Source organism: Actinoplanes sp. NPDC023936 (assembly GCF_040639325.1).
GTDB lineage: Bacteria > Actinomycetota > Actinomycetes > Mycobacteriales > Micromonosporaceae > Actinoplanes.
Genome location: NZ_JBEZZR010000021.1, coordinates 1 through 55,638, shown reverse-complemented (window position 1 = coordinate 55,638; position 55,638 = coordinate 1). Strand labels below are relative to the sequence as shown.

General features: G+C 71.1%; 57 protein-coding genes (1 of these 57 only partly in view). 18 read left to right on the top strand and 39 right to left on the bottom strand.

Features of this window, described 5'->3' with window-relative positions; translation table 11 throughout:
- On the bottom strand, positions 1-1,184 hold the 5' portion of the coding sequence (locus tag AB0F72_RS25235) for a YhgE/Pip domain-containing protein (protein WP_360435699.1). It extends 949 nt beyond the left edge of the window; only the first 1,184 of its 2,133 coding nucleotides appear in the window; the start codon lies at positions 1,182-1,184; its stop codon lies off the left edge, out of view.
- A complete protein-coding gene (locus AB0F72_RS25230; RefSeq protein WP_360435697.1) occupies positions 1,181-1,819 on the bottom strand; it encodes an ABC transporter ATP-binding protein in 639 nt (212 codons plus the stop codon). Before AB0F72_RS25230 ends, AB0F72_RS25235 begins: the two co-directional genes overlap by 4 nt.
- A gap of 111 nt (positions 1,820-1,930) precedes the next feature.
- Here AB0F72_RS25230 and AB0F72_RS25225 point away from each other — a divergent pair, with 111 nt between their 5' ends.
- Positions 1,931-2,917, top strand: a complete 987-nt coding sequence (locus AB0F72_RS25225; protein ID WP_360435695.1) for an LLM class F420-dependent oxidoreductase — start codon at positions 1,931-1,933, stop codon at positions 2,915-2,917.
- Between the two features lie 23 nt (positions 2,918-2,940).
- Here the strand turns inward: AB0F72_RS25225 and AB0F72_RS25220 are convergent, their stop codons facing one another.
- Both AB0F72_RS25220 and AB0F72_RS25215 read right to left on the bottom strand, forming a co-directional pair.
- Entirely contained in the window at positions 2,941-3,699 is a 759-nt protein-coding gene (locus AB0F72_RS25220; protein ID WP_360435693.1) for an ATP-binding protein, read from the bottom strand.
- A gap of 327 nt (positions 3,700-4,026) precedes the next feature.
- Positions 4,027-4,761, bottom strand: coding sequence for a GAF and ANTAR domain-containing protein (locus AB0F72_RS25215; RefSeq protein ID WP_360435691.1), 735 nt, complete (start codon positions 4,759-4,761; stop codon positions 4,027-4,029).
- Positions 4,762-5,064: 303 nt separating this feature from the next.
- Here AB0F72_RS25215 and AB0F72_RS25210 point away from each other — a divergent pair, with 303 nt between their 5' ends.
- Together AB0F72_RS25210 and AB0F72_RS25205 are read left to right on the top strand one after the other, a co-directional pair.
- Entirely contained in the window at positions 5,065-5,793 is a 729-nt protein-coding gene (locus AB0F72_RS25210; RefSeq protein ID WP_360435689.1) for a GAF and ANTAR domain-containing protein, read from the top strand.
- 33 nt (positions 5,794-5,826) lie between these two features.
- Positions 5,827-6,942, top strand: coding sequence for a GAF domain-containing protein (locus AB0F72_RS25205; protein ID WP_360435687.1), 1,116 nt, complete (start codon positions 5,827-5,829; stop codon positions 6,940-6,942).
- Here the strand turns inward: AB0F72_RS25205 and AB0F72_RS25200 are convergent.
- The 3 genes from AB0F72_RS25200 to AB0F72_RS25190 all read right to left on the bottom strand — a co-directional run bounded on the left by AB0F72_RS25200 (position 6,900) and on the right by AB0F72_RS25190 (position 10,900).
- Entirely contained in the window at positions 6,900-7,988 is a 1,089-nt protein-coding gene (locus AB0F72_RS25200; protein ID WP_360435685.1) for a GAF domain-containing protein, read from the bottom strand. The two genes, AB0F72_RS25205 and AB0F72_RS25200, sit on opposite strands and share 43 nt — an antisense overlap.
- Before the next feature lie 87 nt (positions 7,989-8,075).
- Positions 8,076-10,058 (bottom strand): PAS domain S-box protein, encoded by a 1,983-nt coding sequence (locus AB0F72_RS25195; RefSeq protein WP_360435683.1) that lies wholly within the window; start codon positions 10,056-10,058, stop codon positions 8,076-8,078.
- Between the two features lie 197 nt (positions 10,059-10,255).
- On the bottom strand, positions 10,256-10,900 hold the full coding sequence (locus tag AB0F72_RS25190; RefSeq protein WP_360435681.1) for a PadR family transcriptional regulator: 645 nt from the start codon (positions 10,898-10,900) through the stop codon (positions 10,256-10,258).
- A gap of 144 nt (positions 10,901-11,044) precedes the next feature.
- Between AB0F72_RS25190 and AB0F72_RS25185 the strand changes: the two genes are divergently transcribed.
- Positions 11,045-11,884 carry a GNAT family N-acetyltransferase gene (locus tag AB0F72_RS25185; RefSeq protein WP_360435679.1) on the top strand — a complete coding sequence of 280 codons (840 nt, stop codon included), beginning with the start codon at positions 11,045-11,047 and terminating at the stop codon, positions 11,882-11,884.
- Positions 11,885-11,941: 57 nt separating this feature from the next.
- Here the strand turns inward: AB0F72_RS25185 and AB0F72_RS25180 are convergent, their stop codons facing one another.
- The 4 genes from AB0F72_RS25180 to dxr all read right to left on the bottom strand — a co-directional run bounded on the left by AB0F72_RS25180 (position 11,942) and on the right by dxr (position 17,270).
- Complete coding sequence (locus AB0F72_RS25180; protein WP_360435677.1) at positions 11,942-13,522, bottom strand: LPXTG cell wall anchor domain-containing protein; 1,581 nt, start codon at positions 13,520-13,522, stop codon at positions 11,942-11,944.
- Positions 13,523-13,622: 100 nt separating this feature from the next.
- Entirely contained in the window at positions 13,623-14,795 is a 1,173-nt protein-coding gene (gene ispG / locus AB0F72_RS25175; protein ID WP_014447100.1) for a flavodoxin-dependent (E)-4-hydroxy-3-methylbut-2-enyl-diphosphate synthase, read from the bottom strand.
- A 7-nt stretch (positions 14,796-14,802) separates the two neighbouring features.
- Positions 14,803-16,062, bottom strand: coding sequence for a site-2 protease family protein (locus AB0F72_RS25170; protein ID WP_360435675.1), 1,260 nt, complete (start codon positions 16,060-16,062; stop codon positions 14,803-14,805).
- Positions 16,062-17,270 carry a 1-deoxy-D-xylulose-5-phosphate reductoisomerase gene (dxr, locus tag AB0F72_RS25165; RefSeq protein ID WP_360435673.1) on the bottom strand — a complete coding sequence of 403 codons (1,209 nt, stop codon included), beginning with the start codon at positions 17,268-17,270 and terminating at the stop codon, positions 16,062-16,064. The genes AB0F72_RS25170 and dxr overlap by 1 nt, the downstream gene beginning before the upstream one ends.
- 74 nt (positions 17,271-17,344) lie before the next feature.
- Here dxr and AB0F72_RS25160 point away from each other — a divergent pair, with 74 nt between their 5' ends.
- Together AB0F72_RS25160 and AB0F72_RS25155 are read left to right on the top strand one after the other, a co-directional pair.
- Positions 17,345-18,160 carry a YhjD/YihY/BrkB family envelope integrity protein gene (locus tag AB0F72_RS25160; RefSeq protein WP_360435671.1) on the top strand — a complete coding sequence of 272 codons (816 nt, stop codon included), beginning with the start codon at positions 17,345-17,347 and terminating at the stop codon, positions 18,158-18,160.
- An 11-nt stretch (positions 18,161-18,171) separates the two neighbouring features.
- Positions 18,172-19,740, top strand: coding sequence for an NAD(P)/FAD-dependent oxidoreductase (locus AB0F72_RS25155; RefSeq protein ID WP_360435669.1), 1,569 nt, complete (start codon positions 18,172-18,174; stop codon positions 19,738-19,740).
- Here AB0F72_RS25155 and AB0F72_RS25150 read toward each other — a convergent pair.
- The gene (locus AB0F72_RS25150; RefSeq protein WP_360435667.1) at positions 19,737-21,287 is read right to left on the bottom strand and encodes a Rieske 2Fe-2S domain-containing protein; all 1,551 of its coding nucleotides are present in this window, start codon (positions 21,285-21,287) and stop codon (positions 19,737-19,739) included. The genes AB0F72_RS25155 and AB0F72_RS25150 overlap by 4 nt on opposite strands.
- A gap of 131 nt (positions 21,288-21,418) precedes the next feature.
- Between AB0F72_RS25150 and AB0F72_RS25145 the strand changes: the two genes are divergently transcribed.
- Positions 21,419-21,658: a DUF2631 domain-containing protein gene (locus AB0F72_RS25145; protein WP_360435665.1), complete on the top strand. Its 240-nt coding sequence runs from the start codon at positions 21,419-21,421 to the stop codon at positions 21,656-21,658.
- A 53-nt stretch (positions 21,659-21,711) separates the two neighbouring features.
- Here the strand turns inward: AB0F72_RS25145 and AB0F72_RS25140 are convergent, their stop codons facing one another.
- The 8 genes from AB0F72_RS25140 to AB0F72_RS25105 form a co-directional block, all read right to left on the bottom strand.
- A complete protein-coding gene (locus tag AB0F72_RS25140; protein ID WP_360435663.1) occupies positions 21,712-22,956 on the bottom strand; it encodes a DivIVA domain-containing protein in 1,245 nt (414 codons plus the stop codon).
- Between the two features lie 37 nt (positions 22,957-22,993).
- A complete protein-coding gene (rlmN, locus tag AB0F72_RS25135; RefSeq protein ID WP_360435661.1) occupies positions 22,994-24,172 on the bottom strand; it encodes a 23S rRNA (adenine(2503)-C(2))-methyltransferase RlmN in 1,179 nt (392 codons plus the stop codon).
- Positions 24,173-24,235: 63 nt separating this feature from the next.
- A complete protein-coding gene (locus tag AB0F72_RS25130; RefSeq protein WP_360435659.1) occupies positions 24,236-25,348 on the bottom strand; it encodes a phosphatidate cytidylyltransferase in 1,113 nt (370 codons plus the stop codon).
- Between the two features lie 208 nt (positions 25,349-25,556).
- A complete protein-coding gene (frr, locus tag AB0F72_RS25125; RefSeq protein ID WP_360435657.1) occupies positions 25,557-26,114 on the bottom strand; it encodes a ribosome recycling factor in 558 nt (185 codons plus the stop codon).
- Between the two features lie 61 nt (positions 26,115-26,175).
- Entirely contained in the window at positions 26,176-26,928 is a 753-nt protein-coding gene (gene pyrH / locus AB0F72_RS25120; protein ID WP_360435856.1) for a UMP kinase, read from the bottom strand.
- 189 nt (positions 26,929-27,117) lie between these two features.
- Positions 27,118-27,945 (bottom strand): translation elongation factor Ts, encoded by an 828-nt coding sequence (tsf, locus tag AB0F72_RS25115; protein WP_360435655.1) that lies wholly within the window; start codon positions 27,943-27,945, stop codon positions 27,118-27,120.
- An 89-nt stretch (positions 27,946-28,034) separates the two neighbouring features.
- Positions 28,035-28,979 (bottom strand): 30S ribosomal protein S2, encoded by a 945-nt coding sequence (rpsB, locus tag AB0F72_RS25110; protein ID WP_360435653.1) that lies wholly within the window; start codon positions 28,977-28,979, stop codon positions 28,035-28,037.
- Between the two features lie 279 nt (positions 28,980-29,258).
- Positions 29,259-29,936: a hypothetical protein gene (locus tag AB0F72_RS25105; RefSeq protein ID WP_360435651.1), complete on the bottom strand. Its 678-nt coding sequence runs from the start codon at positions 29,934-29,936 to the stop codon at positions 29,259-29,261.
- Positions 29,937-30,080: 144 nt separating this feature from the next.
- Here AB0F72_RS25105 and AB0F72_RS25100 point away from each other — a divergent pair, with 144 nt between their 5' ends.
- From AB0F72_RS25100 to AB0F72_RS25090, 3 genes are read left to right on the top strand one after another with little or no spacing between them, the layout of a single operon-like run.
- On the top strand, positions 30,081-30,440 hold the full coding sequence (locus AB0F72_RS25100; RefSeq protein ID WP_360435649.1) for a YraN family protein: 360 nt from the start codon (positions 30,081-30,083) through the stop codon (positions 30,438-30,440).
- A complete protein-coding gene (locus AB0F72_RS25095) occupies positions 30,440-32,014 on the top strand; it encodes a YifB family Mg chelatase-like AAA ATPase (protein WP_360435647.1) in 1,575 nt (524 codons plus the stop codon). Before AB0F72_RS25100 ends, AB0F72_RS25095 begins: the two co-directional genes overlap by 1 nt.
- The gene (locus tag AB0F72_RS25090) at positions 31,998-33,230 is read left to right on the top strand and encodes a DNA-protecting protein DprA (RefSeq protein WP_360435645.1); all 1,233 of its coding nucleotides are present in this window, start codon (positions 31,998-32,000) and stop codon (positions 33,228-33,230) included. Before AB0F72_RS25095 ends, AB0F72_RS25090 begins: the two co-directional genes overlap by 17 nt.
- A gap of 151 nt (positions 33,231-33,381) precedes the next feature.
- Here AB0F72_RS25090 and AB0F72_RS25085 read toward each other — a convergent pair whose 3' ends face one another.
- A complete protein-coding gene (locus tag AB0F72_RS25085) occupies positions 33,382-33,567 on the bottom strand; it encodes an AlpA family phage regulatory protein (protein WP_051042615.1) in 186 nt (61 codons plus the stop codon).
- Between the two features lie 590 nt (positions 33,568-34,157).
- On the opposite strand from AB0F72_RS25085, the gene AB0F72_RS25080 reads away from it, so the two are divergent.
- Positions 34,158-34,406, top strand: coding sequence for a hypothetical protein (locus AB0F72_RS25080; protein ID WP_360435643.1), 249 nt, complete (start codon positions 34,158-34,160; stop codon positions 34,404-34,406).
- A gap of 15 nt (positions 34,407-34,421) precedes the next feature.
- On the opposite strand, the gene AB0F72_RS25075 is transcribed toward AB0F72_RS25080, so the two are convergent.
- Complete coding sequence (locus AB0F72_RS25075) at positions 34,422-34,883, bottom strand: pyridoxamine 5'-phosphate oxidase family protein (protein ID WP_360435641.1); 462 nt, start codon at positions 34,881-34,883, stop codon at positions 34,422-34,424.
- A gap of 40 nt (positions 34,884-34,923) precedes the next feature.
- On the opposite strand from AB0F72_RS25075, the gene AB0F72_RS25070 reads away from it, so the two are divergent.
- Both AB0F72_RS25070 and AB0F72_RS25065 read left to right on the top strand, forming a co-directional pair.
- Positions 34,924-35,874, top strand: a complete 951-nt coding sequence (locus tag AB0F72_RS25070; protein WP_360435639.1) for a tyrosine recombinase XerC — start codon at positions 34,924-34,926, stop codon at positions 35,872-35,874.
- Positions 35,875-35,891: 17 nt separating this feature from the next.
- Positions 35,892-37,079 (top strand): aminotransferase class V-fold PLP-dependent enzyme, encoded by a 1,188-nt coding sequence (locus tag AB0F72_RS25065; protein WP_360435637.1) that lies wholly within the window; start codon positions 35,892-35,894, stop codon positions 37,077-37,079.
- A gap of 142 nt (positions 37,080-37,221) precedes the next feature.
- Here AB0F72_RS25065 and AB0F72_RS25060 read toward each other — a convergent pair whose 3' ends face one another.
- From AB0F72_RS25060 to proS, 13 genes are all read right to left on the bottom strand, one after another.
- The gene (locus AB0F72_RS25060; RefSeq protein WP_360435636.1) at positions 37,222-37,680 is read right to left on the bottom strand and encodes a M23 family metallopeptidase; all 459 of its coding nucleotides are present in this window, start codon (positions 37,678-37,680) and stop codon (positions 37,222-37,224) included.
- Positions 37,681-37,752: 72 nt separating this feature from the next.
- The gene (locus AB0F72_RS25055) at positions 37,753-38,076 is read right to left on the bottom strand and encodes a DUF2469 domain-containing protein (protein ID WP_360435634.1); all 324 of its coding nucleotides are present in this window, start codon (positions 38,074-38,076) and stop codon (positions 37,753-37,755) included.
- Between the two features lie 22 nt (positions 38,077-38,098).
- Positions 38,099-38,944, bottom strand: coding sequence for a ribonuclease HII (locus AB0F72_RS25050; protein WP_360435632.1), 846 nt, complete (start codon positions 38,942-38,944; stop codon positions 38,099-38,101).
- Positions 38,944-39,405, bottom strand: a complete 462-nt coding sequence (locus tag AB0F72_RS25045; RefSeq protein ID WP_360435630.1) for an NUDIX domain-containing protein — start codon at positions 39,403-39,405, stop codon at positions 38,944-38,946. Before AB0F72_RS25045 ends, AB0F72_RS25050 begins: the two co-directional genes overlap by 1 nt.
- A 42-nt stretch (positions 39,406-39,447) precedes the next feature.
- Entirely contained in the window at positions 39,448-40,110 is a 663-nt protein-coding gene (gene lepB / locus AB0F72_RS25040) for a signal peptidase I (protein WP_360435628.1), read from the bottom strand.
- Entirely contained in the window at positions 40,107-40,982 is an 876-nt protein-coding gene (lepB, locus tag AB0F72_RS25035; protein WP_360435854.1) for a signal peptidase I, read from the bottom strand. Before lepB (AB0F72_RS25035) ends, lepB (AB0F72_RS25040) begins: the two co-directional genes overlap by 4 nt.
- Positions 40,983-41,167: 185 nt before the next feature.
- Positions 41,168-41,524 carry a 50S ribosomal protein L19 gene (gene rplS / locus AB0F72_RS25030; RefSeq protein WP_360435626.1) on the bottom strand — a complete coding sequence of 119 codons (357 nt, stop codon included), beginning with the start codon at positions 41,522-41,524 and terminating at the stop codon, positions 41,168-41,170.
- A 119-nt stretch (positions 41,525-41,643) separates the two neighbouring features.
- Positions 41,644-42,408 carry a tRNA (guanosine(37)-N1)-methyltransferase TrmD gene (gene trmD / locus AB0F72_RS25025; RefSeq protein WP_360435624.1) on the bottom strand — a complete coding sequence of 255 codons (765 nt, stop codon included), beginning with the start codon at positions 42,406-42,408 and terminating at the stop codon, positions 41,644-41,646.
- Positions 42,405-42,965 carry a ribosome maturation factor RimM gene (gene rimM, locus AB0F72_RS25020; RefSeq protein WP_360435852.1) on the bottom strand — a complete coding sequence of 187 codons (561 nt, stop codon included), beginning with the start codon at positions 42,963-42,965 and terminating at the stop codon, positions 42,405-42,407. The genes trmD and rimM overlap by 4 nt, the downstream gene beginning before the upstream one ends.
- 46 nt (positions 42,966-43,011) lie before the next feature.
- Positions 43,012-43,269 (bottom strand): RNA-binding protein, encoded by a 258-nt coding sequence (locus tag AB0F72_RS25015; RefSeq protein ID WP_111651360.1) that lies wholly within the window; start codon positions 43,267-43,269, stop codon positions 43,012-43,014.
- The gene (gene rpsP / locus AB0F72_RS25010; protein WP_014447132.1) at positions 43,247-43,759 is read right to left on the bottom strand and encodes a 30S ribosomal protein S16; all 513 of its coding nucleotides are present in this window, start codon (positions 43,757-43,759) and stop codon (positions 43,247-43,249) included. The genes AB0F72_RS25015 and rpsP overlap by 23 nt, the downstream gene beginning before the upstream one ends.
- A gap of 175 nt (positions 43,760-43,934) precedes the next feature.
- Positions 43,935-44,579 carry a DUF402 domain-containing protein gene (locus tag AB0F72_RS25005; protein WP_360435621.1) on the bottom strand — a complete coding sequence of 215 codons (645 nt, stop codon included), beginning with the start codon at positions 44,577-44,579 and terminating at the stop codon, positions 43,935-43,937.
- Positions 44,580-44,581: 2 nt separating this feature from the next.
- Positions 44,582-45,988 (bottom strand): proline--tRNA ligase, encoded by a 1,407-nt coding sequence (proS, locus tag AB0F72_RS25000; RefSeq protein ID WP_360435619.1) that lies wholly within the window; start codon positions 45,986-45,988, stop codon positions 44,582-44,584.
- 81 nt (positions 45,989-46,069) lie between these two features.
- Here proS and AB0F72_RS24995 point away from each other — a divergent pair, with 81 nt between their 5' ends.
- The 3 genes from AB0F72_RS24995 to AB0F72_RS24985 all read left to right on the top strand — a co-directional run bounded on the left by AB0F72_RS24995 (position 46,070) and on the right by AB0F72_RS24985 (position 48,403).
- Positions 46,070-46,561, top strand: a complete 492-nt coding sequence (locus AB0F72_RS24995; RefSeq protein WP_360435850.1) for a SigE family RNA polymerase sigma factor — start codon at positions 46,070-46,072, stop codon at positions 46,559-46,561.
- Positions 46,551-48,041 (top strand): PQQ-binding-like beta-propeller repeat protein, encoded by a 1,491-nt coding sequence (locus AB0F72_RS24990; RefSeq protein ID WP_360435617.1) that lies wholly within the window; start codon positions 46,551-46,553, stop codon positions 48,039-48,041. Before AB0F72_RS24995 ends, AB0F72_RS24990 begins: the two co-directional genes overlap by 11 nt.
- 101 nt (positions 48,042-48,142) lie before the next feature.
- Complete coding sequence (locus AB0F72_RS24985) at positions 48,143-48,403, top strand: sigma factor-like helix-turn-helix DNA-binding protein (RefSeq protein WP_360435615.1); 261 nt, start codon at positions 48,143-48,145, stop codon at positions 48,401-48,403.
- On the opposite strand, the gene AB0F72_RS24980 is transcribed toward AB0F72_RS24985, so the two are convergent.
- The 4 genes from AB0F72_RS24980 to AB0F72_RS24965 form a co-directional block, all read right to left on the bottom strand.
- The gene (locus AB0F72_RS24980) at positions 48,404-49,480 is read right to left on the bottom strand and encodes an amidohydrolase family protein (RefSeq protein WP_360435613.1); all 1,077 of its coding nucleotides are present in this window, start codon (positions 49,478-49,480) and stop codon (positions 48,404-48,406) included.
- A gap of 25 nt (positions 49,481-49,505) precedes the next feature.
- Complete coding sequence (locus AB0F72_RS24975; RefSeq protein WP_360435611.1) at positions 49,506-50,108, bottom strand: Uma2 family endonuclease; 603 nt, start codon at positions 50,106-50,108, stop codon at positions 49,506-49,508.
- Positions 50,109-50,175: 67 nt separating this feature from the next.
- Positions 50,176-51,720: a signal recognition particle protein gene (gene ffh / locus AB0F72_RS24970; RefSeq protein ID WP_360435609.1), complete on the bottom strand. Its 1,545-nt coding sequence runs from the start codon at positions 51,718-51,720 to the stop codon at positions 50,176-50,178.
- A 62-nt stretch (positions 51,721-51,782) separates the two neighbouring features.
- A complete protein-coding gene (locus tag AB0F72_RS24965) occupies positions 51,783-52,013 on the bottom strand; it encodes a hypothetical protein (RefSeq protein ID WP_360435607.1) in 231 nt (76 codons plus the stop codon).
- A gap of 280 nt (positions 52,014-52,293) precedes the next feature.
- Between AB0F72_RS24965 and AB0F72_RS24960 the strand changes: the two genes are divergently transcribed.
- Both AB0F72_RS24960 and AB0F72_RS24955 read left to right on the top strand, forming a co-directional pair.
- Positions 52,294-54,006, top strand: coding sequence for a stealth family protein (locus AB0F72_RS24960; protein ID WP_360435605.1), 1,713 nt, complete (start codon positions 52,294-52,296; stop codon positions 54,004-54,006).
- Between the two features lie 23 nt (positions 54,007-54,029).
- Complete coding sequence (locus tag AB0F72_RS24955; RefSeq protein ID WP_360435603.1) at positions 54,030-55,292, top strand: nucleotide sugar dehydrogenase; 1,263 nt, start codon at positions 54,030-54,032, stop codon at positions 55,290-55,292.
- The last annotated feature ends 346 nt before the right edge of the window (positions 55,293-55,638 follow it).

The window sequence follows — 55,638 nt, the reverse complement described above, 5'->3', positions numbered from 1 at the left end:
TCGCGGGCGTTCCGCACGTCGTCGGCCAGGTGCGGCGCGGCGTCGGCGACCGCGCGGGCGTCCGCCGCGACGCGGTTGAGGCGGGCGCGCAGCGCGCCGAGGTCGGCCGCGTCGATCCGGGCCTGGATCCGCTCGGCGTCGGTCACGAGCGTGCCGGCGAGGTCCCGCGCGTTGCCGACACCGGGAGTCTCGGCCGGGAGCGAGTCCAGATATCTCCGGAGCTTCCGGGCGTCCGTCACGGCCCGGTCGGCCGCCTCGCCGATCGCGCCGACGTTCCTGGCCAGCGCGGATGCTCCGGCGGAGACCTGTCGCGCCGCCTCCTCGATGGTCCGCGCGTTCTCCCGCAGCACCGGCTCGATCCGGTTCGCCGCGCCGTCCACCACGTCCGCCAGCTGCCGGGTGCCCCGCGCCGCCTCAGCGGTGCCCGACGCGATCCGGCTCGTCCCCGACTCCAGCTCCCGCAGACCGTCCGCGAGCTCGTCCGCCCCGGAACCGGCCCGGTCGATGCCGTTCGCGAGCTTTCCGGTCGCGGCGCCGGCGTCGTCGATGCCGCCGGCCAGCTCGCCGGCACCCTCCTCCAGCTTCCCGGACCCGTCGCGCAGCTTCCCGGCCGCGCCGGCGGCCTTCGACGTCTGGTCCTTCAGGTCGGTGAATCCGATCAGCATCTGGTCGAAGTAGCGCGCCGAGGCGCTCGACGCCGCGGCAGCCCGCACCTCCTCGAAAGCGGTCCGCGCGAAGACGCCGGAGAGGTAGTTCGTGGCGTCGTCGCTCACCGCGCTCAGCCGCGCGGTCCGCGGCGTGCTGTCCGCATCCGGCGCGGTCGCCAGATCCTTCGAGAACCCGGCCGGGATCAGCAGCTCGATCTGGTACTTCCCGTCCCGGAGCCCGCGTTCGGCGGCGGCCGCGTCCACCACGTGCCAGTCGAAGACCTCCCGGTCGATCAGCTCGTCGGCGAGGTCCTGCCCGGCCCGGACGGTCTGCCCGCCGGATGCCTCGGCCGGCGAGTCCTCGACGACGAGCGCCGCCGGAATGTGATCGAGCCGTCCGTAGGGATCCCAGAACGCGTAGAGATACAGCGCGCCGTAGAGCAGCGGGATCACCGCGAGGACCACCACGGCCGCGGCGGTCAGCCGGCTTCGCAGGAACCGCCGCAGCTCGTATCCGGCCAGCCTCAGGGTGTTCATGCCGGAACCTCCGCGTCCACCGGCTCGGCCGTGCGCACCACTGTCGCCCGGCCCGGTTCGCCGGCCTGCGGGTCGTCCAGCACCACCACCTGGTCCACCAGGGCCGGATCGACCTCGCGGGCGGTCACCAGCACCGCGACCCCGCTCGCCGCGATCTCGCCGAGCAGCGCCCAGAGCGCTTCGCGTTCCGCCGCGTCCAGCCCGGCGTCGACCCCGTCCAGCGCGATCACCGACGGCCGGTTCAGGCCCGCCAGAACCAGACCCAGGACCTGCTTCTGGTACGGGGTGAGCTCACGTCCCCGGAGCGTCGGGTCCAAGCCGTGCAGTGGCACGTCGTCAGCGCGCGACCGGCCCAGCAGGGTGAGCCGTTCCACTATGTGCTCCGCCACCGTGAAGACGGGTTCGGGCTCCTCCACGTCGGGCACATGACCCAGCGCCGCCGTACCCACGATCTCGACCGTGCCGGCGGAAAGCCGCAGCCGCCTCGCCAGGGCGAGCAACGCGGAGGTGCGCCCGCTCCCCGGCGGACCGGTGACAGCGACCGTCTCACCTGCCGCGACCCGCAGGTCGAGCCCCTGAACGAGCCAGCGGCGGCGATGCCGCACGCCGGCGCCGGTAGCGGTGAGCACGGTCATGGCGGCTCCCTTTTAAACTGACTGGTCAGTTCAAAAACATACCCACGCCGGTACGCATCGACAGCGCCCGGTGGTGGACATCACGCCACCTCGACCGGCAGGATCATGGGCATGTCGATGCGATGGGGCATGACCGTGCCGTTCGGCGGAGTTCCGCTCGCCGATCACGCTGCCGTTTACCGGGCGCTGGCCGACGCCGGATTCACCGACGTCTGGTCGGCCGAGGTGAACGGCACGGACGCGTTCACACCGCTGGCGCTCGCCGGCGCGTGGGAGCCCCGGCTGCGGCTGGGGACCGCGATCGCCCCGGTCTTCACCCGCGGCCCCGGCCTGCTCGCGATGACCGCCGCCGCGCTCGCCGAGGCCGCGCCCGGCCGCTTCCAGCTCGGCATCGGCGCGTCGTCCCCGGTCGTCGTCGGCGACTGGAACGCTGTGGACTTCACCCAGCCGTTCGCCCGCAGCCGCGACGTGCTCCGCTTCCTGCGGTCCGCGCTGGCCGGCGAGGTCGTCGACGAGCAGTACCCGACGTTCACCGTCCGGCGGTTCCGCCTGGAGCGCCCGCCGGCCACCCCGCCCGCGCTGATGCTGGCCGCGCTGCGCCCGCAGATGCTCCGGCTGGCAGCCGCCGAGGCCGACGGCGTGATCCTGAACTGGCTCGCCGCCACCGACGTGGCCACCGCGCTCGCCGAGACCAAGGAGGCCGGCCCGGGCTTCGACGTCGCCGCCCGGATCTTCGTGATCCCGACCGAGGACGCCGGTTACGCCCGCACGGTCGGCCGCCGCATGATCACCGCGTATCTGACAGTCCCGGCGTACGCGGCGTTCCACCGCTGGCTCGGCCGCTCCGAGATCCTCGCGCCGATGTGGCAGGCGTGGGAGTCCGGCGACCGCAAGGGCGCGCTCGCCGCCATCCCGGACGCGCTCGTCGACGAGCTGATCGTGCACGGTTCACCGCAGGAGTGCCGCAGCCGCGTGGAGGCGTACGCCCGCGCCGGCGTGACCGTCCCGGTGATGGCCCTGATGCCCACTCCCGAGCTGGAACGCGGTGGCGCCGCGGCCCTCGCCGAGCTGATCACCGCTCTGGGCCGCCCGGCCTGACCGGACGGCACGGCCCCGCTCTCCTACGTCTCCCCCGGGCCGGCCGGTGACAGCGTGGCCCAGACGACCTTCCCGCTTCGCGCCGGTAGAACGCCCCAGGCAGCGGCCATGGCATGGACCAGCAGAAGGCCTCGCCCCCGTTCGCCCGGTGCGGCCGCCCGGTCGTCATGAACGGGAAGACGCAGGCGGGGGTATCGGGCGTCGCCGTCCCGGACGGCCAGATGCAGCCATGACCCGCTGTACGACACGGTGACCACCAGGCCGGTGCGGGCATGCTCCACCGCGTTGGCCGTCAGCTCGGAAACGACCAGGCAGGCCTGGTGCCGCAGCGCGGAGAGCTGCCAGCCGCGGCAGGCCCGCACGACGAGGTCCCGGGCGGCCCGCACCGAGACCGGCTCGGGAGCGAGACGGGCCTGCACCCGGTGACCGCGCCACGGCTGTGCGGCCATCGCCCGGCGCGCGTCCGGCACGGTGGCGAACACCTGTGGCCCATCCTCGTCGCCATGCCGCAACCGGTAGTCCAGCATCGTCCGCGCCGGGAGGCACAACACCATGCGGACGGGTTCCGGCCGGAGCCGTGCCGTCCGCACCGCCGCCGCCCAGAAGGACCGGCTGGCCCCATGGAGATCGCCGAGATCGTGGAGATCGACGATGATCGTCGAGGCCGGTCCGGCCAGGCACAGCTGCAGCGTGGCGGTCACCTCGTTGCCGAGGTCGCGCGACCACCGACCGTGCACGGTCACCTCGATCACCGAGGTGCTCGCGTCGGCGACGACGCCCACCGAGAGGGCACGACGGCTGGTTCCGGTGGTGACCAGGTACGGAGGCTGCGCCGGGTGCGCCTGCCGCAGCCGGCCGCCGGCAGTCGTCGCTGCCCCGGCGGAGGGGTCACATCGCGTCTCGGCGGCACGCGGGACAGGGCGATCGCCAGGTTGATGACCGGTACGAGAGCGGGGCTGATCCGAAACGATCACAGCGACTCCAGGGCACCCGGGCGGGATGGCGAGCTGCCGGGGTCTGGAGCAGCGAACGGCGCGGTGTGGCGACACCACGGTGGCTCAACGGTACGCCGAACGGCTCCGGGCCGCCCGGTCTGAGAACCGCCGGCTTCAGGGGCTCGTCAGGCCCGCGAGCCCGGAGCGGCCGGCGACGACGGTCCGGGCGACGTCGGCCAGCCGGAGGTTGCGGGTGCGCGCGTACGTCCGGATAGCGGCGAACGCCTCGTCGACGCTGACGCCGCGGGCCTGGGCGACGACACCCTTGGCCTGCTCGATCACGACCCGGCTCTCCAGGGCGCCCTGCAACTGGCCGGCCAGTTCCTCGCCGCGGCGGATGGCACGCTCCTGGAGCAGCCCGATGGCGGCTACGTCGGCCAGCGCCTGCACGACCGATATGTCCGAGCCGGTGAGGCCGCCCGGGCGAGCGCCGAAGACGTTCAACGCGCCGATGACCTCGTCGCGCAAGCGGAGCGGGAAAGCGTGCACGGAACGGAAACCGGCCGCCGTGGCGCGTGACGCGAACCGCGGCCAGGCCGTCGCCGCGGCGGTCAGGTCGACGCCGGCGACCGGCCGGCCGGTCCGGAACGCCTCCAGGCACGGCCCCTCCTGGTTCCGCACCTGGAAGATCTCCACCAGACGGGCGCTCTCGTCGGAAGCGGCCAGGAGCGTCAATTCACCCCGATGGTCGGCCAGCAACAACCCGGCCGCTGCCGCATCCACGAGAGTGGCGGCCCGGTCGGCCAGCATCGACAGGAATTCCAGCTCGTCGAAACCGGCGACGACCGTGTCGGCGATCTCGACGAAGATCGCCGCGAGGCGTTCCACGGGAACCGATATCACTGTCATGCGCCTCCAGTCTCCCGTCGGCTTCGTCAGCACCCGGGAAGGCGGCCAGTAGGGCGATTGTAGGCCTGCTGCAGGGTGATGTGCCTCACCGGCGCCGTCGCACCCCGCGGCGCGATCCACCGAGCGCCCGGCTCGGCCGCACCCGCGTACGCTGAAAGGTAATCTGCCGTAACCGGCGGGTTGGTCCGATGGGATGCCGATGAAATACGACGCCGGATCCGAATCCGGGCCACCACTCGCGGGGCAGGTCCGGAGGTTTCGTCATGGCGACATCCTGGCGTCTGCGCGTGTCCGGAGCCGGCCGTGATCGATGTGGATGACCCCGGGCACCGGCTGCGAATAGAACAGTTGCTGGTGACGTACCCGGATCTCGACGGCCTGTGTCGCGCGTGCCTGTCAAGCCTTCCCGGCATCGGCGGCGTCGGCGTGACAGTGATGACTCCCCGGACCCAGCAGGTGCGCTATGCCAGTGACGCGGTGAGCGCCCGGGTGGAGCAATTGCAGTTCCTCCTCGGCGAGGGGCCGTGCCGTGACGCGTATGCGACGGCCAGTCCGGTTCTGGCCGGTGACCTGCATGCGTCGACGTGGCACGAGCAGTGGCCGGCGTTCGCGCCCGCGGCCGTATTGGCCGGGGCGCAGGCGGTTTTCGCCCTGCCGCTGCGGGTGGGCCGGACCGGCATGGGCGTCATGGATCTGTACCGCGACACTCCGGGCGACCTGGCCGATCGGACACTGGCTGACGCGCTCGTGCTCGCCGGGGCGGTCGTCGAGCTCATTCTGGTGGAGACAGCGGCGCAGGACGGCAACGAGGACCCGCCGGCCGCCGGCGGGAACGATCATCTGCTGCAGCGGGCGGTCGTGCATCAGGCGACCGGCATGATCAGTGTGCAGGCCGGAGTGCCGGTGGAGGACGCGCTGGCACGATTGCGCGCGCACGCGTTCGCCGCCGGACTCGACCTTGATTCGATTGCCGCCGACGTGGTGGCCCGGCGCCTGAGGTTCGACAACCTGGCCGACGATGAAGACAGGTGACTAGCAGTGAGCCCAGCTCAGGACCCGGCAACCATGGATCTCCTGGTCGAATTGTCCGACATCCTGGTCTCTGATCTTGATGTTGACAAGCTGCTGCAGAAGCTGACGAACCGGTGCATAGATCTGCTCGACGCGCAGGCGGCCGGAGTCATGCTGGCCGGTGACCGGGGCACGTTACGGCTGCTGGCGGCCGCACCCGAGTACACCACGTGGGTCGATCTCTTCGAGGCGCCCGCCTCCCCGATCGGCTGGTGCTTCACCACCGGGCTGGCGGTGGCCGACGCCGATCTGGACATTCCGGATCCGCGGTGGACGGCGTTCGCCCGGCAGGCCCGGGACGGCGGATTCCGGTCGGCGGTCGCCCTGCCGATGCGGGTACGCGGCGAGGTCATCGGGGTGTTCAGCCTGTTCCGGGACCGGCCCGGATGGCTGACCGCCGAGGAGATGCGCCTCGCGCAGGCGCTGGCGAACGTCTCCACCATCGGGCTGCTCATGCAGCACGACCAGGGTTACCGCGCGACGCTGGCGGCTCAGGCACAGCGGGTGCTGAGCGGGCGCGTCGCCGTCGAGCAGGCTCGGGGCATCCTGGCCGAGCTGCTCGGCGTCGATGTCGACACCGCGCTGGAGGAGTTGCGCCGCCACGCGTCCCGGACCGGCCTCGACCTGGGCGCCGCGGCGGACGAGGTGGTCGGCGCCATCCCCCTCACCGCAGAGGTCGGCCCCGGCAAGCCGGTCCTGCTGGCGCATCGCATCACCATGGACACCCTGGCGGCGGTCCGAACACTCGTCCGGCAGCGGATGACGAGCGCCGGCCTGTCCGGCTTCGCCGCCGACACCTTCATGCTCGCCATCCACGAGGCCGCCACGAACGCCGAGGAACACGCCGACGGCGGCCGGCTGTGGCTGTGGCGTCACGACGGAAGCCTGTGGTGCGAGATAAGCGACGACGGTCCCGGGCTGCCCGCCGGCTACCGGGTCCGTACCGACGCTCCGGCCGGCGACTTCCGGCACGCCGGTCTCTGGTTGATTCGCCGGATCTACCCCGACGCCGAGATCACGAGCACGGCACAGGGAACCCGGGTGGTGCTACGCCAGCCGTTACCGGATCACTCCGGCGGGCCGTTCTCCGCCGCCGGGGCCGGCGAGTAACCGAACAGCGACGTCGTGTCGGTGGCCCGCATCAGCAGGCGCACGGCGCTGGAGGCCGCGACGACGCGCACCACACGATCGGCGGCGATGGCTCGTTCCCGCAGATCGAGCAGGCTCCGCAGACCCGCGAGGTCGCAGAAGCGAAGCCCGGTCAGGTCCAGCTTCACCATCCGTGCCGGCCGGTCGAGGACGGCCGTCCACCGCTCGGGCACGTCAGCCTCCAAGGGGGCCGCCAACTCGCCGTCCACGGCGACCAGCACCGTATTGCCGGCGGCGGGACTCGTCGACACCGATATCGTCACGCCGCGACTCGGCGCCACCGCGGCGAGCACCTCCCTCGCGGTCGTGGACAGGGACGCCCCTCGGGCGTCGGCCCGCTCCTTCAGGATGCGACGGGCCTCCGCGGCGTCAATGGCACTGCTTGCCATCAATATCCCGAGCGCCCGCTGAATCGTGACCCTGACCTGCAACGCCAGCCCGAGCCCGAGCAGCAGCTGGCGCGTGCCGGCGTCGGCGCCCGGATCGATCCCGCTCGCCGGCAACTGCTCCGCGGCGAACACCGCACGCACCCCGGTCATCAGATCAGTCAGTGCGAAAGGCTCACGGCCATAGAGATTCAGCACGCCCACCGGGACGCCACCGCCCGCGAACAACGGCACCGACACCGACGCCCGCAGCCCCAGCGCGGTGGCCTGCCGGTAGAAACCCGGCCACGACATCGTCGCGGCGATGTCCGGCACCCCGACCGGCTCGCCCGTGCGCGCGGCCTGCACACACGGCCCCGCCCGGTCGGCGTGCTGCGCGTCGTCGACCGCCCGGACCAGATCGCTGCTGGCCGCCACGGTCGTGTAACCCGAGCCGCGCCACGCCGTGATCGACGCGTACACCACCCCGTCGATCATCTCGACGGCCGACGACGCGATCCCGGCCAGAAGCTCATCGACGGCAGCCTCGTCGTCCGGCGTCTCGGCGAGCGACACCACGGCTTCGGCCAGGGGACGCCACAGGCCGTCGTTCGGCGCGTCTGGTGGCCCAGGGTCCGTCATCGCACCGCCATCCCCACGAAAGTATCTCCCCCACGGTAGCGGCACCCGCGAGACGGCCGCCAAGGCTCCATCGCGCGGCTCGCGCTCTCAGCTGTCGAGAGCTTCGCGGAGGTGCCGCAACAGCTCGGTCTGGGTGAACGGCTTCGTGATCAGGATGGTGCTGGCGTCCAGGGTGCTGCTGCCGGTGATGAACGGCTGCGCGTAACCGGACATGTAGACCACCGGCACGCCGGGCCGCAGCCGGCGGATCCGCTCGGCCAGCTCGTGGCCGTGCAGGAGCGGCATGACCACGTCGGTCAGCAGCAGATCGAACTCGCAGGTCGGATCCTCCGCGATGTGCAGAGCCTCCGGACCACTGCCGGCCGGTAGCACCCGGTACCCGTGCCGGGTCAGGATCCGCACGGTGACCGCACGCAGCGCCGCCTCGTCCTCCACCAGCAGGATCGTCTCCCCGCCGTGCTTGAGCTGCTGCGGCGCCACGGTCGGGGCCGGCGTGGCCGGCTGCTCGTCGGTGACCGGCAGCAGCACGGTGAAGACGGTGCCGGCGCCCATCGTGGACCGCAGGTCCGCCACCCCGCCGGCCTGGGTGACGATGCCGTAGACCGTCGCCAGCCCGAGTCCGGTTCCCTGCCCCGGAGCCTTCGTCGTGTAGAACGGCTCGAACACCCGCTCCAGCACCTCCGGCGGGATCCCGGTGCCGGTGTCACCGACCCGCAGCTCGACATAGCGCCCCGGCGCCACCGCCGGACGCGTGTCCGGCTCGCCGCCCTCCGCGGCCACCTCGACGTTGCCGGTGCGGAGGGTGAGCGTGCCGCCGCCGGGCATCGCATCCCGGGCGTTGACCGCCAGGTTCACCAGCACCTGCTCGATCTGACCGGGATCGGCGAGCACCGGCCACAGCTCCGGCTCGAGCTCGGCGTGCAACCGGATGTGCTCGCCGAGCGTCCGCAGGAGCAACTGCTCGACCTCCCGGATCACCACGTTCAGGTCGAGCACCCGCGGGCGGACGACCTCCCGCCGCCCGAACGCCAGCAGCTGATGCGTCAGCTCGGTGGCCCGCCGGCCGGCCCGGAGCACCTGCTGGAGGTCCCGGCCCGCCTGCGGCCAGGCGCTGCCGGGATCGGCGTCGGCGGCCTCCTGGATCTGCTCGGCCACGAAACCGGTGTAGTTGAGCATGACGGCGAGCAGGTTGTTGAAGTCGTGCGCCACTCCCCCGGCCAGCTGGCCCAGGCTCTCCAGACGCTGCGACTGCTGAAGCTGCGCTTCCAGCCGCTCGCGTTCGGCGGCCGCGACCAGCCGTTCCCGCTCGGCCTCCAGCCGCTGCCGCTCGGCCTGCGCCTCGATCCGCTCGGAGACGTCCCGGATCGCCGCCGAGACGATCACCCCGTCCTCGGTCTCGAACGCGGAGAGGCTGATCTCGGCCGGGAACTCGGAGCCGTCCTTGCGGCACGCCGCGAGCGGGCGTCCCGAGCCCATCGGCCGGGGCCGGGGGTCGGCGAAGTAGCGCCGGCGCACCTCCGGATGCCCGGATCGGGCCGCGGGCGGCACCAGCACCTCGATCGGCTGTCCCAGCAGCTCGCTGCGCGGATAGCCGAAGAGCCGCTCGGCCTGCGCGTTGACCAGGGCGATCCGGCCGTCACCGGCGACGCCGACGATCGCGTCCGGCGCGGCTTCGAGCAAACCCTGGAACTTGGCCTCGCGGCGCACCCGGTCGCTCACGTCCCGGACCGCCGCGACCACCATGTCCTGGGCGGGCAGCGGGGCGAGCGAGATCTCGGCGGGGAACTCGGAGCCGTCCTTGCGCCGGGCGGCGAGCGGCACCCCGGCGCCCATCGGGCGGGGACGCGGATCCCGCAGGTAGTCCCGGCGATGCCCGGGGTGCCGGGGCCAGAACCGCTCCGGGATCAGCAGCTCGATCGGCTGGCCGATCAGCTCCGAGCGGTCGAAGCCGAAGAGGCGGACGGTCTGCGCGTTCACCACGGCGATGCGACCGTCACGATGAACGCCGATGATCGCATCCGGTGCCGCCTCGAGCAGGCTGGTCGCCACGGCATCGGAAGGATCGCTCATCACAGCACCCCATCCCCCAACCCAAGGCCTCTTCCGAGCCTAGGCGGACGCCGGTGCTCCCCGTCCGGGAATCGCGGTTGCCGGAGGCATCGGCCACCGGGCGCCGGGCACCCTGCCGGACCGGACGTGACGCATCACCGCCCGTACCGGAAAGGAAAGCGCGCCCAGAGTCTCTGAGCGCGCTTGCCCGGGGGTTGTCACTCGCTGTCGGCGAGGATCGCGTAAAGCTTGCGCTTGGTCTCGTTGAGCACCTCGAGCGCCTTCTGACGCTGCTCCGGGGTGCCGGAGAAACCGACCTGCTTGAGCGCTCCCATGATGCCGACCGCCGCGTCGCGGAAGTCCTGCACCTGGGACATGGTCTCGGCCCCGAACTGCGACCACGGCGGGTTCTGCGCGGCGGTCTCGGCCTCGGGGCGGCCGTCCGCGGTGAGCTGGTAGCTCTTGCGGCCGCCGTCCGCGGTGGCCTCGATCAGGCCCTCGTCCTCCAGGAGCTGGAGGGTCGGGTAGACCGAGCCGGGGCTGGGACGCCAGATGCCGTTGGTGCGGGCGTCGAGTTCCTGGATCATCTCGTAGCCGTGCATCGGCCGCTCCAGCAGGAGCGCCAGGATCGCGGGCCGCACGTTCTGCCGGCTTCCGCGTCCGCCCCGGCGCGGCCGGGGACCACCTCCGAAGTCCGGCGGCGGGAAACCGGGACCGCCCGGGCCGCCACCGCCGAAGGGGAAGCCGGACGGGAAGCCGAAGCCGCGCCTGCGGCCCTCGAACGCCCAGCCACCACGTCCGTGACCGTGACCGCGTCCGAATCCCGGACCGTGACCCCGTTCGCCCTCGTTCATGTACCTCATGACCTTCTCCGTTCGATCGTGGAACTTTCTCGATACTGTCTCGATAGTTAGACGATATATCGCCGAACAGTCGGCCGCAAGGCTTTCCGGGATCGCGGGGTTGCGATAGGTGTCGAGCACCCGGCATCTGGCAATCTGGTACCTGTGTTGACGGTGCCCATTCGGCAGCTCGGTGAGCCCGAGCGCGCGGCGATCCAGCGGATCCTGGACGCCGACCCTTACGCGGGCGCCCAGATCGCCGAGCGCGTGGCCTCGCACGGGCTCAACTGGTGGCGTTCCGACGGGCGCATCTACGGGTACGAGCCCGCCCGCCGCATCGAGTCCCTGATCTGGTCCGGCGCGCACCTGGTGCCGGTCGGCGCCACACCGCCGGCGGTCGCCGCGTTCGCCGATCTGCTCGGCGCCGAGACGCGGATCTGCTCGTCGATCATCGGTCGCTCGGAGGCCGTGCTGGACCTCTGGGACCGGCTCAGCGGCCACTGGGGACCGGCTCGTGACGTGCGGCCCAACCAGCCGCTGCTGGTCACCGCCCGGGATCCCGAGGTGCTTCCCGACCCGGCGGTGCGCCTGGTCCGGCCGAACGAGGTGGACCAGCTCTTCCCCGCCGCCGTCGCGATGTACACCGAGGAGGTCGGCGTCTCGCCGCTGCAGGACGACGGCGGGCGCGGGTACCGGCGGCGGATCGCCGAGCTGGTGAAGGGCAAGCGGGCGTACGCGCGGTTCGACGGCGATCAAGTGATCTTCAAGGCCGAACTGGCGATCATCACCCGGCGGACCACGCAGGTACAGGGCGTCTGGGTGCACCCGGACCACCGGGGGCGCGGGCTCGCCACCGCCGCGATGGCCGCCGTGGTGTCGGACTCGCTGCGGCGGGTCGCGCCGACCGTCAGCCTGTACGTCAACGACTACAACATGGCGGCGCGGCAGGTCTATGCGCGCTGCGGGTTCGTCTCGGCGGGATCGTTCGCGACAGTCCTGTTCTGATCGGATGCTGTCCTGATCGGGCGGGCAGGGTCGCCCGCCCGCCCGATCAGTGCTGCGTCAGGCCTCGAAGCGGGTGCGCCGCTTGCGGGCCACCACGAAGCCGGCCACGCCGGCCGCCAGCAGCAGCGCGCCGGTCACGGCGATCGCGGTGCCCTGCGGACCGGTGATCGGCAGGCCCGGCTCGCCGCCGCCCTCGCCATCGCCGGTGCCGGTGCCGGTGCCGTCGCCGTCGCCGTCGCCGTCGCCGTCGCCGTCGCCGTCGCCGTCGGAATTCTCGGCCGCGGACGGGTTCACGACCAGCTTCGCCTTGTCGTTGGAGCGGTTCAGATCCTCGCTGAACCGGGAGCACTGGCAGGCCGGGTTCGACTCGACGGCGCCCGTCGCGTCCGCGCGGACCTTGTCGATGCGCAGCCCGAACGTCCACTTCACGGTCTCACCGGCGCGGAACAGGTAGCCGGCCTCGCAGTAGTACTGCACGGCGTCCGGGTCGGTCTTGTCGTACTCGGCGACGTAGCAGGACTTCGGGACCTCGGCGGCCGTGGTGCCCACCGGGATCGTGACGAGCGCGACACTGGCGGCCTCGCCGGAGCGGCTGCTGTCGATCGTGGCTGGGCCGTCGTTGCGGAGGCCGACCGTCGCCTTGACCACGTCGCCGGCCGCACCGGACACCTTCGTGCCGACCGCCGCGATGTCGCTGCCCTGCTTGCCCGTCGCGTTCACGGTGACCGTCTGCCAGTTGTCCTCCGGGTCGCCGTCGGTCTGCGGCGCGCGCTTGGCGGTGGCCACCGGCTCGAGCCGCAGCGCCGGGCCGTCGGACCTGTCCTTCATGGCAGTTCGGTCGGTGTAGTCGTCAGCGGTCAGCCACTCGAACTCGCCGCCGTTTCCGCTCGGCGCCGCGGTGTCCGCACGCAGCCGGAACGGCAGGACCACCCGGTACGTGGTGCCCGGCTCCAGGTCTTCCGCGAAGAGGCAGCCGGCGAGCCGGTCGTCCTCCCGGTAGACGCAGTTGGAGAACCGCTCGGTGACCTCGTACGCGTAATCGGCGTGCGCCCGCAGGCCCGCGCCGTGCGCGACCTCGCCGGAGGTGTTGGTGATCTCGAGAGGAACCTCGAACGCGGCGCCCGGCTTGACGCCGAGCTCGTAGGACTCACCGGCCGCCAGGTCCACGTCGTCGGCGACCTTCACGTCGGCGGTGGCGTCGACCGGCGCCACGCCGTCGGCGGAGAACGTGGCCTTGAGTGTGCCGGTGGCGCCGGCCACGGCACTGCCGGAGGCCTTCAGCGAGGCGTCGAAGACACCGGCGTGACCGCCCGGGTCGATGTCGAGCTCGTACGGTCGCTCACAGACCAGCTGGGCCGGGGAGAAACTGCTGCAGCGGCCATCCTCCGAGACCAGGCTGACGCCGGTGAGGTCGCCGGAGAGCTCAAAGGTCACGGACGCGCTGGTGAGCGTGACGGCCTTGTCGGACCTGAGCACCGTGTCGATCGGGGCCTGGGCGCCCACTCCGACAGTGGTCCCGGACATTTCGAAGCTGATCTTCGAGTCAGCGGCGGCGTGTGCCGGGGCGGCGAGTGTCAGGGCCGCGGCGATGGCTGCGGCTGGACCGGCGATCAGGCGCCGGGCCGTTCGGTGCTGCATCGAGGGTTCCTCCCGGGAAAGACAAGGAGCCGCATCGTAAGGACTCCTTGTCTTTCCCGGACACCCGCTCATGGATGATCACTGATTTCGTGATCGATTCTTAATGCACCGTCACCGTGGGGCCGGGAAGCAGGTCGCGCAGCTCGTCGGGGAGCTCGGCGCCCATCTCGTCGGCGAGCCGCAGCGCCTCCTCGACCAGCGTCTCCACGATGATCGACTCGGGCACGGTCTTGATGACCTTGCCCTTCACGAAGATCTGGCCCTTGCCGTTGCCGGAGGCCACACCCAGGTCGGCCTCGCGCGCCTCGCCCGGACCGTTCACCACGCAGCCCATCACGGCGACGCGCAGCGGGACCGGGAAGCCCTCCAGCGCGGCGGTGACCTGCTCGGCCAGGGTGTAGACGTCGACCTGGGCCCGGCCGCAGGACGGGCAGGAAACGATCTCCAGGCCGCGCTCGCGGAGACCGAGCGACTCCAGGATCTGCTGACCGACCTTGATCTCCTCGACCGGCGGGGCGGAGAGCGAGACCCGGATGGTGTCGCCGATGCCCTCGGCGAGCAGCGCGCCGAACGCGACAGCGCTCTTGATCGTGCCCTGGAACGCCGGGCCGGCCTCGGTCACGCCGAGGTGCAGCGGGTAGTCGCACTGCTCGGCGAGCTGCCGGTACGCCCGGATCATGACGACCGGGTCGTTGTGCTTCACCGAGATCTTGATGTCCCGGAAGCCGTGCTCCTCGAAGAGCGAGCACTCCCAGAGCGCCGACTCGACGAGGGCCTCGGCGGTGGCCTTGCCGTATTTCTCCAGCAGGCGCTTGTCGAGCGAGCCCGCGTTCACCCCGATCCGGATCGGCACGCCGGCGCCGGAGGCCGCCTTGGCGATCTCCTTGACCTTGTCGTCGAACTGCCGGATGTTGCCCGGGTTGACCCGGACCGCGGCGCAGCCGGCGTCGATCGCGGCGAAGACGTATTTCGGCTGGAAGTGGATGTCGGCGATCACCGGGATCTGCGATTTCTTGGCGATCGCGGGCAGCGCCTCCACGTCGTCCTGCGAGGGGACGGCGACCCGGACGATCTGGCAGCCGGACGCGGTGAGCTCGGCGATCTGCTGCAGCGTGGCGTTGACGTCGGAGGTGAGCGTGGTCGTCATCGACTGGACGCTGACCGGGGCGCCGCCACCGACCAGGACGCCACCGACGTTGATCTGGCGGCTGTGGCGGCGCGGAGCCAGCGGCGGGGGAGGTACGGCCGGCATTCCCAGACTGATTGCAGTCACATCTCACTCACTTGAAGAGAACGATCGGGTTGATGATGTCAGCGGTCGCGGTCAGCAGCGTGAACGCGCCACCAATCAGAATGACCGCGTAGGTGAGCGGCATGAGCTTGTAGTAGTCGACACGCCCCGGATCGGGTCGCCGCAGCCGCTGGTAGAGCCAGGAGCGGGCTTTCTCGAACCAGGCGATCGCGATGTGCCCGCCGTCCAGCGGCAGCAGCGGCAGCAGGTTGAAGAGGCCGATGAAGATGTTCAGCGAGATGAAGACCTGCCAGAACACCTCCGGTACGCCCTTCTCGATCGCCTCGCCGCCGATCCGGCTCGCGCCGATCACGCTGATCGGGGTGTCCGGATCGCGCTCGTCGCCGGTGATCGAGTTCCACAGCGCCGGGATCTTCTCCGGGATCCGCGCCATCGCCCGGAACGAGTTCTCCACCAGGTACCAGCTGAAGTCGCCGGCGGCGGGGATCGCCCCGATCGCACTGTAGGTGAGAACGGCCGGCTGGTCCGTGGTCCAGCTCACGCCGGCCACCGCGACCTGGGTGACCGGGCCGTCGTCGTCACCGATCGGGGTGCGCTCGGCGCTGACCAGGTCGACCGTGGCGGTGGCGGTCTGCCCGTCACGCACGTAGGTGAAGGGGGTCGGACCGGCCGTGGAGGCGCGGATCGCGGTGGTCAGCTCGCCGTAGTTGGCGACCGGCGTGTCGCCGACCTTGGTGATCAGGTCACCGGTCCGCAGGCCGGCCGCCTTGGCCGGGGCCGGCACCGCGCCGTTCGAGCCGGGCACGCACTCGGCGCTCGTGTCGGTGACCGAGGTGCGGATGCAGTCGCCCACGTAGATCGTCGCGGGGGCCTTGGCCTGCGCCTCGGCGGTCTGCGGGATGCTCACGTTCGGCAGGCCGACGGAGATCGCCATGAAGTACGCCCCGACGATCGCCAGCATGAAGTGGGTGATCGAGCCGGCCGACATCACCACGGTCCGCTTCCAGACCGGGAACCGCCACATGGCCCGCGGCTGGTCCTCCGGCAGGACGTCCTCGTCCTGCGGGGTCATGCCGACGATCTTGCAGAAGCCGCCGAGCGGAATGGCCTTCAGACCGTATTCCGTCTCGCCGCGCTTGAACGAGAAGATCGTCGGGCCGAAGCCGACGAAGTACTGAGTCACCTTCATGCCGAAGCGCTTGCCGGTGAGCATGTGGCCCAGCTCGTGCAGGCTCACCGAGATCAGGATGGTCAGCGCGAACGCCGCCGCACCCAGCCAGAAAAGCATCAGGCTCCTTCAGCCACAGTCGCGATCGTCCGCTGTGCCTGGGCGCGCGCCCATGCCTCCGCGGCAAGCACGTCATCGACGGTACCCGGTTCAGCGAAATCCGGGGCCTCCGCGAGCACCCGTTCCAGGGTGTCGACGATGCCCAGAAACGGTAGCCGACCGGAGACGAAAGCGGCCACACACTCCTCGTTCGCGGCGTTGTAGACGGCCGGCAGGCAGCGCCCGGCCCGGCCCGCCTCCTTGGCCAGGCGCACCGCGGGGAACGCCTCGTCGTCGAGCGGCCGCAGCTCCCAGTTGTGCGCCTGCGTCCAGTCCACCGCCGCGGCCGCCTGCGGCACCCGGTCCGGCCAGGCCAGCGCCAGCGCGATCGGCAGCCGCATGTCCGGCGGGCTGGCCTGCGCGAGGGTGGAGCCGTCGGTGAACTCGACCAGGGAGTGCAGCACGGACTGCGGGTGGACCATCACCTCGATGTCGTCGTAGGGCACCCCGAACAGCTCGTGCGCCTCGATCACCTCCAGGGCCTTGTTCACCATGGTGGCCGAGTTGATCGTGACGACCGGGCCCATGTCCCAGGTCGGGTGCTTGAGCGCCTCCTCGGGCGTGACGTTCCCCAGTTCCTCGCGCCGCCGCCCGCGGAACGCTCCCCCGCTCGCGGTCAGGATCAGCCGCCGCACCTCGGACGCGGCGCCGCCCCGCAGGCACTGCGCGAGCGCCGAGTGCTCGGAGTCGACCGGGACGATCTGCCCCGGCCGGGCGATCCGGCGCACCAGCGGCCCACCGGCGACCAGCGACTCCTTGTTCGCCAGGGCGAGGATCCGGCCGGCTTCCAGCGCGGCCAGCGTGGGTGCGAGGCCGAGGCTGCCGACGACCCCGTTCAGCACGACGTCGCAGTCGACCCGCGCCAGCTCGGTCATCGCGTCCGGTCCCGCCACGATCTTGGGGAGTTTGAAGTCCCCGGAGGACCAGCCGCGCTTCTGCGCCTCGGCATAGAAAGCCAACTGCAGATCCTGTACGACCGAGGCCCGCGCCACACCGACCACCTCGACACTGAGCTCCAGCGCCTGGGCGGCGAGCAGCTCGACGTTGCCGCCACCGGCGCCGAGGGCCACCACGCGGAACCTCTCCGGGTTGCGGCGGACGATATCGATGGCCTGGGTGCCGATGGATCCCGTGGACCCGAGCAGAACGAGGTCGCGCATGGCGTCCATCTTTCCGGACGCCCGCACCCGTCTCGGCGCTGGGCCGCGTGATCCGGCGGCCCCGGCGGGGTACCGGAGGACCTGTGCGAAAACTATTCGCTCCACTGCGGGGCCGGGACGTGTCGCTGCACGCGGCCGCCATCACGTTCTACGCCGGGATCGCGGTGGTGCCGATCGCGCTGCTGGCGGTCTGGCTCACCAGTCTGGTGGTGGGCCCGCAACGCGTACGGGATCTGACCGGCCGGACCATCACCGCCCTGCCGGACGAGATCGGAGCGCCGCAGGCGCTCGCGGCCCTGATCGACGCCGGGCTGAACCTGACGCCGATGCTCGCGCTCGCCAGCCTGCTGCCGGCCACCCTCTACGGCGAAGGGCTGCGCCGGGCCTTCGTCTCGCTGCGCCGCCCCGGTGAGGCACTGGTCGGCTGGCGTGGCCGGCTGCTCTGGCTGCCGCTGCTGGCCGCCGCGCCCGCGCTGCTGCTCGCGCTCTTCCTGGCGCTGCCGACGACAAGCGGTCTGTGGCTGCGGGGCGGCTGGTGGTCGGTGCTCGGCGTGGTGCTCTCGTTCCTCGCCACCTGGATCGTGCTCACCCCGGTGGTGATCTGGGTGTTCCGCTACGTGGCGCCGGGCCGGCCGCCGTGGCTCTCCACGATCGTGATCGGCTCGTTCACCGCGGCGAACCTCTCCGGGTTCCTGCACGGCGCCGTGCTGTTCTGCTCACTGCCGCTGGATCTCGGCGTCCCGTTCGGCGGTTTCACCGGGATCGGGGCGATGGTCGCGGTCGGCCTCTGGCTCTATCTCTTCCATGTCGTGTTACTGACCGGGTTTGCCGTGACACACACCGTCAAGACGTATTTAACGGACGAATCGCCGAGGGTGCCGGGCCTGTTCGCGCGGTAGTGTCGCTCGCCATGACCCCCCTTCCCGACCGCGCCGATGTGGTGATCATCGGCTCCGGGCACAACGGCCTGGTCTCGGCGATCCTGCTCGCCCGCGCCGGGCTCGACGTCATCGTGCTCGAGGCCGCCGGCGTGCTCGGCGGCGCCACCCGCACCGAGCACCCCTTCGCCAAGGTCCCCGGCCTCGGCCAGTCCACCGGGTCCTACCTGCTCGGCCTGATGCCGCCGGAGCTGCTGCGCACCCTCGACCTGACCATCCCGGTGCTGCGCCGGGACCCGCACTACTTCCTGCCGACGCCCGGGCCGGCCGGCTCGCCGTACCTGCTCTTCGGCCGCGACCCGGGCGACACCCGCGCCCAGCTGGAGACGTTCTTCTCGGCCCGGGACGCTGCGGCCGACGAGGCCCTCGCCGTCGAGATCGGCGCGCTGCGCGCCGATCTCGCGCCGGCCTGGCTGGAGGAGCCGGCGTCCGTCGAGGAGATCGCCGACCGCCACATCCGGCCGCAGCTCCAGAGCACCTTCCTCGATCTGGTACGGGGATCCGTGGCGTCCTACCTCGACCGGTTCGGCTTCTCCAGTGAGCTGCTGGTCAGCATGTACGCGGTCACCGACGGACTCTCCGGGCTGAACGCCGGCCCGGACGACCCCGGCACCGGCCACAACTTCCTGGTGCACAACATGTGCCGGCTGCCCGGCTCGGACGGCACCTGGATGATCGCGCAGGGCGGGATGGGCGCCGTCTCGCGGACCTTCGCGGACGCCGCACGAGCCGCCGGAGCCCGGATCCACACCGGCGCCCGGGTCAGCGCGGTGACCGTCGACGGCGGGGCCGCCAGCGGTGTGGTGCTCGCCGACGGGCGTCAGGTCGCCGCCCGTGTCGTGCTCGGGAGCTGTGACCCGTACCAATTGATGAATCTCGTCCCCGAAGGGGCGCTGCCCGCGGCGCTCACCGAGCGGATGACAGCGGTGCGGCGGACCGGCACGACGCTCAAGGTCAATCTGGCGCTGCGGGATCTGCCGGACTTCTCCTGCCTGCCGGCGGGGAGCCCGTCGCCGTTCGGGGCGACCATCCACCTGCTGCCGCACTCCGGCTCGCCGATGGCCTCGCTGCGCGCGATGTGGGCGGACGTGCAGGCCGGGCGGCTGCCGTCGGAGCCGACCATCGAGTGGTACGTGCACACCACCGTCGACCCGTCGTTGCAGGACCCGGCGGGGCATCACTCGTCGGCGCTGTTCGTGCAGTCGGTGCCGTTCGAGCCGGCCGGATCGTCGTGGGACGCCGAAATCAACGGATATGTCGAGAAATTGCTGGCGATTTGCGACCGCTATGCGCCGGGGACGTCGGATCTGGTCGTGGACGCCATGCCGCTCACCCCGCCGGGGATCGAGGAGCACTTCGGGATCACCGGCGGGCACATCCACCACGTCGACAACACCGTCGCGTTCGACCAGCGGATGCCGTACTTCACGGGTCTCGACGGCCTTTACGCGGGATCGGCGGGGGCGCACCCGGCCGGCAGCGTGATCGGCGCGGCGGGCCACAACGCGGCCCGCCGCATCCTGCGCGATCTCGCGGTCTAGGAGTTCTTCGACGCCCGGATCTTGTGGCCGACGCCGGTCAGGCACCGGCCGCTGGGCAGGTCGAACTTCCAGCCGTGCAGCTGGCAGGTCAGCACGTTGCCCTCGACGATGCCGAACCGGGACAGGTCGGCCTTGAGGTGCGGGCAGCGGCGCTGCACGGTCCAGTCGCCGAACTGGATGTCCTCGGCGTCGACCGCCTTCTCGTGCTCGTCGTACCAGCCCTCGGCGTACTGCAGGCGCTCCTCGGAGAGGCACTTGAAGAACGCGTAGACGAACTCGTTGTACTGCCCGATCCGGGCGGCCGAGAAGCGGCAGGAGAGGAAGAGCGAGTTCACCCAGTCGCCCTCGTCGATGAAGATGAGGTGCTCGATCAGCTCGCGCTGGGTGCGGAAGCGGTAGCGCACCTTCTCGTCGGCGTACGGCCGGACCTGCTTGCCCGGGAAGTCCACGACGATCGACTCGATCTCGTCGCCGTCGTAGGAGACCAGGTCGAACCGGACCGGGCCGCCGACGCCCTTGGCCAGGTAGATCGACTCCTCGAGCAGCGGCTCGATCCGCTTCTTGAGCTCGCCCAGCACGTCGATCTCCGGGTGCCGCCAGGACGCCTTCTCCGCCTCGATGATCGGGCGCTTGCGCTCCCGCATCTCCTCGAGGTGCTGCCGCTTGTTGGCGAAGAATTCGTCCACCGGCATCGGGTGCGTCGTCGACTGCTTCGTGCCGCCCTCGGTCAGCTCGGTCACGCTGCCCGGCAGCTGGACCACGGCGTTGGTGCCGCCGACCTTCGCGTACTCGGTCAGGAACACCGACTGGTCCGGGAAGATGTTGCCCTCGTCGCCGTGGATGTCGTTGAACTGCCACAGCTCGTCGTCGAGGAAGCACGGCGGGCCGGCGATCGGGAAGACGAAGTCGGCCTTCAGGTCGTCGATGTACCGCCAGGTGCGGTCGAACTGCCGCTCCCGCTTCTGCTTGCCGAACGCGGTCTTCGCGTTCTCCGGCAGCTCGTAGACCATCGGGTACCAGATCGCGCCGGAGAACTGCAGCATGTGCGCGTGCACGTGACCCAGCTCGTTGAAGCGGGACAGGTCGGCCGGGCGGGCGTCGTTCTGGTTCAGCACCCGGATCCCGTCGTGCTCCACCCAGAGCGAGGAGTCACCGATCGGGCCGTCGGTCGGGCTGATCAGGGCCTGGATCATGATCTTGAGGCCGCCGTCCAGCTCGTGCACCTCGTCGGACTTGGTCCGCAGGAAGCTGGTGAAACCCAGGTCGCGCAGCTCGTCCTCGAGCTGGCTGGTCGGGTACTCCGGCAGGAGAACCGTCGCCTTCTTGTTGATGAAGCGCTTCAGATGCTCCGCGTCGAAGTGGTCCCGGTGCAGGTGCGAGACGTACAGGTAGTCGACGTTCCCCAGGGTCTCCCAGTCGAGCAGAGAGTTGTCCGGGAACGGAAACCACGAGGCGAAGTACGCCGGGTTCACCCACGGATCGCACAGAATGCTGCCTGCGGCCGTGTCGATCCGCATGCTCGCGTGTCCGGTGCCGGTGATCCGCACTTGTCGCTCCTTCGCTCGGCGGTGTCGCTCTTTTGCCGCCATCGAAAGTACAGCCGGGTTGCCCGGCCCCGCCCGGCGACCCCGTGACACACTGAGATCGTCTCGACATCGCACGACTTGGAGGAGCCACCGTGGCTGCCGAGGAACACCACGAAGAGGTCTACGCACCGGACCAGCTCAAGCCGGGCAACCGCAAGCGGGCCCAGAAGGGCGCGATCATCTCGGCGGTCATCCTGCTGCTCTTCTTCTGGGGCAACCAGCAGGGCAACACCGAGAAGGTGTGGCTCGTGCTGCTCGCGGTCGGCCTCATCGTCGTCATCGCCGGCGACGCGGTGCTGCGCAAGATCGGCCTGCGGCCCAACGACCAGTAAGGTCCCGCACACGAGAAAAGGGGGCCCGGCGGGCCCCCTTATTCGTGCTCGGCTCACCGCCGGCGCAGCAGGATGTCCTTCACCTCACGCAGCGCGGCGTCGACCTCGGCCTCGAAGTAGCCGTTCGGCACCAGGCCGAACTGCAGCATGTCCAGGTCGTTCTCGTTCACCGGCATCGGGCCGCGGCCGGTCATCGCCTGCAGGATGCCCTCGAACAACCGGTCCACCTGCATCGGGTCGTAGCCACTGCCGAACCGGCGCGGCTGGAACGTCCGGCGCAGCTGGTCCACCCGGTGCAGCTCGCCGCCCGGCTCGCCCACCGGCGGACCGAACTGCTGCTGCGGCGGGCCGAACTGCTGCTGCGGCGGTCCACTCATCGGCGCGCCCGCGGGCATCGGGGAGCCGGGCATCGCGTTCGGCATCTGCGGCGCGCCGTAGCCGCCGCGCGGGTCGCGCTCGGGCATCCGGATCTCGGCCGTCATGTCGGCCTTGCCGTGCCGGCCCGGCTCGAAGCCGTCGTACCCGCCCTGTTCGAAGCCGCCCTGGTCGTAACCACCCTGGTCGTATCCGCCCTGGTCGTAACGGGTGGGCTGGTCGTAACCGCCCTGGTCGTAACCGGGCGGCGGGCCCTGGCGCTGCGGAGGCTGCTGGCCGTAACCGGTGGGCTCGTCGTACCGCCCGTAGGGGTCGGGCTGGGGCATCTGCTGCTGGCGCTGCGGCATCTGCGGGGGCATCTGCGGCGGCATCATGCGGTCGTCACGCACCGGAGCGGGCAGGCGCTCGGTCGGCGGCGCCATCCGGGCCGCGGCCGGGTTCATCCCCGGGCCACCGCCGGGCATCCCCGGGCCACCGGGCATCCCCGGGCCCTGCGGACCGCCGGGCGGCAGCTGACCCATCCCGCCCGGGCCCGGGCCGAACTGGCCCTGGCCGCCCATGCCCTGGGGGCCACCGCCACCCATCATGCCCGGCGGGGGGCCCTGCGGCGGCGCCTGCGGGACCGCGGAGAGGCCGCCGCGCATCGAGTCACGCAGCGGGTCCGGAGCGGGACGGCCACCGCGCTCCTCGAACTCGGCGAGCTGGCGCTCCACCCGGTCCAGGTGCAGGTCGACCTGCCACTCGTCGTAACCGCCGAAGCGCACCCGGAAGACGACGTCGTGCACCTCTTGTGCACCGACCGGCGGGCCGACCTGCTCGCCCGCCAGGGTCGCCTCGACCCGGTCCAGGAAAGCGTCGACCTCGTCGACCTTGTAACCACGCCGTAGCGCACGCCGCCGGAAACGCTGCCCCTGACTCGTCACAACGTCTCCCACTCCGTTTGCTGGGACCTGCGCCCAGTCACTGTGCCACCTCCGCGTCGGCTGCGGCGCCCCCTGCGCTCGCTTGCGTCAGCTCGCCCGCAGCCAGTTGGCCGCATGCGCCGTCGATCTCCTGGCCCCGGGTGTCGCGCACGGTGGTCGACACACCGGCCTCGCGCAGCCGGCGGACGAACTCACGCTCGACCGGTTTGGGGCTGGCATCCCACTTGCTCCCCGGGGTCGGGTTGAGCGGGATGAGATTCACATGGGCCAGCTTGCCGCTCAGAAGTTTGCCGAGCAGGTCGGCACGCCACGGCTGATCGTTTACGTCCCTGATCAGGGCGTATTCGATGGACACCCGGCGGCCGGTCTGTGCCGCGTAGTCAAACGCGGCGTCGAGCACCTCGGCGACCTTCCAACGCTGGTTGACGGGCACAAGCTCATCGCGCAGATCATCATCGGGGGCGTGCAGTGACAACGCAAGAGTCACCGAGAGCTGTTCGGCTATCAACCGGCGCATCGCGGGCACCAAACCCACCGTGGACACCGTGATGTGCCGTTGTGACAGGCCCAGGCCCTCCGGCGCCGGCGACGTCAGGCGCCGGACCGCCTCGATGACCCGCGGATAGTTCGCCAGCGGCTCGCCCATGCCCATGAACACGACGCGGGACAACCGCGGCGGCGAACCGGTGACCGCACCGGACGCCGCGACGCCGGCCAGATAGACCACCTGGTCCACGATCTCGGCGATCGACAGGTTGCGGGTGAGGCCCTGCTGGCCGGTCGCGCAGAACGGGCACGCCATGCCGCAGCCGGCCTGGCTCGAGACGCAAGCCGTGACCCGGTCGGGGTAACCCATCAGAACGCTCTCCACCAGAGCGCCGTCGTGCAGCCGCCACAGCGTCTTGCGGGTCGCGCCGTCGTCGCAGGCCTGCTCCCGGATCGGGGTGAGCAGTTGCGGGAAGAGCTCGGCGGTGAGCCGGTCACGGGACGCCGCCGGCAGGTCGGTCATCGCCGCGGAGTCACGCACCAGGCGGCCGAAGTAGTGGGTGGAGAGCTGCTTGGCGCGGAAGGCCGGCTCGCCCAGGCTCGCGACCGCGCTCTTGCGGGCGGCGAGGTCCATGTCGGCGAGGTGCTTCGGCGGCATGGTGGGGCGGCGACGGGTGCTCACCGCGTCGGGCTGGTCTGGACTGATCGGGATGACCGGAAGAATCGTCATGGCGTATCCAGTCTCCCACGCCCGTCGAATCGCTCCCCCATAGCTGGCTCGGCCTTCACCGGGTCAGCTCGGCAAGATGATCGAAAAGAGGAGGTACGCCGTCGGAACGGCGAACAGGATGGAGTCCAACCGGTCCATCAGTCCGCCGTGCCCCGGAAGCAGGTTGCTCATGTCCTTGATACCGAGGTCGCGCTTGAGCATCGACTCGGCGAGGTCACCGAGCACCGCCACCACCGAGATCGCCGCGCCGAACAGCAGACCCCAGTAGACCGGCACGTCCAGCAGGAAGAAGAGCAGGGCGCCGCTGCCGATCGCCGCCGCCGTCACCGAGCCGGCGAAACCCTCCCACGACTTCTTCGGGCTGATCTTCGGGGCCATCGGGTGCTGGCCGAGGAAGACGCCCGCCGCGTACCCGCCGGTGTCCGAGAGCACGACCGCCACCAGGGTGCAGATCACCCGGAAGGCGCCGTCGTCCGGCTGCACCAGCATCGCCGCGAAGCTCAGCAGGAACGGCACGTAGACCGCGGTCAGCACGGTCGCGGTGAAGTCGCGCCGGACCGCCCGGACACCGTCGGCGAGGCTCCACAGCGAAGCCGCCCCGATCGTCACGATCAGGCCGACGAGCAGGGCGTCGGGTCCCTCGTACCACGCGAGGCCGGTCATCAGCGCGGAGCCCGCGACCAGCGGGACCAGCGGGACCTTGGCGCCCGCGCCGGTCAGCGCCTTGCTCATCTCCCAGACGCCGACCCCGGCCGCGGCGACCAGCACGGCGAGCAACGCCCGCCGCTCGATCAGCAGGGAGGCGAGAACGAGCAGGCCGAGGGTGACGCCGACCCCGATGGCCGCCGGCAGGTTCCGGCCGGCGCGGCTCTTGCCGCCCTTCTGCCCCCGGCCCGCGCGGCGGCGGCCCTTGGCGCCCCGGGGAGCGACCGGCTGCTCGGTGATGGGCAGCTCCTCGATCGAGGCGTCCAGCTGCTCCTCGGGCTGCTCCTCGAGCTGCTGTTCCGGCTTCTGTTCCGACTGCCATCCCTGGCTGGTGGCCGGCGGCCACGCGGGCGGCGTGTGCTCCTGCGGGGGCCACGGCGGGGGCGCCGGCTGGGAGTGGCGCGAGTACGGCGCCGGCACGTTGGTGTCGTCGCCGGGCGCTCGGCCGGCACGCGGATCGAGGTACGACATCAGAGCTCGAGCGACCCCGTCTTGCGCAGATTCAAAGCCATCCCCTACGTGCCGTCGCCTGTTGTTCTCCCCCCGGACAGGAGTCGGACCCGAGCCTACTGCACAGCAAAAGGGTTAACAGTGGGGCCGAGCGGTGGTTTGTTCCGTACACACGAAAGCCCGGCCTGGCGCACAAAGACACAAGACCGGGCAGACGTACGGGCGGAAGTCAGACCTCGAGAAGCTCGGCTTCCTTGTGCTTGAGCAGTTCGTCGACGACCGCGACGTACTTGTGGGTCAGGTCGTCGAGTTCCTTCTCGGCGCGCCGCCCCTCGTCCTCGCCGGTGTCGCCGTCCTTGACCATCTTGTCCAGCTGGTCCTTGGCCTTGCGCCGGATGTTGCGGATCGCGACCCGGCTGTCCTCGGCCTTGCCGCGCGCCACCTTGATCATCTCGCGGCGCCGCTCCTCCGTCATCTGCGGAAGATGGATGCGCAGCTGAGTGCCCTCGTTGTTGGGGTTGACACCGAGGTCGGAGTCACGGATGGCCCGCTCGATCGGGCCCAGCTGCGACGCGTCGTACGGCTTGACGATCACCATGCGGGGCTCCGGCACGCCGACCGACGCCATCTGGGTGACCGGCGTGGGCGCGCCGTAGTAGTCCACCAGGATCTTCGAGAACATCGCCGGGGTGGCCCGGCCGGTACGGATGGCGGCGAACTCCTCCTTGGCGTGCTCGACCGCGCTGTCCATCTTCTCCTCGGCCTCGAAGAGGGTTTCCTCGATCACCGGCTCTTCTCGCCTCCTCGCTGTCTTCGGTGGTGCGGGATGTGGGGACGTGCGCACACGCTCACGCGGTGATGAGGGTGCCGATCCGCTCGCCCGCGCACGCGCGCACGATGGTGTCGTCACCCTCGGCGCCGAAGACCAGCATCGGCAGCTTGTTCTCCTCGCAGAGGCTGAAGGCCGCCTGGTCGGCGACCCGCAGGCCACGCTGCAGGAGCTCCTGGAACGTGATGTTCTCCAGCTTCTGAGCGGTCGGGTCGACCCGCGGGTCGGCGGTGTAGACACCGTCGACGCCGTTCTTGCTCATCAGCACCATGTCGGCGTGGATCTCCAGCGCGCGCTGGGCGGTCACCGTGTCGGTGGAGAAGTACGGCATGCCGGCGCCGGCGCCGAAGATCACGACCCGGCCCTTCTCCAGGTGCCGGATCGCGCGCAGCGGGATGTACGGCTCGGCGACCTGGGCCATCGTGATCGCGGTCTGCACCCGCGTCTCGATGCCCTCCTTCTCCAGGAAGTCCTGGAGCGCCAGGCAGTTCATCACCGTGCCCAGCATGCCCATGTAGTCCGCCCGGTTCCGGTCCATGCCGCGCTTCTGCAGCTCGGCGCCGCGGAAGAAGTTGCCGCCGCCGACCACCACGGCCACCTGGATACCGCGCCGGTTCACCGTCGCGATCTGCCGCGCCAGCGCCTGCACGACGTCGGGGTCGACGCCGACCGCGCCGCCGCCGAACACCTCGCCGGAGAGCTTGAGCACGACCCGCCGCGGCCGCATGGCCGGCGGGTTCTCGTCGACCGTGGCGGACTGCTCGGTCAGCATCGTCATGAGACCCGCCTTCCCTTCAGTTTCTGCAAGAGACCTTATGCGACTGGGAGGCCGGTCGCTGAATCGCGTACCCGACCTCCCGATGCCATCGAGGGTTGTTCAGGGCCTGCCGTGAGTGGCACCACGCCGCAGATCAGCACCCTGATCTCCACCGCCCTGAACAATCCTCGTCTTCGCGGAGCCTTACTCCTGGCCGACCTCGTACCGGACGAACCGGGTGACCTCGATGCCGACCTCGCTGAGGACCTGCTTGACGGTCTTCTTGTTGTCGGTGACCGAGGCCTGCTCGAGCAGGACGAAGTCCTTGAAGAAGGAGTTCACCCGGCCCTCGACGATCTTCGGCAGGGCCTGCTCGGGCTTGCCCTCCTCGCGAGCGGTCTGCTCGGCGACGCGGCGCTCGGTCTCGACGACCTCGGCCGGCACCTCCTCGCGGGTGAGGTACTTCGGGCGCATCGCGGCGATCTGCATGCCGATGCCGCGGGCGTCCGCGTCAGCGGCCTCGTCCGACTTGCCGGTGTACTCCACCAGGACGCCGACCTGCGGCGGGAGGTCCTGCGCCTTGCGGTGCAGGTAGACCGCGACGGTGCCGTCGACGATCGTGAAGCGGTTCAGGACGATCTTCTCGCCGATCTTGGCGGAGTACTCCTGGATGGTGTCGGCAACGGTCTTGCCGTCCAGCTCGGCGGCGAGCAGGCCCGCGGCGTCCGCGACCTTGTTCTCCTCGCCGAGCTTGACCAGGCGGTCGCCGAGGGCGACGAAGTCCGGGGTCTTGGCGACGAAGTCGGTCTCGCAGTTCAGCTCGAGCAGAGCCTTGCCGGAGTGGGCGACGATGCCGTTGGCGGCGGTGCGGCCGGCGCGCTTGCCGACGTCCTTGGCGCCCTTGATGCGCAGGAACTCGACGGCCTTGTCGAAGTCGCCGTCCGCCTCGTCGAGCGCCTTCTTGCAGTCCATCATGCCGGCACCGGTGAGGTCGCGGAGCTTCTTGACGTCCGCGGCGGTGAAGTTAGCCATGACTCTTCTCTCGATGTCAGTTCGGAACTCGGCCGCCGCCGCTGCTCTCGCGGCGACGGCGGCCGAAACGCACCTGGGACTGAGCCGAATTACTCGGCGGGGACGGCCGCGACGGGCTCGGCCGGCTTCTCAGCGGCCTGCTCGGCGGGGACGTCCGCAGCCTGCTCGGCCGGCTTCTCAGCAGCCTGCTCGGCCGGCTTCTCAGCGGCCTGCTCGGCGGGGGCGTCCGCAGCCTTCTTCTCAGCGCCCTCGTAGAGGTCACGCTCCCACTCGGGCAGCGGCTCGCCGGCGGCGACGGTGCCGGCCTCGGGCTTCTCGTCGGCGTTGTTGTTGCGGCCCCGGCCGGAGCGGGCGATCAGACCGTCGGCAACCGCGGCGGCGATGACCTTGGTCAGCAGCTCGGCGGAGCGGATCGCGTCGTCGTTGCCCGGGATCGGGAAGTCGACCTCGTCCGGGTCACAGTTGGTGTCCAGCACCGCGATGACCGGGATGCCCAGCTTGCGAGCCTCGTCGACCGCGATGTGCTCCTTCTTGGTGTCCACGACCCAGATCGCCGACGGCGTCTTGGTCATGTCACGCAGACCACCGAGGGTCTTGGTGAGCTTGGTCTTCTCGCGGTACAGCTGGAGGGTCTCCTTCTTGGTGTAACCGGCGGCCGTGCCGGTCAGGTCACCGAGAGCCTCGAGCTCCTTCATGCGCTGCAGGCGCTTGTACACCGTCTGGAAGTTGGTCAGCATGCCGCCGAGCCAGCGGTGGTTCACGTACGGCTGGCCGACCCGGGTCGCCTGCTCGGCGATGGCCTCCTGCGCCTGCTTCTTGGTGCCGACGAAGAGGATGTGGCCACCCTCGGCGACGGTGTCCCGAACGTACGCGTAGGCCTTCTCGATGTAGTCGAGGGTCTGGCGCAGGTCGATGATGTAGATACCGTTGCGCTCGGTGAAGATGAAGCGCTTCATCTTCGGGTTCCAGCGCCGGGTCTGGTGCCCGAAGTGGACACCGCTTTCCAGCAGCTGACGCATGGTCACGACGGCCATGGTGTTACTCCCTGGTCTCCCTGGTTGTCACGCTCACCGGCGGCAAGCGTCCTGGCGCCCGGTCGGCGGCCACAGTCGGACCCGGGATGATCGGGACCAGGGAGGGCCGTCGCCGGCGGCCGCCATCACTGGATGATCCAGCGAACGACACGGCCGGAGGGCGCGCGAGGTCGACCGCACGAGGCGGTCGCCGTCGACAAGCATACGCCAACCGGCGGGACGACCTGGTTCGCCCTCGATCAGGGGACCGCGCGGCGGGCCGATCACGCCGGCGACCGGTCAGGCGACCGCCAGACCGGCGGCCAGGAGCAAGATCAAACCCCCGGGGAGGTACGCCAGTGGGGCGCGCAGCCACGCGTCCCGGCTCGGCGCCCCGCCTCCCGCGGCGAACAGCCCGATGGCGGTGAGCGGCAGCCCCAGCGTGAGCAGGACCGCCGGCACGATCCCCCGGGCGTCCGGGTCCGAGGCGAAGGTCACGGTGAGTAGTAGCCGGAGGGCCGGCAGGAGCAGCACCGCGGCCACCGCGGTCAGCACGACCGACGAGATCGGGCGGCGGGTGCGGTACACCCCGTCAGCCGATCGGGCGGCCACCGGCGGGACCAGGGCGGTCGGCTCGGCGATCGCCGGGGCCGGGGTAGAGGCCGGGCCTGCGGTGGAGACCGGGGCGGGGGCTGAGATCGGGGCGGGGGTTGAGATCGGGGCCGGCGCCGGCCCCTGCATCGGCGGCGGCTCGGCGGCGGGCGTCGCCGAGGCCGGCCGCACCGGCGGGTACTCCGGGCCGCGGATCGGGATGCTCAGCGCCTCCCGGTCCCGCTGCTCGGGCACGGATCGGTTGCGGACCCCGGAGTCGTAGGGGCTGTCGGCGAGCGAATGGGACCCGGACGTCTCCGGGTCGGCGGCGTACCGGCGACCGGTGTACCAGCTGGGCTCGGATTCGTCGGCGTAACGATGTTCCACGTCATCGCACGGTAGGTGACCAACCGGACGCGGGCCATCCCCCGCCACATAACAGACCGGAACGGGTACCGGCCGAAATCCACACCGGCGCCCCGTCCACAGGGCCCGGAACAGCCCGGCCGCCGCCGTGCCACGGTCCGCCGCATGACGACTCAGCGACGAGCGGTCGGCGCCTACGGCGAACGACTCGCGGCCCGGCACCTGCAGGACAGCGGCCTCGTGCTGCTGGACCGCAACTGGCGCTGCCCGGACGGCGAGGTGGACCTGATCCTGCGGGACGGCGACGACGTGGTCTTCTGCGAGGTGAAGACGCGGCGCACGGCGACCTTCGGTCCGCCGGCCGCCGCGATCAGCGGACGGAAGGTGCGCAAGCTGCGGCTCCTGGCCGCGCGATGGCTGGCCGAGACCGGGGTACGCCCCAAGCAGGTCCGCTTCGACGTGGTGGAGGTCCTCCCGCAGCTCCGCGGCGCCGCCCGGGTCGTGCACATCCGGTCGGCGTTCTGATGAGCTACGCGCGCGTGCTCTGCGCCGGCCTGGTCGGCGTGACGGGCCACCTGGTCGAGGTGGAGGCGGACCTCTCCAACGGGCTGCCCGCCCTGGTGCTCACCGGCCTGCCGGACACCGCGCTGCACGAGGCACGCGACCGGGTGCGGGCCGCCGTGCTCAACTCCGGCCGGGAGTGGCCCAACCGGCGGATCACGGTGAACCTGCTCCCGGCCGGCCTGCCCAAACACGGCAGCGGCTTCGACCTGGCGATCGCCGCGGCGCTGCTGGCCGGCGCCGGCGAGCTCCCACCGGCCCGGCTGGCCGGTGTCGCGCTCCTCGGCGAGCTCGGCCTGGACGGCACGGTCCGCCCGGTGCGCGGCGTCCTGCCGATGGTGGCCGCCGCCGCCCGGGCCGGCGTGACCCGGGTGATCGTGCCGCTGGACAACGCCCACGAGGCGTCGGTGGTCCCCGGCGTGACGGTCCGCGCCATCGACTCCCTGCACCGGCTCGTCGACTTCGTACAGGGAAACGCTCCCCTGCTCGACCCACCACCACCCCCGGCGAAGGCGGATGACCGGCAGCCCGACCTGGCCGAGGTCTCCGGCCAGCTGACCGCGCGGTACGCACTGGAGATCGCCGCGGCCGGCGGCCACCACCTGGCGTTGATCGGCCCGCCCGGCGCGGGGAAGACGATGCTCGCCGAACGCCTGCCGTCGATCCTGCCGGAATTGGACGACGACGCGGCCCTCGAAGTCACCGCCCTGCAGTCGATCGCCGGTGTGCTGCCTCCCGGCTCCGGCCTGGTCCGCCGCCCGCCGTTCCAGGCGCCTCACCACAGCGCCAGCATGGCGTCCCTGGTGGGAGGCGGATCCGCCCTGATCCGCCCGGGCGCGATGTCGCTGGCGCACCGCGGCGTGCTCTTCCTGGACGAGGTGTCCGAGATGCCACGCCATGTCCTGCAGGCGCTGCGACAGCCGCTGGAGAGCGGCCGGGTCGTGCTGTCCCGGGCACGCGGCATCGTCGAGTACCCGGCGCGCGTCCAGCTCGTCGTCGCGGCGAATCCGTGTCCGTGCGCGTCTCCCGCCGGCGACGAGCACTGCCAGTGCCCGCCTCCGGTCCGGCGGCGCTACCAGAGCAGGCTCTCCGGTCCGCTGATGGACCGGATCGACATCCGCATCGCGATGCTGCCGCTGCGTTCGGTCCACCTGGAGGCCACGCACGAGCCGGCCGAGTCGTCGGCCGCGGTGGGCTCCCGGGTGGCCCGGGCCCGCATCGCCGCAGTCGAACGCTGGGCCCCGGACGGCTGGCGGTGCAACGGCGAAGTGCCCGGCTCACACCTGCGCCGGCCACCGTGGCGCCTCCCGTCACCGGACACCCGCATTCTGCGCCGCGCTCTCGACCGGGGCACGGTGTCGGCGCGCGGCTTCGACCGGGTGCTGCGGATCGCGTGGACGATCGCCGACCTGGACGCCCGCGACCGGCCCACCGAGAGCGACGTGGCGGAGGCGTTCCAGATGCGCATGGGCGAGACCCGGAAGACGGAGGGCCGCCCGCCCACACAGAACGGAGACCACGATGACGACGAGCCCTGACCCCGAAGCCGGCGGGGACCCGGCGGGCGGCGGCCTCCCGGGTTCCTCGGCGAGCCGGGATGCGGACCGGATCGCCCGGGTGGCGCTCACCTGGCTGGTGGAGCCGGGGAACCGGGCCGTCTGGGGGCTGGTTCAGCGGGGCGGCGCGGTGGGCACGCTGGATCGGCTGCTTCGCGGGGATCTGCCGGACGGGCGGTTGCGGGCCGCCGCCGCCGCGCGGGCCGCGGCCGGGGACGCCCGGCGGTTCGCCGAGTCGGCGCTCCGGCGCGGGGAGAAGCTCGGCGCGCGGCTCGTGGTGCCGTCGGATCCGGAGTGGCCGGGGCGGGTGGCGGACCTGGCGCGGCTGGAACTGCGCACCGGCGGGCGGGTCAATCAGGACACCCGGCCGCCGCTGTGCTTCTGGGTGCGCGGCGGGATGCCGCTGGACGAGGCGTTCGGGCGGTCGGTGGCGGTCGTCGGGGCGCGGGCGGCCACCGGGTACGGCACCCATGTCGCGGGCGAGATGGCGTATGCGCTCGCGGACCGGGGCTGGACCGTGGTGTCGGGTGGCGCGTTCGGCATCGACGCGGCGGCGCATCGGGGTGCGCTGGCGGCCGGGGGCCGTACCGTCACGGTTCTCGCCTGTGGGGTGGAACGGCCCTATCCGGCGGGCAACGCGGCGTTGTTCGAACGGATCGTGGAACGTGGGCTGATCGTGAGCGAGTGGCCGCTCGGCGCGGAGCCGCTGCGGCACCGGTTCCTGATCCGCAACCGGGTGATCGCGGCGGCGACCGCCGGGACCGTCGTGGTGGAGGCGGCCGCCCGCAGCGGCGCCACTCAGACGATGAGCCGGGTGCTGGCCCTGAGCCGGCCGGCGCTGGTGGTGCCGGGACCGGTGACCTCGGCGATGTCGGTGGGCTGTCACGCGATCCTGCGCGGCAACCCGTACGCCCGGCTGGTCACGTCCGCCGAGGACGTGCTCGAGGAGGTCGGGCGGATCGGCGAGTACCTGAGCGAGCGGCCGCGCGGCCCGGATCACCGGCGGGACGCGCTGGACGAGGAGTCGGCACTCGTCCTGGAGGCGGTGCCCCGGCGCGGGGCGTCCACTCCGGAGGAGCTCGCGGCGGCCGCCGGACTGGACCTGCGGACGGTGCTGCGGCGGCTCTCGCTTCTCGAGCTCGCCGGCCTCGTGGTCCGGAAGGAGGATGGCATCGTGCTAGCCCTTGACGCCAGGTAAAGCCCCGCAGGAGTGATTCTTCGAAAGCGGTTCTCGCCGCGTCACCGCACGGCTTCGGCCGGCCCGCCCCCGTGCCGGCGGTCACCTCTCGACCGTACGCCGGCGGGGTGGCCGGTGGATCCCACGCCGCGAAGATCCGGCGTGGATGGGGTCAGTCCTCGGAGTCGTCCAGGTCGCGGCGATGGACCTTCATCCATGCTTCGACGTCCTCTGTCAGCCAAACCTTGCCTTGAGCAAGGTCAGCGACCGGCTTCGGAAAGTCGGCGCGACTGGTGATCTGGTAGGCCCGCTGCCGGCTGACTCCGCCCAGCCGGATGCGAATCTCGTGTGCGCCCATGAGGCGGATCGGCTTCACTCCCACATGATCGACCGTAGGCGCGAGACTATTAGTCGATAATCAAGTTGTTACGGGGCAGCTAGTCCTTGAGCAACCTAAAGTGGCTCCATGCCTAGTCGCTTCACGCCTACCACACCGGTGCCGGATTCTCCCAGGCACCGCCGGGATTGGCGCACGCTCTGGCGGCGCTGCATCTGCGGCCTCCCCGCCCCGTGCATCGACGCCCGGCTGACGTTACGCCCACCGCCGCTCCCACCCGCGGGCACCGCGCCGCCACCAATCCCACCCGCGGGCGCCGCGCCGCCACCAATCCCACCGGCGGGCGCCGCGCCGAAACCGCCCCGGCTCCCCCGGCCACGCCGGGCGAGTCCACAGCAGCCGGTCCCGCCACCACCGCCTCCCCCACCACCCGACGCCCGCGCCGGAGATTCCCGCGACGGCGGCGCCACCGCCCCGGCGCCCCGATCGCCGCGCCACGAGTCGAACGTGGGGCGGGCCGGCCATCTGACACCGGCGCAGCGCCATCGCGCCAATCAGGGTTCGCCGGCGAAATACCGCCGGGACATCCCAGGACAACCCGGAGGGACGCCATGACGCCGAGCGACCACATGCACGAGCGACCACAGTGGGACTGTCGCGCCTGCGGCCTCCCCTGGCCGTGCCCCACCGCCCGGGCCGGCCTCCTGGAGGAGTACCGCGGTTTCCCGTCGCTGCTCAAGGTCTATCTGTCCACGCAGATGTACGACGCCCTGGACGACATGCTCGCGGACGGCGGGGCGCCACCGAACCTTTACGACCGATTCCTCGCCTGGGCCCGCAACCGCCCGGACGCCCCCTGACCGCCCACGCTCACGTCACGCCCGGGTGCGGCGGCGGTGACCCCGGCCGGCATGCCACGTCTCGATCACCAGGTGATCGGCGGGCACCCCGACATAGGTCAGCGCCACCTCGTCGATGTCCACCCGGAAGAAGCCGGCGCCCGCGTGCGGCGTGTCCGCCGGTGGCGGTGTCTCGACGGCCCGGCCGGCGAGTTTCGCGTCGCCCGGACCGGACTCCGGGTGATCGGCGGGCGGCTCCAGGGTGGGGCTGTGCATCGCGAGCCGCGGATCGCGTCGCAGGTCGGCCAGTTTCACCGAGCCCGGCATCATGCCGAACGTGATGTCGCCCTGCTCGAACTGGGCCTCACAGGCGCTGATCCGGGGCGAGCCGTCCTTGCGCAGCGTGGCGATGGTCTTGTTGGTGCCGGACTCGAAGAGGGTCTTCACCCTCGCTGCGAACTCCGGCGCGTCCTTCTCGATCTCTTCCCAGCGTGCCATGGGGGTGAGGCTAGGCCGGGGGTATGACAAGAATGGGCTCATGGGAGCGACGCGTATCCGCCAGCTGCACGAAGCCCTCCCGCCGCAGCTGCGCGCGGCGGTCGACGACTTCGGGCACCACCTGGCCGGTGTCGAGAACCGCTCCGAGCACACCGTCCGCGCCTATCTCGGCGACGTGGTCTCGCTGCTCGACCACGCCGTGCGGGAGGGACGGACCACGCTCGCCGAGCTCGACATCGCGGTGCTCCGTGGCTGGCTCGCGGCTCGATGGGGCAGCGGCGCCGCCCGTACCTCGCAGGCTCGCCGGGCGGCAGCGGCGCGCGCGTTCACCGGCTGGGCCCACCGCAGCGGCCGCGCCCCCGGCGATCCGGGCGCCCAGCTCGCCAGCCCGCGCGCGCACCGGGACCTGCCCGCCGTGCTCCGCGCCGACCAGGCGGAGGCGCTGATGAGCCCGCCCGCGCCGGATCCGGAGCAGGAGGGCGGCCGGGCCCTCGCCGTCCGCGATCGGGCCGTCCTGGAGCTGCTCTACGCCACCGGCGTCCGGGTCTCCGAGCTCTGCGGCCTCGACCGCGCCGACGTCGACCACGGCCGGCAGGTCGTCCGCGTGTTCGGCAAGGGCGCCAAGGAACGGGCCGTCCCGTACGGGCATCCGGCTCGGGACGCGCTCGACGAGTGGCTGCGGACCGGCCGCCCGGAACTCGCCGGGCGGCACAGCAAGGACGCCCTCTTCCTCGGCGTGAAGGGCGGCCGCCTGCAGCCGACAGTGGTGCGCCGGATCGTGGCCGGTGCGGCGCGGTCCGCCGGTCTGCCGCACACCAGTCCGCACGACCTGCGGCACTCGGCCGCCACCCACCTGCTGGACGGCGGCGCGGACCTGCGCGCGGTGCAGGAGCTGCTCGGCCACAGCTCACTGTCGAGCACACAGATCTACACCCATGTCTCGACCGAGCGCCTGCGCGCGGCGTTCAAACAGGCACACCCGCGCGCCTGAGGACGTACGATCCGTTCATGAGCGCCGATGATCCGCCCCGGTCCATTCCGGGCGCTCGCCTGATGTTCTCGCTGGACCCGTCGGTGTCCTATCTGAACCACGGCTCGTTCGGCGCCGTCCCGATCAACGTGCAGCGCGCCCAGCAGCGGCTGCGCGACGAGATGGAGGCGAACCCGCTCCGGTTCTACGGCACCGGCCTTCTCGACCGGGTCGTCCACACCCGACGGCATCTGGCCGCGTTCCTCGGCGCCGACCCGGACGGCAGCGCGCTGATGCCGAACACCACGGCCGCGATCTCGCTGATCCTGCAGTCGATCCGTTTCGAACCGGCCGAGGAGGTGCTGCTCACCGACCACGGGTACGGGTCGGTGGCGATGGCGGTCCGGCGGGAGTGCCGGCGCACCGGGGCCACCGCGCGCACCGTGGCGATTCCGCTCGGCGCGACGAACGCCGAGGTGGTGAGCCGGATCCGGTCCGCGTTGCGGCCCGGCCGGACCCGGCTGCTGGTGGTCGATCAGATCGCTTCGGCGACAGCCATGATCTTTCCGGTACGGGAGATCGTCGCGGCCGCCCGGGAACATGACATCCCGGTGCTGGTGGACGCCGCGCACGTGCCCGGGATGCTGCCCGTCGACGTGGCCGCGATCGGCGCCGACTTCTGGGTGGGCAACCTGCACAAGTGGGGCTGGGCGCCGCGCGGGACGGCCCTGCTGAACGTGTCACCGCCGTGGCGCCGGCGGATCGAGCCGCTGGTGGTCTCCTGGGAGCAGGAACAGGGTTATCCGCTGTCGGTCGAATTCCAGGGCACGATCGACTACACGCCCTGGCTGGCGGCTCCCACGGGTGTCTTCACGCTGCGGACACTCGGATGGGAGTCGGTCCGGGCGCACAACGTGGCGCTGGCCGCGTACGGGCAAAGGGTTGTCGGTGAGGCCCTCGGCCTCGCGCCCTCCGACCTGCCCGGCCCCGGCGGACCGGGGATCGCGATGCGGGTGGTGCCGCTGCCCGCGGGGCTCGCGACGACCACGCCGGAGGCGATCACCCTGCGGCAGCGGATCTCGGACAAGCTGGCGGTGGAGACCGCGATCAACGCGTGGGGCGGCCGCGGGCTGCTGCGGCTGAGCGCCCAGGTCTACAACCGCCCGGAGGAGTACCTCCATCTGGCCGAGCACCTCCCCGCCCTGCTGGCCGAGCACCAGCGATAGCGCCGGCCGCCGGTGCGGGGGCCGGGCTCGGCCCAGCGCGGACCAGCCGGGCGCGGACCAGCCGGGCGCGGACCAACCGGGCGCGGACCAACCGGGCGCGGACCAACCGGGCGCGGACCAACCGGGCGCGGACCCGCCGGGGTCAGAGGGGCAGCAGCCGGACGCGGCCGAGGCCGAGCAGGGTGAGCGGGTCGAGGTAGTCGCCGCCGCGGCGCAGGCCCCAATGCAGGCAGACCGGCTCGGGGCAGCCCAGGTGACCGATTTCGATCGTGCCGAGCGGATCCCCCGCCGTGACCTGATCGCCGGTCGTGACGGCGGCGGTGACCGGCTCGTAGGTGGTGCGCAGCCCGCCGGCGTGCGCCACGCTGATCACCCCGCGCCCGGCGACCCGGCCCGCGAAGATCACGACGCCGGCGCCGGCCGAGCGCACCGTGGCGCCCGGCGCCGCTCCGAGATCAACGCCGCGGTGGCCGGGCAGCCAGCGTTCCGGCGGCGGATCGAACCGCCGCAGCACGCTCGGCGGCGCCACCGGCCACGAATAGACGGCCGGACGCGCCGGTCCGAGCGGAAGCACCAGCAGGACAGCGAGGAGGAGCGACATGCCGGCCAGCGTGCCCGGCCACCACCCCGCCCGCGACCGGCCCTGTGGACGACCCCGCGCTGTGGAAAACCACTAACCGCCGAAACCGGCTTCGTCCGGCAGCGAGATGTCCGGCTTCTCCAGCTCCTCGACGTTCACGTCCTTGAACGTCATCACCCGCACGTTCTTCACGAAACGGGCCGGACGGTACATGTCCCACACCCAGGCGTCGTGCATCTCGACCTCGAAGTACACCTCGCCGTCGGAGTTGCGCACGTGCAGGTCGACCTGGTTGGCCAGGTAGAACCGGCGCTCGGTCTCCACCACGTAGGAGAACTGGCGGACGATGTCGCGGTACTCCCGGTAGAGCTGCAGCTCCATCTCGGTCTCGTACTTCTCGAGATCCTCTGCGCTCATCGTGTCTCGCCCTCCATGGCCTTTATCTTCCCCCACCGACGCCGGTGGCTGAGGCTTGTCCGCCCGACGCCACGCCGACGGTACCCTCAGCCGCTTCCGGAAGCAGCAGCGGCTCGGTAACGGCTGCGTCGAAATTGGCGGCCGTGCCCGCGTCAGCGGTGTCGAAGAGCGTCGCCGCGACCGGCTCGGCGGGCCGGCGCGCGCGGGGCGGCCGGTTGCCGCGCCCGGAGGCGGCGGCCACATTGACGTACGAGAACCGGTGCTCGGCGCACGGCCCGTGCTCGCGCAACGCGGCGGTGTGGTCGTCGGTGATGTAACCCTTGTGCACGGCGAAACCGTACGCCGGGTACTTGTCGTGCAGCTCCACCATGAGCCGGTCCCGGGTGACCTTGGCGAGCACGCTGGCCGCCGCGACGCAGGCGGCGACCCGGTCGCCTTTCCACACCGCGAGGCCTGGCACACCGAGGCCGTCCACCGGGAAGCCGTCGGTCAGAACGTACTCCGGGCGGACGGTCAGGGACGCGAGCGCGCGCCGCATCGCGGCCAGGTTGCAGACGTGCAGCCCGCGCGCGTCGACCTCGGTCGGCGGGATGATCATCACGGTCCAGGCCAGCGCTCGCGCCACCACCTGGTCGTAGACCCGCTCCCGGGCGGCGGCGGTGAGCAGCTTCGAATCGGCGAGCCCGGGGATCTCACCGCGCTTGCCCTCGGGCAGGATCGCGGCGGCCGCCACGAGCGGGCCGGCGCACGCGCCCCGGCCGGCCTCGTCGGCGCCGGCCACGTGCCGGAAGCCGCGGCGCTGCAGCGCCTGCTCGAGCGCGTAGAGCCCGGCCTCACGCCGGATCACCGTCCGCGGAGGAGCCAGCATCAGAAGTCCTCCCCGGCCACAGCGGTGCGCACCAGGCCGGCCAGGCCCAGCGGGAAGATCTCCTCGCTGCTCGCCTCGATCTCGGCGGCCGACCACCAGCGGTGCTCGGTGATGGTGAGCTGCTCGGTCACGTCCATCCCGGCCGTGTCGACCTGCCATTCGGCCACGTGCAGGACGAAGAACTCCTGATCCTGCCGGTACTGACCGCCGTCGAACTCGAACTCGGTCACCTCACGCCAGACCGGGCCGCCGAGGTCGCCGGGCGCGATGCGCAGCCCGGTCTCCTCGAAGAGCTCGCGGGCCGCCGCCTCGGCGACCGTCTCGCCCGGCTCCAGACCCCCACCGGGCGTGAACCACCAGTGCCGGCCGGGGCGGGCCGGATCGCCACCGTGCAGCAGCAGAACCCGCCCCGCCCGGTCGAGCAACAGGACGCGCCCGGCACGGCGGTCAATCACGGTCACGGGACCAAGCCTATTGCGCCGGCGGGCGCCTCGGCGAATCGGTCATTTGCCGGCCGCGTTCGGAATCGCGTCGTACTCGTCCGGCACGGAGAGCCAGGTGGCACGACCGGCCGGCCAGAAGATGGTGAACGCGCGGCCGACCACCGAGTCGATCGGCACCGTCGCGTCGTCCAGCTTGCCGGCCTCGTCGGTCGCGGTGCTCTGCTCGTAGTGCTCCAGGGAGTCGCCGGACGCCTCGCGGTGGTCACCCATCACCCAGAGCCGGCCGGCCGGAACGGTGATGTCGAAGTTCTGATCGGCGACCTGGTTGCGGGTGCCGTCGGACTCGGTGTAGATGTACGGCTCGTCGAGCGAGACGCCGTTGATCATGAGGCGCTGCTCGTTGTCGCAGCAGACGACGTTGTCGCCGGGGGTGCCGATGACCCGCTTGATGAAGTCCTCGCCCTCGGCGCCGGACTGCCACTCGGTGGGCGCCTTGAACACCAGGATCTCGCCGCGACGCGGGTCACGGAAGTCGTAGACGAGCTTGTTGACCAGGACCCGGTCCCACACGTTGAGGGTGTGCTCCATCGACGGGGACGGGATGTAGAACGTCTGCAGGACGAAGGCGCGGACCAGAACCGCGACCAGGATCGCCACGCCCAGCAGAATGGGGAGTTCGCGCCAGAACGAGCCGCGGCGCTTTTCGGTCTGCTCGTCAATCACGCTCGGAGCCTACGTCGTCGAGTCACGAACGACATGCCGGAACGCGCGGATAAAACGACACCGAGCAGAAGCGGCAGCACCTCGGTGGCGACCATCGGCGCCTCCTCGCGAGGCTGGACCGGGCGCCCCGCGGCCGCTGTCGGATGCTCCGCCGCGAACTGTTTCCACACGTCAGGCACGCTGAGGCTGGTGAACCGGTCGCTCGGCCAGACCACCACGAAGGCCCGGCCGATGACGTTCTCGATCGGCACCGGACCCTGGCAACGGGCGTCCTGTGAGACCGACCGGTGGTCACCCATCACGAACATCTGCCCGGCCGGCACGGTCACCTCGGTGAACCGCCGGCTCGTGCACTGCCCGGCGATCGGAGGCTGGTTCAGGTCCGAGTTGAAACCCTCCGCGATGTACGGCTCGTCGATGCCGATCCCGTTCACCGTGATCCGGCCCTGATCGTCGCAGCAGGCCACCTTGTCACCCGGAAGGCCGATCACCCGTTTGATGAAGTCGCGCTCGCCGGGCCGGCTGACGCCCACCAGGTCACCGATCGTGCGGCCGAGTTTCGCGAGGAAGGTGTTGCTGACCGCCTCGGTCACCTCGGGCGCCCAGTCGTCGGTGCCCCGGAACACCACGATCTCGCCGCGCAGCGGGTCACGCATGTCGTAGACGACCTTGTTGACCAGGACCCGGTCCTGGATCAGCAGCGTGTTCTCCATCGAGCCGGACGGGATGTAGAACGCCTGGACCAGGAAGGTGCGGATGAGCACGGCCAGGCAGAACGCCACCACGAGGAGCAGCGGCAGCTCCTGCCAGAGCGGCATCTCCTTGCGCCGGATCGCGCTCCGGCGCCGTCGGGACGGCCGATAGCCTTCCATCGGTTCCACGCTTCGCATCTCCTGCCGTCGACCCGGCCGAACCGCCCCCGGATACAGCACTACCGCCCGAGTTTCCCGGCTAGGGAAAGTTACGGGCGGTAGGACTGAAAAGGTTCACCAGAACCGTCCGGCACGAGCGCAAGCGTAGTTCGCTCGCGCCCATCCGTGCCGGACCGTCTCGGCCGTCAGACGGACTGCTTCTCCCGAAGCTCCTTGATCTTGGCCTTCTTGCCACGGAGCTCACGCAGGTAGTAGAGCTTCGCACGGCGCACGTCACCGCGGGTGATGACCTCGATCCGGTCGATCGCCGGGCTGTTGAGCGGGTAGGTCCGCTCGACGCCGACGCCGAAGCTGATCTTGCGGACCTTGAAGGTCTCGCGCAGGCCGGCACCCTGGCGGCCGATCACGACGCCCTGGAAGACCTGGACACGGGAACGGTTACCTTCGACGACCCGGGCGTGCACCTTGAGCGTGTCACCGGCACGGAAGTCGGGAAGGTCGGTGCGCTGCGACTGGGCGTCGAGAGCGTCCAGCGTGTTCATCGCTGCATCCTCGTACTAGAGGCGCACCGGAAGTCGGTGCGCGGTGGGTGATTCTGATCTTCTGCGACTCCGGAAGATCCTCGTCTCCGCCCGCGGCGCGGATGGAGACGGCAACCCCACTACTCTGCCACATCCCGGCCGGGGATCTGAAATCCGCCCTCGACCAGCGCCTTCCGGTCCTTCTTGTCCAGTTTTTCCGGCGGGTAGGCGCCCCACATGTCCGGACGCCGGGACGCGGTCCGCAGCAGGCTCTGCTCACGGCGCCAGCGCGCGATCCGGCCGTGGTCGCCGGAGCGCAGCACGTCCGGCACCTCGCGGTCGCGCCAGGACTGCGGCTTGGTGTAGACCGGGGCCTCCAGCAGGCCGGCCGCGTGCGACTCCTCGGTCAGCGACTCGGCGTTGCCGAGCACACCGGGCAGCAGCCGGGTGATCGCTTCCATGATCACGATGACCGCGACCTCGCCGCCGAACAGCACGTAGTCGCCGAGGGAGACCTCGCGCACCGGCATCCGGTCCGCCGCGTCGTCGATCACCCGCTGGTCGATGCCCTCGTACCGGCCACAGGCGAAGACCAGGTGGTCCAGCTCGGCCAGCTCGTGCGCGTCGGCCTGGGTGAACGGCTTGCCGACCGGGGACGGGATCACCAGCGTCGCGCCCGGTGCGGCGACCGCGTCCAGGGCCTCGCCCCACGGTTCCGGGCGCATCACCATGCCGGGACCGCCGCCGTACGGGCTGTCGTCCACCGTCCGGTGCACGTCATGGGTCCAGGTGCGCAGATCGTGCACGGAGAGGTCGAGCGTCCCGGTCGTCCGCGCCTTGCCGATCAGCGAGAGGTCCAGCGGTGCGAAGTAGTCCGGGAAGATCGAGATGATGTCGACCTTCACAGATCCAGCAGGCCTTCCGGTAGATCGACGATCACACGCCCGCCCGCCAGATCGACGGTCGGCACGATCGCGGTGACGAACGGGATGAGAGCCGTCCCGCCGTCGGCCTTCTTCAGCACGATCAGGTCGGAGGAGGGCGCGTGGTCGATCCGCGACACGGTGCCGTGCAGCGTGCCGTCGGCCGACTCGACCCGCAGCCCGATCAGCTGGTGGTCGTGGAACTCCTCGGGATCCTCCGGCAGCGGCACGTCGGCGCTGTCCACCTGGAGGAAGACTCCGCGCAGCGCCTCGGCGACGTTGCGGTCGGAGATGCCCTCGAAGACGGCGATGCCGCGGCCCTGATGCCAGCGGATCTGCTCGAGGACGAGCTGTTGGGGAACTTCGAAACGAATCCCGGGAGCGCCCGCCGGGCCGGCGCTCACCCGGCGGTCCCGGGGGACCTCCGTGATGAACACCGACCCGGCGGTGAAGCGTTCCTCGGGCTCGTCGGTCCGCACGACCACCGAGACCTCGCCCCGGATGCCGTGCGGTTTACCGATCTGGCCGACGACGAGCAGCACTCAAACTCCCTTGCAGTACGGCGGAGCCGTTTAGGAAGCTCGGTCAGTACGCGTCGACGATGTCGACGCGAATGCCGCGACCGCCGATCGACCCGATCACCTGACGCAGGGCCTTGGCCGTCCGGCCGCCGCGCCCGATGACCGTTCCCAGGTCCTCCGGGTGCACACGAACCTCGAGCCGCTTGCCGCGGCGCGAGTCGACCAGCCGGACCCGGACGTCGTCCGGGTTGTCGACGATGCCCTTGACGAGGTGCTCCAGCGCGGGCCGGAGCGCCCCGTCAGCTTGCGTCGGCGCCGGCACCGGCCGGGTCCTGTGCAGTCTCGGCGACAGCCTCGCGGTTCGGCTCGGCCGGGTCGGCGGCCTTGGTGTCGGCCGGGCGAGCCTCGGCGACCTCCGGAGCGGCGGCCTTCTTCGACTTCGGCGTGGTGGCCGGCTTGGTGTCGGCGACACCGGCAGCGGCCTTCGCCTCTTCCTGGTAGATCTCGGTCCGGCTCTGCTTGCTCGGCGCGACGAGCAGCGGCGGCGGGGCCGGCAGACCCTTGAACTGCTGCCAGTCGCCGGTCTTCTCGAGGATGCGCTGCACGGCCTCGCTCGGCTGCGCGCCGACGCCCAGCCAGTACTGAACGCGGTCGGACTTGACCTCGATGACCGAGGGGTGTTCCTTCGGCTGGTAAATGCCGACGTACTCGATGGCGCGGCCGTCGCGCTTGGTGCGCGAGTCGGCGACGACGATGCGGTACTGCGGGTTGCGGATCTTGCCCATCCGCAGGAGCCGGATCTTAACGGCCACGGTGTTTTCGCTCCTGATGACTGCGTGGGTGAGCCGACCGGAACCCACGTGGGGATGCGGGACCGATGCCTCGTGGACTGGCGGTGCGATCAGGGGTTAGAGGGCGCCTGACGCATGCCGGATACCAACGAGCCATTGTGCCAGATGGGAGGCACTACTTCCCAACCGGGTCTCACTATGCCGCCGGACGATTCCAGCCCGGCGGGACGGCGAGCGGCGGCACCCAGTCCGGGGGCGGCTGGAAATCGGTCCAGGTGCCGTCGAACGGGAACTCGCCGGCCTCGATCTTCGCGATCACGCGGCGGCCCTCGGCCCGGACCGCGTCCGGGTCCGGCACCCAGTAGCGCTCCGGCAGCGCCAGGCGCTCGGCGAACTCGTCCTCGTCCTTCCAGCGCCAGGTGCGGTCCGGCGCGGCAACCACGTCCAGGTCCTGGTCGACCACGTCGACGCCGGCCACGTCACCGTCGTCCCAGCGGACGCCGTGCTCCTCGAGATTGACGTACCACTCGCGGAAGGCGCCCTCGTCGGTACGGAAGAACCAGACCGAGTGCTCGCCCTCGGCCGGCAGGAACATCAGGATGCCCGGCCCGGACCAGGTCGCCGGGACCAGGCGGCGCTCGCAGACCGACCACTCGGCGAACGGCATGTCCCGCACGCCCCGGCCGTCCACCGCCATCTCGTTGAGCACGGCCGAGCCGCGGGCCAGCCAGAGGAGCAGCCCGCGGTCGTCGTCGGAGATCACCCGGCAGGGCCGGACGTGGACCAGCCGGCCCCCCGAGAAGTTCCGGTAGAGAACCGGCCGGCCCGCGCGGAAAGGCATGCTCAGTACGAGCGGCCCAGGTACGCGATCAGGTTCGGCTCGTCGTCCGACTCGGGCATCGAGCCGTCTTCGCGCGTCAGGCAGCGGACGGTCACCGCCTTGCCGTTCGCCTCCTTCTCACCCGCCTCGCCGACCGCCGACCACGGCACCCGGGCGAACCCGGTCTGCGCCGCCTCGAGCGCCTCGGCCAGCGTCTTCACGTCGACCGTGTGCTCCTCGCGGAACGCCAGCGCGTCGTCGTAGAGGCGCTGCTGGTCGGCCTTGAGGGCGCTGGTGACCGCGCCGGTCACGTCGGCGAGCGCCATCGGGGACTTGGAGCCGTCGATCCGGCGGGCCACCGTCACGTTGCCGGTCGCCAGGTCCCGCGGGCCGACCTCGATCCGGATCGGGATGCCCTGGAGCTCCGCGTCGACCGCGCGACGGCCGAACGGGATGTCGGCCCGGTCGTCCAGCTTCACCCGTACCCCCGCTGTCGCAAGCTCGTCGCGCAGCTTGGCCGCCGCCTCCGTGACGCCCTCGCCCGCCTTGACCACCATGATCTGCACCTGGATCGGCGCGGCACGCGGCGGAAGCCGCAGGCCGTTGTCGTCACCGTGCACCATGATCAGACCGCCGACCATGCGGGTCGACGTGCCCCACGACGTGGTCCAGGCGTGCTCGACGGTGCGCTCGGCCGACGAGTACGTGATGTCGAACGCCTTCGCGAAGTTCTGGCCGAGCTCGTGCGACGTGCCCATCTGCAGCGCCTTGCCGTCGCCCATCATGGCCTCGACGGTCATCGTGTTCGTCGCGCCGGCGAACCGCTCGCCCCTGGTCTTGCGGCCGGGGATCACCGGGATCGCCAGGAACTCCTCCATGAACGCCTGGTAGACGTTGCGGTGGATGTCGCGGGCGTGCTCGCGCGCGTCCGCCTCGGTCGCGTGCGCGGTGTGGCCCTCCTGCCAGAGGAACTCGGTGGTCCGCAGGAACGTGCGCGGCCGCAGCTCCCAGCGCACCACGTTGGCCCACTGGTTGAGCAGCAGCGGCAGATCCCGGTACGAGTCGACCCACTTCGCCATGAACTCGCCGATCACCGTCTCACTGGTGGGGCGCACCACCAGCGGCTCGGCGAGCTCCTTGCCACCGGCGTGGGTGACCACTGCCAGCTCCGGCGAGAAGCCCTCCACGTGGTCGGCCTCGCGGCGCAGGTAGTTCTCCGGGATGAAGAGCGGGAAGTAGGCGTTCTGCACGCCGGCCGCCTTGATCCGGGCGTCCATGTCGGCCTGCATCCGCTCCCAGACGGCGTACGCCACCGGACGGATCACCATCGTCCCGCGCACCGGGCCGTTGTCGGCGAGTTGCGCCTTGGCGATCAGGTCCTGGTACCAGCGGGGAAAGTCCTCCGCACGGGGAGTGAGCACGCGAGCCATGGGGAGACATCCTAGTCTCGTCCGGCATGCAACCCGGCGGGTGGGCATCCCGTGTCCCTTTACGTCAAGGACGGGGGACGGATGGACTTCGACGGGTTCTACCGGGACACCTCCCGGCGGCTCATGCGTTACGCGTACGGCCTGACCGGCGATCCAGGTGAGGCACAGGAGCTGGTCCAGGAGGCGTACGCGCGGGCCTGGCAACGCTGGCGGCGGGTCTCCGGCTACGAGGACCCGGAGGCCTGGCTGCGGCTCGTGGTGAACCGGCTCTCCGCGGACCGCTGGCGGCGGCTCTTCGTGCGCCGCGAGCACGCAGCGGCCGCGCCACCGGCCCCGGCCGTCCCGCCACCCTCCGACGACGTGGTCCTGCTGGTCCGGGCCATGCGGACACTGCCGGCCACGCATCGCCGGGCGCTGGCCCTGCACTACCTGCTGGACCGGTCGATCGCCGAGATCGCGGCCGAGACCGGCACGTCCACCGGCACCGTCAAGTCCTGGCTGTCCCGCGGCCGGGCCGGCCTGGCCGCCGCCCTCGGCCAGGAATCCCCGGAAGGAGCCCGCCATGTCCGCTGATCTCGACGACCTGTTCACGGCGCTGGGCCGGCACTCCGACGCGCTGCCCCCGGCCGGGGTCGCTGACGCGCGCCGCCGCGGCGCCGCCCGCAAGCGCAGTCGCGCCCTGGCCGCGGCCGCCGCGGTGCTGCTGGTGCTCGCCGGCACCGGCGTGGTGGCCTGGCAGCGGCGGCACGCCGAACCGATCCTGCCGGCGACGTCCCCGGCCCGGATCCGCGGGATGGAACCGGTCGGCGAGCCGCTGCGCCCGCCGGCCGGGGAGACGTGGACCGCCCCGCTGGTCGCCGGTGGCTACGGGTACGCGATCTCCGCTTCCCCGGACAGCCGGGTGCACGCTTTCGACCTGGCGACCGGCGCCCCGACCTGGACGTCCGAGCCCATCGCCAGCCCGGCCGGCATCGCGCTGAGCGCGACTCCGACGGCCCTCGTCGTCCAGCAGCAGGCCGGCCTGGTGTTCCTCGATCCGCGCACCGGGGCGCGGCTGTGGGAGTTGACGAGCGCACCGCGCGACCTGCTTCAGTTGCACACCGACGTGCTCGCCCACTTCGACCTGGACACCGGCACGATCGAGGCCTACGACGTCCGGACCGGCGCGAGACTCTGGGCGGCGGCGGCCGGCGACGAGCGCCCCGTCACGATCACCGGGATGCGGACCGCGCCCGACGGCGACGAACCGGGATTCACGTCCGCCCCGCTCGCCGTCGGCACCGCCGACCGGGTGCGGCCGTTCACCGACGACCGGCTGATCGAAGTGACCGAGAAGGGCGGGGTGCGGATCCGAGACATCCGTACCGGCAAGGTTCGCACCACCGTGCAGACGCAGGAGGCGAGGCCCGACTACGCCATCGGGTACGAGGGCACCGTCTACACGTTGTGGCGGGACGGCGCCGGGAGTGTCCGGATCAGCGCCACCGGCACGGATCCCGGCGCCGGTCCGTCGCGGGTGGTCTACCGGGAGGAATACCCGGACGGTCCGTCCTTCGCCGATTTCTACCCGTGCGGGGCCGGAACCGTCTGTGTCTACGAGCGGCGGCCCACCGGCGCGTCACCTGAGATCAGGGACACCTACCTGCTCCGGATCGACGCCGTCGGCGGGCGCGTGCTCTGGGAGGCGCCGGCACGCTGGGCCCTCGAAGGGGGCACCATGCGAGTGGGACGCGCCGCGCCGGCAGCGCCCACCGACAGCATCGTCTCGACCGGTACCGTCAACGAGGCGCCCACGACGGCGGTCTTCGGACCCGGCGGCCGCTTGCTGGCCCGGGCGGAGGGCGCCGGCGGCATCGTCGACGACGGCAACGTGCTGGTGCTGGTCCGGGACGCCCGCTCCGGGCGGTTCGCCGTGCGGGCCATCTCCACGATCGACGGCCGGACGACCGACCTGGGTACCGTGCCGGAGATCTCCGGACGGTGTGACTGGAACGCCGACTATCTGACCTGCCCGTCCGGCACCGGGCTGCGCATCTGGAAATTCCGGCGCTGACCCGCAACCGATCGGCCAGGTTCGTCGTGTCTGATCCCCGGAAGGGGCGGTGAGATGACGGGGACCGACGACTTCGAGACCCGGAGGCATGGCTGCGGCTCGTGGTGAACCGGCTCTCCACCGACCGGTGGCGGCGGGTGTTCCGGCGCCGCGCCCACGACGCGGCGCAGGCGCCCCTGCCGCCGTCCCCGCCACCGTCGGAGAACACCGTGCTGCTGGTCCGCGCGATGCGGGACCTTCCGCCGGCACATCGGCAGGCGCTCGTCCTGCACTACCTGATGGACCGCACGATCGCCGAGATCGCCGCCGAGACCGGCGCGACGGCTCCCGGCTACTCCGCTACCGATTCGTCCGGTAAGTGATTATTTGATGACGGCGCCGCGCAGGACGATCCGGCGCGGCGCCTTCACCACGCGCAGGTCGGCGCGCGGGTCGGCCTCGTAGACCACCAGGTCGGCCAGCCCGCCCTCGACCAGCCCGGGGAAGCCGAGCCACTCGCGGGCCTTCCAGGACGCGGAGGCCAGCACGTCCGCTGCCGGGATGCCGGCCTCGTGCAGGTAGAGCATCTCCTCGGCGGCCAGCCCGTGCCGGATGCCGCCACCGGCGTCGGTGCCCACGTAGATCGGGACGCCGGCCTCGTGGGCGGCCAGCACCACGGACGGGAACCGGTCCCGCAGGTGGAGCATGTGGTCCGCGTACCCGTCGAACTTGCCCCGCGCCGAGTCGGCGATCTTGCCGAAGGTCCGAATGTTGATCATCGTGGGCACCAGGGCGGTTCTTTGTCTCGCCATCTGGTCGATCAGGTCCAGGGACAGGCCGGTGCCGTGCTCGACCGAGTCCACGCCGGCCTTGACCATGATCTCCACGCCCTCCTCGGAGAACGTGTGCACCGCCGCGCGGGCGCCGGCCGCGTGCGCCGCCTCCACCGCGGCCGTCATGGTCGCCGCGTCCCAGCTCGGCGCCAGGTCGCCGACGCTCCGGTCGATCCAGTCGCCGACCAGTTTCACCCAGCCGGTGCCGGCCTTGGCCTGCGCGGTCACCGCGGCGGCCACCTCGTCGCCGGCCACCTCGACGCCGATGTCCCGCAGATAGCGGCGGGGCGCGGCCACGTGCCGCCCGGCCCGCGCGAGGCGCGGCACGCCGGGTTCGTCATCGAGTTCCGGGTACGGGTACGGCGAACCGGCGTCCCGCAGTGCCAGAACTCCCGCGTCCCGGTCGATCACCGCCAGCTCACGGGCCTGGTCGACGCTCTCGATCGGCTTCGCCCCGTACGCGATCCCGAGGTGGCAGTGCGCGTCCACCAGGCCGGGCACGACGAATCCGCCGTCACTGATCGTCTCGGCCCCGGCCACCGGCTCGTAGGTGACCCGATCGCCGACCAGCCACAGGTCCCGGACCTCGCCGTCCGGAAGAACCGTCCCGCGCACATGCAACGCCATAGGACAGTCCTACCTGATCAACCGGTCAGCTGTCCGGCCGGGCCACCGCACGGATCCGGTCCCGCCGGCGCGTCCACGCCGGAAGGTCCAGAGTGATCCGCCACGGCCGGTCGACAGTGACCAGCTCATCGGTCTGGATCAGCTGCTGGTAGTCGCCGCCGGGACCGAGCGCGAACTGCGTGAGCGTGACGCGCTCGGCCAGCGGGTCGACGATCCAGTAGTTCCGGATGCCGACGTAGGCGTACTTCTTCAGCTTGCCATCCCGGTCGAACTTCTTCGACGACTCGGAGATCACCTCGACGACGAGCGGCACGTCGCCCGGCTTGACCGGCGACTTGCCGGCGCCCTCCTCGCGGATGAGCACCACGTCGGGGCGCAGCTCGTTACGCCGGTCCAGGAGCACCGCCTGCTCGCCGTTGATGAGCACGTCCTCCGGACAGTGCTCCAGCGCCGCATGGGTGACCATGATCGAGATGTACTGATGAATGGGCAGGCCAACGGGTGACAAGACGAGCCTTCCGTCGATCAACTCGTATCGAAGATCCTCGGGAAGGTCCGCGATGTCGTCGACGGTCAGGTCGTCTCGCTTCAACAGCTCCTCGACGTCAGCGTGCAGGGCGATGCTCATCGACTCCTCCTCCATGGGATTCACCCCCACAGTAGTAGTCGCTGAGCAACTTGCGCCATGCCACTTTCTAGCGATTGTCGTCCTTCGGCTTGTTCAGCTTGTTGAAGTCGAGTTTCGGCAGCTTGAAGCCGGGCGGCATGCCGCCACCGCCCAGCGCGCCCGGGTCCATCCCCGGCGGCAGCTGCGGCATGCCGCCCGGGAAGCCGGCCGGCATCCCGCCGCCCGCCCGGGGACGGTTGCCGCCCTTGGTGCCCTTACGCTTGTTCTTCGGGCTCTTCGTCGCCTTGCGGCGACCGCCCGGCAGGCCCATCATGCCGCTCATCTGCTTCATCATCTTCTGCGCGTCGGTGAAGCGGTTGAGCAGCTGATTGACGTCCATCACGGTGACGCCGGAGCCGTTCGCGATGCGCAGCCGGCGGGACGCGTTGATGATTTTCGGAGTGGTGCGCTCCTGCGGCGTCATCGAGCGGATGATCGCTGTCACCCGGTCGAAGTGGCTGTCGTCGAGCTCGGCCAGCTGGTCTTTCATCTGGCCCATGCCCGGCATCATGCCGAGGATGTTGGCGATCGGGCCCATCCGCCGGACCGCGATCAGCTGGTCCAGGAAGTCCTCCAGCGTGAACTGCTCGCCACCGAGCAGCTTGCTGGTCATCTTCTCCTTCTGATCCTCGTCGAACGCCGCCTCGGCGGTCTCGATGAGGGTCAGCACGTCGCCCATGCCGAGGATCCGGCTGGCCATCCGGTCCGGGTGGAAGACGTCGAAGTCCTCGAGCTTCTCACCGGTGGAGGCGAAGAGGATGGGCTGGCCGGTGACCTGCCGGACGGAGAGCGCGGCGCCACCGCGGGCGTCACCGTCGAGCTTGGAGAGGACCACGCCGGTGATGCCGACGCCGTCACGGAACGCCTCGGCGGTCTGCACCGCGTCCTGGCCGACCATCGCGTCGATGACGAAGATGACCTCGTCCGGGTCGACCGCGGCGCGGATGTCGGCGGCCTGCTGCATCATCTCGGCGTCGATGCCGAGGCGGCCGGCGGTGTCGACGATGACGATGTCCTTCGCCGTCCGCCGGGCGTGCTCGATCGAGTCCTTGGCGACCTGCACCGGGTCGCCGACGCCGTTGCCGGGCTGCGGGGCGTAGACGTCCACTCCGGCGCGGCCGGCCAGGACCTGCAGCTGGTTCACCGCGTTCGGCCGCTGGAGGTCGGCGGCGACCAGCAGCGGCTGGTGGCCCTGCGACTTGAGCCAGCGGGACAGCTTGCCGGCCAGCGTCGTCTTACCGGAACCCTGGAGACCGGCCAGCATGATGACGGTCGGCGGCTGTTTCGCGAACTGCAGGCGCCGGCCCTCGCCACCGAGGATGGTGATGAGCTCCTCGTGGACGATCTTGATGATCTGCTGCGCGGGGTTGAGCGCCTGGGAGACCTCGGCGCCGCGCGCCCGCTCCTTGAGGCTGGCGATGAACGCCTTGACCACCGGCAGCGCGACGTCCGCCTCCAGCAGCGCGAGACGGATCTCGCGCGCGGTGGCGTCGATGTCGGCATCGGTGAGCCGGCCCTTGCCGCGGAGCTTGGTGAAGATCCCGGACAGGCGGTCACTCAAGGTGTCAAACACGGATCGACTTCCCGTTGGCTAGGTGTTGGCGTTGCCGCAAGCCTAGCCGCACCACTCACGGCTCACCGGTTCCGCATGCGGTACGTGCGTGACGCCGCCTCGATCCGGCGCTGGGTGCGGGTGCCCGGAGCCAGCGAACGCTTGATCCGGCTGTAGAGGAACGCGCCGCCGCCGACCACGAGAGCACCCACGATCAGGTAATACAGGAAACCGCCGAGCAGCGAGCTGACCACCCAGCCCACCACGATCACCCCGGCGATCAGTGCTACCAGAAACGCCACTGCCTTGCCCATCTCGGCCTCCCGCCGTCGTCGCAATGCCGTTCCAGTCCCTGGCACTGCCGCGCTCACCCGTCGCCCTGCCGCTTTCCACCATGCAGTGCGTACGCAAGCGCCCGCATCGGCCGAGACCCCGATCCGTTCCCCTAAGGGTGGGACCACTCGCAAACGATCACAAGGTGCTCGTGAAAGGCGTATACCGCAGTTAAAGGGTGCAACTCCTGATATAGACCGCAACTTCATCTCATCCGGGGCGTTAAGCGCGTCGGCGGACCTGCGGCGAAAGGACGACGGCGTGACCCTGCGGCAGATCCTGCGGCTGACCCCCTGGTCGGTCCGGCGACGGATCTTCACGTCGGCCGAGCGGCACCTGCTGCCCCGCGTCGCACCGGAACGGCGGTTACGCGTAGCCCGTACCCTCATGCCTCTCGAACCCCGCCGCCGGGGCGCCGCCGCGCGAGTGACCACCGACGCCGCGCCCGCCGCCGTCCGCCGCGAGAACCTGGACCGGGTCGTCCGGGCGTTCGACGCGGCCGGGATCGGCTGGTTCCGGCTGCCGGCGCCCACACCGCTCGGCACCGCCGTCGCGGTGACCGAGAAGGATCGCGACCGGACGCTCGCCCTGCTGCGCGAGCTGGCCCGGCGCGACAACGGCCGGTTCCGGACCGTCCTGCGGCCCGGCCGGCGCGCCGAACCCCGCGTCGTGGCGATCTGCTGGCCGGTCACCGACCCCGGCGGAAGCATGCTGCTCGGCGACGAGTACGCCTGCGAGATCGAGTTCTGGCGGGAGAAGGGCGGGCGGCTCGTCGCGCCGCGCGGCAACCCGGTGGCCGACGAGGTGCCGGCCACCGAACCCGCGGTGATCGCTCCCGAGGTGGCCTTCGGACCGTTCTGCTCCCCCGACGACGTGACCGGCTATCGCACCCGCGCGGTCTTCACGGCTGTCGACCCGGACCGGATCGACTTCCCGATCGACGTGGTCTACACCTGGGTCGACGGCGACGACCCGGCCTGGCAGCGCCGCAAGGCCCGCGCCCTGGACGCCAACCCGTGGGTCGGCGGGGTCAACTCGCAGGCCGCCAACGACTCCCGGTACACCAGCCGCGACGAGCTGCGGTACTCGCTGCGCTCGCTGCACTGCTTCGCGCCGTGGGTGCGCCGGATCTTCCTGGTCACCGACGAGCAGGTGCCGGACTGGCTCGACCTCAGCGATCCGCGGATCACGCTGGTCAGCCACCAGGAGATCTTCGGCGACACCGGCACGCTGCCGACGTTCAACTCGCAGGCGATCGAGTCCCGGCTGCACCGGATCCCCGGCCTCGCCGAGCACTTCCTCTACCTCAACGACGACGTGATCCTGGGCCGGCCGGTCATGCCGGATCTGTTCTTCACGCCCGGCGGCCTGACCAAGTTCTTCCCCTCCAAGGCCCAGGTCGATCTCACCCCGCACGCGCCCGGCGACCGGCCCGCCGACTCGGCCGCCAAGAACAACCGGCGGCTCATCGAAGAGGCCTTCGGCCGGGTGCTGACCCGCAAGATGAAGCACACCCCGCACCCGTCCCGGCGCAGTGTGATCGCCGAGATCGAGCAGCGGTTCGCCGGGCACGTGGCGGCGACGGCGGCACACCAGTTCCGGCACCCCGAGGACGTGTCGCTGCTCTCCTCGCTGCAGCAGTACTACGCGTACCTGACCGGGCGGGCCGCCAAGGGCCGGATCCGCTACCTCTACACCGATCTGGCCGAGCCGGTCACGCCGCTGCGGCTGGCCAGGCTGCTGCGCGAGCGCGACACCGACGCGTTCTGCCTGAACGACGTGGACACCGACAGCGCGGCGGTGGCCGACCAGGAAGCGCTGCTCGCCGACTTCCTCCCGCTGTACCTGCCGTTCGCCTCGCCTTTCGAGTCGCGCGAGCCACGCGCCGGGACGGCCCCGGCCGCGCAGGCGTTCGCCGCGCCGCGCCAACCGCTTCCGGGCCGCGACGACGTGGCGCTGCCGCCCGTCGCCTGAGCTTCTTCCAAAGGAGATTCCGCATGAGCTACGACGTCGTCATCCTCGGGCTCGGGTACGTCGGGCTGCCCCTCGCGCAGCAGGCAACCCGGGCCGGCCTGTCCGTCCTCGGCTTCGACGTCGACGAGACGGTGGTGCGCGCGCTCGGCGACGGCCGGTCCCACGTGGACGACCTGAGCGACGCCGACGTGGCCGCGATGCTGTCCGACGGCTTCCTGCCGACCGCCGACGAGACGCTCATCGCGCAGGCCCGGACCGCGGTGATCTGCGTGCCCACCCCGCTCTCCGAGGGCGACGGCCCGGACCTGCGGGCGGTCCTCGGCGCCACCTCGGCGGTCGGGCGCAACCTGCGGCCCGGCATGCTCGTGGTGCTGGAGTCGACCACGTACCCGGGCACCACCGACGACGAGGTCCGCCCCCGGCTGGAGCAGCTCTCCGGGCTGACCGCCGGCATCGACTTCCACCTGGCGTTCTCCCCGGAACGGATCGACCCGGGCAACGAGGTGTTCGGCGCGCACAACACCCCGAAGGTGGTCGGCGGGTACACGCCGGCGTGCACGGCGGCCGCGGCCGGCTTCTACGGCCGGTTCGTCGAGACGGTGGTGGAGACCCGCGGCACCCGGGAGGCGGAGACCGCGAAGCTGCTGGAGAACACGTACCGGCACGTCAACATCGCGCTGGTCAACGAGATGGCCCGGTTCTGCCACGAACTGGACATCGACCTCTGGGACGTGATCCACGCGGCGTCCACGAAGCCCTTCGGCTTCCAGGCGTTCTATCCGGGCCCGGGCGTCGGCGGCCACTGCATCCCGATCGACCCGAACTACCTTTCGCACAATGTGCGCAGCAAGCTCGGCTATCCGTTCCGCTTCGTCGAGCTGGCCCAGGAAATCAACACCACCATGCCCGCCTATGTCGCCCGGCGGGCCCAAAATCTGCTCAATGCGGACGGCCAGGCGGTGCGCGGGGCGACGGTCCTGCTGCTCGGCATCACCTACAAGGCCAACATCGCCGACCAGCGCGAGTCCCCGGCCGCTCCGCTGGCCCGCCAGCTGGCCGCCCTCGGCGCCACCGTCGCCTACCACGACCCGCACGTCCGCACCTGGGACATCGGCGGCATCCCGGTCTCCCGCACCGACGACCTGGAGGGCGCGGCCGCCTCCGCCGACCTGGTGATCCTGGTCCAGAACCACCGCGAATACGACGCCGACCACCTGGCCCGGATCGCGAAACGCTTCTTCGACACCCGCGGGGTCACCACGGCCCGGGAGGCCCACCGCCTATAAAGATCCTTCCCCGGTACGCGCCAAAACTCCCACAACCGCACCAGACCCGTCCCGGGTCGCCCTTCGCGGGGCTGCCCTCCGGGGGCGCGCTGCTCCCGCCCGGCCGCAGCGCGCCCGCCCGCGCCCGATGCCGCCGGCATCGAAATCAGGGCACACGATGCGGTCCAGACACGTGGACGGAAGCACACCGAAGCCCTCGGCAGCGGCGACAGCGGCACACCGAACCCGTGCGTGTGCTCGCATCCAGGTCCTGGAGCCTGTTGCTTTTTGGCTACGGTGGTTACGGGTGACTAGCCACTTTGATCCATGTTTGTGATCATTTAGGGGTGGCGAAGTGGTATCGGCC

Coding starts and splice junctions, on each gene's coding strand:
- AB0F72_RS25230 (WP_360435697.1), bottom strand. CDS start 1,819: ATGACCGTGCTCACCGCTACCGGCGCCGGCGTGCGGCATCGCCGCCGC.
- AB0F72_RS25225 (WP_360435695.1), top strand. CDS start 1,931: ATGTCGATGCGATGGGGCATGACCGTGCCGTTCGGCGGAGTTCCGCTC.
- AB0F72_RS25215 (WP_360435691.1), bottom strand. CDS start 4,761: ATGACAGTGATATCGGTTCCCGTGGAACGCCTCGCGGCGATCTTCGTC.
- AB0F72_RS25205 (WP_360435687.1), top strand. CDS start 5,827: ATGGATCTCCTGGTCGAATTGTCCGACATCCTGGTCTCTGATCTTGAT.
- AB0F72_RS25200 (WP_360435685.1), bottom strand. CDS start 7,988: ATGACGGACCCTGGGCCACCAGACGCGCCGAACGACGGCCTGTGGCGT.
- AB0F72_RS25195 (WP_360435683.1), bottom strand. CDS start 10,058: ATGAGCGATCCTTCCGATGCCGTGGCGACCAGCCTGCTCGAGGCGGCA.
- AB0F72_RS25190 (WP_360435681.1), bottom strand. CDS start 10,900: ATGAGGTACATGAACGAGGGCGAACGGGGTCACGGTCCGGGATTCGGA.
- AB0F72_RS25180 (WP_360435677.1), bottom strand. CDS start 13,522: ATGCAGCACCGAACGGCCCGGCGCCTGATCGCCGGTCCAGCCGCAGCC.
- AB0F72_RS25170 (WP_360435675.1), bottom strand. CDS start 16,062: ATGCTTTTCTGGCTGGGTGCGGCGGCGTTCGCGCTGACCATCCTGATC.
- dxr (WP_360435673.1), bottom strand. CDS start 17,270: ATGGACGCCATGCGCGACCTCGTTCTGCTCGGGTCCACGGGATCCATC.
- AB0F72_RS25155 (WP_360435669.1), top strand. CDS start 18,172: ATGACCCCCCTTCCCGACCGCGCCGATGTGGTGATCATCGGCTCCGGG.
- rlmN (WP_360435661.1), bottom strand. CDS start 24,172: ATGACGATTCTTCCGGTCATCCCGATCAGTCCAGACCAGCCCGACGCG.
- AB0F72_RS25130 (WP_360435659.1), bottom strand. CDS start 25,348: ATGTCGTACCTCGATCCGCGTGCCGGCCGAGCGCCCGGCGACGACACC.
- pyrH (WP_360435856.1), bottom strand. CDS start 26,928: ATGCTGACCGAGCAGTCCGCCACGGTCGACGAGAACCCGCCGGCCATG.
- tsf (WP_360435655.1), bottom strand. CDS start 27,945: ATGGCTAACTTCACCGCCGCGGACGTCAAGAAGCTCCGCGACCTCACC.
- rpsB (WP_360435653.1), bottom strand. CDS start 28,979: ATGGCCGTCGTGACCATGCGTCAGCTGCTGGAAAGCGGTGTCCACTTC.
- AB0F72_RS25100 (WP_360435649.1), top strand. CDS start 30,081: ATGACGACTCAGCGACGAGCGGTCGGCGCCTACGGCGAACGACTCGCG.
- AB0F72_RS25095 (WP_360435647.1), top strand. CDS start 30,440: ATGAGCTACGCGCGCGTGCTCTGCGCCGGCCTGGTCGGCGTGACGGGC.
- AB0F72_RS25090 (WP_360435645.1), top strand. CDS start 31,998: ATGACGACGAGCCCTGACCCCGAAGCCGGCGGGGACCCGGCGGGCGGC.
- AB0F72_RS25085 (WP_051042615.1), bottom strand. CDS start 33,567: ATGGGCGCACACGAGATTCGCATCCGGCTGGGCGGAGTCAGCCGGCAG.
- AB0F72_RS25080 (WP_360435643.1), top strand. CDS start 34,158: ATGACGCCGAGCGACCACATGCACGAGCGACCACAGTGGGACTGTCGC.
- AB0F72_RS25075 (WP_360435641.1), bottom strand. CDS start 34,883: ATGGCACGCTGGGAAGAGATCGAGAAGGACGCGCCGGAGTTCGCAGCG.
- AB0F72_RS25070 (WP_360435639.1), top strand. CDS start 34,924: ATGGGAGCGACGCGTATCCGCCAGCTGCACGAAGCCCTCCCGCCGCAG.
- AB0F72_RS25065 (WP_360435637.1), top strand. CDS start 35,892: ATGAGCGCCGATGATCCGCCCCGGTCCATTCCGGGCGCTCGCCTGATG.
- AB0F72_RS25060 (WP_360435636.1), bottom strand. CDS start 37,680: ATGTCGCTCCTCCTCGCTGTCCTGCTGGTGCTTCCGCTCGGACCGGCG.
- AB0F72_RS25055 (WP_360435634.1), bottom strand. CDS start 38,076: ATGAGCGCAGAGGATCTCGAGAAGTACGAGACCGAGATGGAGCTGCAG.
- AB0F72_RS25050 (WP_360435632.1), bottom strand. CDS start 38,944: ATGCTGGCTCCTCCGCGGACGGTGATCCGGCGTGAGGCCGGGCTCTAC.
- lepB (WP_360435854.1), bottom strand. CDS start 40,982: ATGGAAGGCTATCGGCCGTCCCGACGGCGCCGGAGCGCGATCCGGCGC.
- rplS (WP_360435626.1), bottom strand. CDS start 41,524: ATGAACACGCTGGACGCTCTCGACGCCCAGTCGCAGCGCACCGACCTT.
- AB0F72_RS25005 (WP_360435621.1), bottom strand. CDS start 44,579: ATGCCTTTCCGCGCGGGCCGGCCGGTTCTCTACCGGAACTTCTCGGGG.
- proS (WP_360435619.1), bottom strand. CDS start 45,988: ATGGCTCGCGTGCTCACTCCCCGTGCGGAGGACTTTCCCCGCTGGTAC.
- AB0F72_RS24995 (WP_360435850.1), top strand. CDS start 46,070: ATGGACTTCGACGGGTTCTACCGGGACACCTCCCGGCGGCTCATGCGT.
- AB0F72_RS24990 (WP_360435617.1), top strand. CDS start 46,551: ATGTCCGCTGATCTCGACGACCTGTTCACGGCGCTGGGCCGGCACTCC.
- AB0F72_RS24980 (WP_360435613.1), bottom strand. CDS start 49,480: ATGGCGTTGCATGTGCGCGGGACGGTTCTTCCGGACGGCGAGGTCCGG.
- AB0F72_RS24975 (WP_360435611.1), bottom strand. CDS start 50,108: ATGAGCATCGCCCTGCACGCTGACGTCGAGGAGCTGTTGAAGCGAGAC.
- AB0F72_RS24965 (WP_360435607.1), bottom strand. CDS start 52,013: ATGGGCAAGGCAGTGGCGTTTCTGGTAGCACTGATCGCCGGGGTGATC.
- AB0F72_RS24955 (WP_360435603.1), top strand. CDS start 54,030: ATGAGCTACGACGTCGTCATCCTCGGGCTCGGGTACGTCGGGCTGCCC.